The sequence below is a fragment of the Caldicellulosiruptor hydrothermalis 108 genome, from assembly GCF_000166355.1.
In the GTDB taxonomy this organism is placed as follows: domain Bacteria; phylum Bacillota; class Thermoanaerobacteria; order Caldicellulosiruptorales; family Caldicellulosiruptoraceae; genus Caldicellulosiruptor; species Caldicellulosiruptor hydrothermalis.
On the sequence record NC_014652.1, the window covers coordinates 288,358 to 335,000 of the forward strand.

The 46,643-nt window shown below is 36.3% G+C and carries 42 protein-coding genes and 3 pseudogenes (2 of these 45 only partly in view); 29 read left to right on the forward strand and 16 right to left on the reverse strand.

What is annotated here, in order from left to right; all coding sequences use genetic code 11:
• Positions 1–76, reverse strand: the beginning of a protein-coding gene (locus tag CALHY_RS01195; RefSeq protein WP_013402197.1) for a C69 family dipeptidase. The gene continues 1,076 nt to the left of window position 1, outside the view; only the first 76 of its 1,152 coding nucleotides appear in the window; it begins with the start codon at positions 74–76; its stop codon lies off the left edge, out of view.
• Between the two features lie 168 nt (positions 77–244).
• Here CALHY_RS01195 and CALHY_RS01200 point away from each other — a divergent pair, with 168 nt between their 5' ends.
• Positions 245–1,675 carry an ISNCY-like element ISCahy1 family transposase gene (locus tag CALHY_RS01200; RefSeq protein ID WP_013402198.1) on the forward strand — a complete coding sequence of 477 codons (1,431 nt, stop codon included), beginning with the start codon at positions 245–247 and terminating at the stop codon, positions 1,673–1,675.
• A 537-nt stretch (positions 1,676–2,212) separates the two neighbouring features.
• Here the strand turns inward: CALHY_RS01200 and CALHY_RS01205 are convergent.
• The 3 genes from CALHY_RS01205 to CALHY_RS01215 are packed head-to-tail and all read right to left on the reverse strand — an operon-like array spanning position 2,213 to position 4,394.
• Positions 2,213–2,536: a hypothetical protein gene (locus tag CALHY_RS01205; RefSeq protein WP_013402200.1), complete on the reverse strand. Its 324-nt coding sequence runs from the start codon at positions 2,534–2,536 to the stop codon at positions 2,213–2,215.
• Positions 2,537–2,575: 39 nt separating this feature from the next.
• Positions 2,576–3,586 carry an SPL family radical SAM protein gene (locus CALHY_RS01210; RefSeq protein WP_013402201.1) on the reverse strand — a complete coding sequence of 337 codons (1,011 nt, stop codon included), beginning with the start codon at positions 3,584–3,586 and terminating at the stop codon, positions 2,576–2,578.
• Positions 3,555–4,394 (reverse strand): 5'-methylthioadenosine/S-adenosylhomocysteine nucleosidase family protein, encoded by an 840-nt coding sequence (locus CALHY_RS01215; RefSeq protein WP_013402202.1) that lies wholly within the window; start codon positions 4,392–4,394, stop codon positions 3,555–3,557. The genes CALHY_RS01210 and CALHY_RS01215 overlap by 32 nt, the downstream gene beginning before the upstream one ends.
• Positions 4,395–4,770: 376 nt before the next feature.
• On the opposite strand from CALHY_RS01215, the gene CALHY_RS01220 reads away from it, so the two are divergent.
• The 7 genes and pseudogenes from CALHY_RS01220 (at position 4,771) to CALHY_RS01245 (ending at position 12,114) form a co-directional block, all read left to right on the forward strand.
• Positions 4,771–6,084, forward strand: a complete 1,314-nt coding sequence (locus CALHY_RS01220) for a transglutaminase-like domain-containing protein (protein WP_013402203.1) — start codon at positions 4,771–4,773, stop codon at positions 6,082–6,084.
• Between the two features lie 130 nt (positions 6,085–6,214).
• A pseudogene (locus CALHY_RS13360) lies at positions 6,215–6,445 on the forward strand (L-Ala-D/L-Glu epimerase); the annotation flags it as partial.
• 90 nt (positions 6,446–6,535) lie between these two features.
• The gene (locus tag CALHY_RS01225) at positions 6,536–6,949 is read left to right on the forward strand and encodes an RrF2 family transcriptional regulator (RefSeq protein ID WP_013402204.1); all 414 of its coding nucleotides are present in this window, start codon (positions 6,536–6,538) and stop codon (positions 6,947–6,949) included.
• Positions 6,950–7,047: 98 nt separating this feature from the next.
• Positions 7,048–8,931: an anaerobic carbon-monoxide dehydrogenase catalytic subunit gene (cooS, locus tag CALHY_RS01230; RefSeq protein WP_013402205.1), complete on the forward strand. Its 1,884-nt coding sequence runs from the start codon at positions 7,048–7,050 to the stop codon at positions 8,929–8,931.
• A 19-nt stretch (positions 8,932–8,950) separates the two neighbouring features.
• A complete protein-coding gene (locus tag CALHY_RS01235; RefSeq protein WP_013402206.1) occupies positions 8,951–9,391 on the forward strand; it encodes a 4Fe-4S dicluster domain-containing protein in 441 nt (146 codons plus the stop codon).
• Positions 9,392–9,408: 17 nt separating this feature from the next.
• Complete coding sequence (locus tag CALHY_RS01240; RefSeq protein WP_013402207.1) at positions 9,409–10,692, forward strand: NAD(P)/FAD-dependent oxidoreductase; 1,284 nt, start codon at positions 9,409–9,411, stop codon at positions 10,690–10,692.
• A 158-nt stretch (positions 10,693–10,850) separates the two neighbouring features.
• Positions 10,851–12,114: pseudogene (locus CALHY_RS01245) on the forward strand (transposase).
• 57 nt (positions 12,115–12,171) lie between these two features.
• Here CALHY_RS01245 and CALHY_RS01250 read toward each other — a convergent pair.
• Positions 12,172–12,999 carry a helix-turn-helix domain-containing protein gene (locus CALHY_RS01250; protein WP_013402208.1) on the reverse strand — a complete coding sequence of 276 codons (828 nt, stop codon included), beginning with the start codon at positions 12,997–12,999 and terminating at the stop codon, positions 12,172–12,174.
• A gap of 111 nt (positions 13,000–13,110) precedes the next feature.
• Between CALHY_RS01250 and yiaY the strand changes: the two genes are divergently transcribed.
• On the forward strand, positions 13,111–14,262 hold the full coding sequence (yiaY, locus tag CALHY_RS01255) for an L-threonine dehydrogenase (RefSeq protein WP_013402209.1): 1,152 nt from the start codon (positions 13,111–13,113) through the stop codon (positions 14,260–14,262).
• 87 nt (positions 14,263–14,349) lie between these two features.
• Here the strand turns inward: yiaY and CALHY_RS01260 are convergent, their stop codons facing one another.
• The 5 genes from CALHY_RS01260 to CALHY_RS01280 all read right to left on the reverse strand — a co-directional run bounded on the left by CALHY_RS01260 (position 14,350) and on the right by CALHY_RS01280 (position 19,832).
• Positions 14,350–15,894 carry an alpha-amylase family glycosyl hydrolase gene (locus tag CALHY_RS01260; RefSeq protein WP_013402210.1) on the reverse strand — a complete coding sequence of 515 codons (1,545 nt, stop codon included), beginning with the start codon at positions 15,892–15,894 and terminating at the stop codon, positions 14,350–14,352.
• Positions 15,895–16,013: 119 nt separating this feature from the next.
• Positions 16,014–16,235 carry a hypothetical protein gene (locus tag CALHY_RS01265; RefSeq protein WP_013402211.1) on the reverse strand — a complete coding sequence of 74 codons (222 nt, stop codon included), beginning with the start codon at positions 16,233–16,235 and terminating at the stop codon, positions 16,014–16,016.
• A gap of 23 nt (positions 16,236–16,258) precedes the next feature.
• On the reverse strand, positions 16,259–18,514 hold the full coding sequence (locus CALHY_RS01270; protein ID WP_013402212.1) for a spermine/spermidine synthase domain-containing protein: 2,256 nt from the start codon (positions 18,512–18,514) through the stop codon (positions 16,259–16,261).
• Between the two features lie 36 nt (positions 18,515–18,550).
• Positions 18,551–19,282 (reverse strand): cytochrome c biogenesis CcdA family protein, encoded by a 732-nt coding sequence (locus CALHY_RS01275; RefSeq protein WP_013402213.1) that lies wholly within the window; start codon positions 19,280–19,282, stop codon positions 18,551–18,553.
• Between the two features lie 13 nt (positions 19,283–19,295).
• Entirely contained in the window at positions 19,296–19,832 is a 537-nt protein-coding gene (locus tag CALHY_RS01280; RefSeq protein ID WP_013402214.1) for a hypothetical protein, read from the reverse strand.
• A gap of 322 nt (positions 19,833–20,154) precedes the next feature.
• Between CALHY_RS01280 and CALHY_RS01285 the strand changes: the two genes are divergently transcribed.
• The gene (locus CALHY_RS01285) at positions 20,155–20,778 is read left to right on the forward strand and encodes a class I SAM-dependent methyltransferase (protein WP_013402215.1); all 624 of its coding nucleotides are present in this window, start codon (positions 20,155–20,157) and stop codon (positions 20,776–20,778) included.
• Positions 20,779–20,832: 54 nt separating this feature from the next.
• Here the strand turns inward: CALHY_RS01285 and CALHY_RS01290 are convergent, their stop codons facing one another.
• Positions 20,833–22,029, reverse strand: a complete 1,197-nt coding sequence (locus CALHY_RS01290; protein WP_013402216.1) for an RNA-guided endonuclease InsQ/TnpB family protein — start codon at positions 22,027–22,029, stop codon at positions 20,833–20,835.
• Positions 21,977–22,621: an IS607 family transposase gene (locus CALHY_RS01295; protein WP_013402217.1), complete on the reverse strand. Its 645-nt coding sequence runs from the start codon at positions 22,619–22,621 to the stop codon at positions 21,977–21,979. The genes CALHY_RS01290 and CALHY_RS01295 overlap by 53 nt, the downstream gene beginning before the upstream one ends.
• 276 nt (positions 22,622–22,897) lie before the next feature.
• Here CALHY_RS01295 and CALHY_RS01300 point away from each other — a divergent pair, with 276 nt between their 5' ends.
• The 4 genes and pseudogenes from CALHY_RS01300 (at position 22,898) to CALHY_RS13535 (ending at position 25,074) form a co-directional block, all read left to right on the forward strand.
• Positions 22,898–23,650: a DUF6385 domain-containing protein gene (locus tag CALHY_RS01300; RefSeq protein WP_013402218.1), complete on the forward strand. Its 753-nt coding sequence runs from the start codon at positions 22,898–22,900 to the stop codon at positions 23,648–23,650.
• A 125-nt stretch (positions 23,651–23,775) separates the two neighbouring features.
• Positions 23,776–24,627, forward strand: coding sequence for a DNRLRE domain-containing protein (locus tag CALHY_RS01305; RefSeq protein ID WP_013402219.1), 852 nt, complete (start codon positions 23,776–23,778; stop codon positions 24,625–24,627).
• Between the two features lie 114 nt (positions 24,628–24,741).
• Positions 24,742–24,917: pseudogene (locus CALHY_RS14105) on the forward strand (UDP-N-acetylglucosamine 1-carboxyvinyltransferase); the annotation flags it as partial.
• 46 nt (positions 24,918–24,963) lie between these two features.
• The gene (locus tag CALHY_RS13535; RefSeq protein ID WP_408605143.1) at positions 24,964–25,074 is read left to right on the forward strand and encodes a hypothetical protein; all 111 of its coding nucleotides are present in this window, start codon (positions 24,964–24,966) and stop codon (positions 25,072–25,074) included.
• Between the two features lie 71 nt (positions 25,075–25,145).
• On the opposite strand, the gene CALHY_RS01310 is transcribed toward CALHY_RS13535, so the two are convergent.
• Positions 25,146–25,691, reverse strand: a complete 546-nt coding sequence (locus CALHY_RS01310; RefSeq protein WP_013402220.1) for a DUF2680 domain-containing protein — start codon at positions 25,689–25,691, stop codon at positions 25,146–25,148.
• Between the two features lie 175 nt (positions 25,692–25,866).
• Between CALHY_RS01310 and CALHY_RS01315 the strand changes: the two genes are divergently transcribed.
• From CALHY_RS01315 to CALHY_RS01335, 5 genes are all read left to right on the forward strand, one after another.
• On the forward strand, positions 25,867–26,532 hold the full coding sequence (locus tag CALHY_RS01315) for a response regulator transcription factor (RefSeq protein WP_013402221.1): 666 nt from the start codon (positions 25,867–25,869) through the stop codon (positions 26,530–26,532).
• 21 nt (positions 26,533–26,553) lie between these two features.
• The gene (locus CALHY_RS01320; RefSeq protein WP_013402222.1) at positions 26,554–27,807 is read left to right on the forward strand and encodes a HAMP domain-containing sensor histidine kinase; all 1,254 of its coding nucleotides are present in this window, start codon (positions 26,554–26,556) and stop codon (positions 27,805–27,807) included.
• 146 nt (positions 27,808–27,953) lie between these two features.
• Positions 27,954–29,060 carry a Gfo/Idh/MocA family protein gene (locus CALHY_RS01325; protein ID WP_013402223.1) on the forward strand — a complete coding sequence of 369 codons (1,107 nt, stop codon included), beginning with the start codon at positions 27,954–27,956 and terminating at the stop codon, positions 29,058–29,060.
• A 151-nt stretch (positions 29,061–29,211) separates the two neighbouring features.
• Complete coding sequence (locus CALHY_RS01330; protein WP_013402224.1) at positions 29,212–29,781, forward strand: nucleoside recognition domain-containing protein; 570 nt, start codon at positions 29,212–29,214, stop codon at positions 29,779–29,781.
• A complete protein-coding gene (locus CALHY_RS01335; protein ID WP_013402225.1) occupies positions 29,778–30,296 on the forward strand; it encodes a nucleoside recognition domain-containing protein in 519 nt (172 codons plus the stop codon). Before CALHY_RS01330 ends, CALHY_RS01335 begins: the two co-directional genes overlap by 4 nt.
• A 56-nt stretch (positions 30,297–30,352) precedes the next feature.
• Here the strand turns inward: CALHY_RS01335 and CALHY_RS01340 are convergent, their stop codons facing one another.
• From CALHY_RS01340 to CALHY_RS01350, 3 genes are read right to left on the reverse strand one after another with little or no spacing between them, the layout of a single operon-like run.
• Complete coding sequence (locus CALHY_RS01340; RefSeq protein WP_013402226.1) at positions 30,353–30,994, reverse strand: cobalamin B12-binding domain-containing protein; 642 nt, start codon at positions 30,992–30,994, stop codon at positions 30,353–30,355.
• Positions 30,995–31,013: 19 nt separating this feature from the next.
• Entirely contained in the window at positions 31,014–34,004 is a 2,991-nt protein-coding gene (locus tag CALHY_RS01345; protein ID WP_013402227.1) for an alpha-L-rhamnosidase, read from the reverse strand.
• Positions 34,005–34,033: 29 nt separating this feature from the next.
• Complete coding sequence (locus CALHY_RS01350) at positions 34,034–34,675, reverse strand: class II aldolase/adducin family protein (protein WP_013402228.1); 642 nt, start codon at positions 34,673–34,675, stop codon at positions 34,034–34,036.
• Positions 34,676–34,913: 238 nt separating this feature from the next.
• Between CALHY_RS01350 and CALHY_RS01355 the strand changes: the two genes are divergently transcribed.
• The 10 genes from CALHY_RS01355 to CALHY_RS01395 form a co-directional block, all read left to right on the forward strand.
• Complete coding sequence (locus CALHY_RS01355; protein ID WP_013402229.1) at positions 34,914–36,644, forward strand: glycoside hydrolase family 13 protein; 1,731 nt, start codon at positions 34,914–34,916, stop codon at positions 36,642–36,644.
• Between the two features lie 107 nt (positions 36,645–36,751).
• Complete coding sequence (locus CALHY_RS01360; protein WP_013402230.1) at positions 36,752–37,660, forward strand: carbohydrate ABC transporter permease; 909 nt, start codon at positions 36,752–36,754, stop codon at positions 37,658–37,660.
• Entirely contained in the window at positions 37,660–38,529 is an 870-nt protein-coding gene (locus CALHY_RS01365) for a sugar ABC transporter permease (protein WP_013402231.1), read from the forward strand. The genes CALHY_RS01360 and CALHY_RS01365 overlap by 1 nt, the downstream gene beginning before the upstream one ends.
• A 53-nt stretch (positions 38,530–38,582) precedes the next feature.
• On the forward strand, positions 38,583–40,205 hold the full coding sequence (gene glgP / locus CALHY_RS01370) for an alpha-glucan family phosphorylase (protein WP_013402232.1): 1,623 nt from the start codon (positions 38,583–38,585) through the stop codon (positions 40,203–40,205).
• A gap of 6 nt (positions 40,206–40,211) precedes the next feature.
• Positions 40,212–41,234: a LacI family DNA-binding transcriptional regulator gene (locus CALHY_RS01375; RefSeq protein ID WP_013402233.1), complete on the forward strand. Its 1,023-nt coding sequence runs from the start codon at positions 40,212–40,214 to the stop codon at positions 41,232–41,234.
• Between the two features lie 139 nt (positions 41,235–41,373).
• Positions 41,374–42,579: a sugar ABC transporter substrate-binding protein gene (locus tag CALHY_RS01380; protein WP_013402234.1), complete on the forward strand. Its 1,206-nt coding sequence runs from the start codon at positions 41,374–41,376 to the stop codon at positions 42,577–42,579.
• A gap of 217 nt (positions 42,580–42,796) precedes the next feature.
• Complete coding sequence (locus CALHY_RS14005) at positions 42,797–42,928, forward strand: hypothetical protein (protein WP_274376860.1); 132 nt, start codon at positions 42,797–42,799, stop codon at positions 42,926–42,928.
• Positions 42,929–42,961: 33 nt separating this feature from the next.
• On the forward strand, positions 42,962–43,858 hold the full coding sequence (locus tag CALHY_RS01385) for a uroporphyrinogen decarboxylase family protein (protein ID WP_274376869.1): 897 nt from the start codon (positions 42,962–42,964) through the stop codon (positions 43,856–43,858).
• Positions 43,836–44,954, forward strand: coding sequence for a uroporphyrinogen decarboxylase family protein (locus tag CALHY_RS01390; RefSeq protein WP_013402235.1), 1,119 nt, complete (start codon positions 43,836–43,838; stop codon positions 44,952–44,954). Before CALHY_RS01385 ends, CALHY_RS01390 begins: the two co-directional genes overlap by 23 nt.
• A gap of 46 nt (positions 44,955–45,000) precedes the next feature.
• Positions 45,001–46,643: the 5' portion of a beta-galactosidase gene (locus CALHY_RS01395; RefSeq protein WP_148222325.1), read on the forward strand. The gene runs 745 nt beyond the window's last position; 1,643 of the gene's 2,388 nt are visible here — the first part of the coding sequence; the start codon lies at positions 45,001–45,003; its stop codon lies beyond the right edge, outside the window.

Genomic DNA, 46,643 nt, shown 5'->3' on the forward strand with positions numbered 1-46,643 from the left:
CTCTGTCACTGTTTTTGCCAAATAATACACAGTTATTCAGCGTTGAATTTTTCAAGGCAACAATAGTATCGCACATAAAATAAACCTCCTTGTGATTTTAATTATTATTAGCCTTTTGCAAAAACGCTCAAGATGAGCGTTATCAAGCTTTACATAGAATCAAAAAAGACTGGTCACCCTCCTCATAATTGTAGTAAAATATGATTATATAAAACAAATTTTCTACTATGAGGAGGGTTCCAAAATGTTCAACACCAAACCTAAACAACTTTCTTTCATAGACCTATTCTCCCACCTAAAGGCTTCGGCTCTCTACAAGCCTGAAAGCCTCTTGGGCTTGTTCAATAAATTCATTGACTTGTCACATTATATACCTTCTTCTTTCTACAATGCCTACTACAAATATTTCGGTAAGCATAGATACTTCTCTTTAGAATCTATGCTTTGTTGCTTCCTCGTCCAAAAATTGCTCAAACTCAATACTTTAACTCAGCTTCGTGCTGTCTTACTCAACTCATTCGAACTTCGCTCATTTTGTAATCTTCATGGCAATGTCCCTTCTATCTCTACTCTTTCTCGCTTTAGAAAAATATTTGCAAGTGAAATCCATAAACTTTTTCAAAATATCTCTATCCATGCACATAATATTTCCATCCAACAATGCCCTCAAGATTCTTCAATCTTAATCTTCGACACAACAGGTATTGTCCCAAAGGTTCGTGAAAACAATCCTAAATTCATTCATCTACTGCTGAAAAATACCTCAAAAGCTAACCCTGAACTTCCCTCTGAAAAAGTCTACTCTCTCGTTTATTCTTCTTTGCCTAAAACTGCTAACGCTAATTCTAACATCCGTCTTATGTTTGTAAATGGCCATTTCTGCTGGGCTTTAAAATTTGCTGTCATTACAAACGCTATCGGTATCCCTTTAGCTTTAGTACCTCTGTTTAACTATGATTCCCCTTCCTCTGACCCACAAGAAGCAAAAGCTATCTCCGACTCTAAAGGTTTAATTCCTTCGCTCGAAACCTTATTCTCCTACATCCCCAAAAATTTCTCCACTTTCATCGCCGACAGTGCTTTGGATTCCCACAACATATACTCCACTTTAAAAAATACATTTAACTTCTCCAAAATCGTCATTCCACTAAATACAAGAGCTTCTAAAAATACTACACCTACTTTAGACCCCAATATCGTTATTTCTGAAGATGGTATCCCTATCTGCAAAAAGTTCAACAAACCTTTTAAACCCGAAGGCAAATGTCAGGGTAAAAATCGCTCTTTGCGCCTTAAATGGACTTGCCCTATGTCACAATACAAAGATGGCAAACGCATCTGCTCTTGCCCTCAGCCTTGTACTACCTCTAAATCGGGTAGAATGTTCTATACATACCCAGATAACTTTCGCTCTTTCCCAGGTATCAACAGAAATTCACAAGAGTTTTTTGACCTCTACAAAAAACGTGTCGCTGTAGAGCAGACTATTTACCACCTGAAATCCTACATGGGCTCTGATACTATCTCTACTTATGACCATATTTCTATTTTCTCTGATTTCTTGCTATCTGCCATTACTTTCTCGCTCTTGTTTATTCTCGCTCACAATATCAAACTCTATTGCTCTAAATTGACTATCAAAAAACTTAACAAGCTCAAAAAACTTATCGCTTAATACTACTATTTTTTAAATCTATTTCTTACAAAAAATTTCTGGTTTTGTTTTTACTTAACCTTCTAAAACAAGGAGTTAAGAAGGCTTAGGATATTATTGTCTTTTTTGAAGTTGTTAATTTTTGTCATATGTTTGTTGCTGATTATTTTTGTTGGTATTGATAATATTTGATTTTCACTTCTCTTTTCTTTTTGTATCTTGATTGTATTTCATGTTAGTATTGGTGCCTTTTACCTTCAATCACCACCTATTTTGCAAACGCCTAATTTTAATTATTATACCTCAAAGACAATTCTATTCTAACATCCTAATATTATTTGACTGAAGCTTTTAGAGGAATACGAAATTGAATATGTCCAGCTTGTAGAAAGAGTCAAACAAGGATGTACAGGTAGTATGGATAAATTTGAATTAAATGTTGCAAAGTTAGTTGACAAAAAAATACAAAAAAATTGTAAAAGAAAAACAAGAAAAATAAAAACACTAAAGCTAAAATAGCTGAAAATATGATACTGGCAGAGATAGAGAACACTTTGTTTATGGTCCTGTGCCAACAGAGGTTATCTTCCAAAGACCTGATTCGTCTTTCTTTAAATAGAAAAATCGAAGTTCCATACCTGTTACTCGGTCAGTAAAGCCTTCGACAACGTATTGCTGACCATAAAATTTGTCAATATATTTACCGCGGATAATTTTCACATTAGACAGTGCCCATGGACCTTTGTGAAGAACAATATAAAAACGAATAGCACCTTCAGGTGTTTTGTGAAATTCTTTAGAAGTAATGACTATAGCTACTGAAAAAATAACTACCAAAAGAATCAAGATAGCAGCCAAAAGGATTTTCTTCTTCTTCTTCATATTTCCACCTCATACCTTTACATTAAACTCCTGCTATAATTATATCACAAAAATTTTCGAAGAAGGAGCAAAATTGCCAAGTATTAAAAGTATTGTATTTATCATTTCTTCTTTTAACTCTTTCGGGTAAGTGTAGATATTTTGTGATTCTTCATAAGGAAAAGAGGTAATTTCGTTTGCAAATACTTTTTTCATTCTCTTAAGATAGTCTTTTGGAATTCTAAACACTCCAACTGAAATATCTACAATCTTATCAGGGTTCAACTCTCCGAAAACCTGTCTTAAGAACTTTTCATAAATTGATTTCCAGTCTTCAATATATAAAATTGGGTCAAAACAAAGCCTTACTTTCCAGCCATTTTCTGTAGCTTTTTTAATTGCAGAAAGTCGTGAAGATAAAGAAGGTGTGCCATGTTCAAACTTTTCTATAATTTCTTGAGGAGACAGTGTCCATGCTAAAATTACATTATCTTGAGGTTTCAAGTTTTCTAAAGCTTGGAAGTTGGTACTTTTTGTTCTGATTTCAATTGTCAAATTTTGCTTTGAAGCTGCGTATTCAATCCATGCAGAAGAAAATGGGACAATTTTTTCAAGTGCTAAAAGGTCTGTTTCGTATGATACAGAAAGATACAGCGGCTTATTTTTCAAAACAGCATCAATCTCTTTGAAGTAGTCTTCGATGTTCACAAATGCTACTATATTTGCAGAGGAGTACATTCCTTTTAAAAAGCAATATTCACAGCTGCAAATACAGTTCAAAATGTTGCTTGTATAAAAAAAGTTACTATATCCAAAATTGTGGCAAATTGAGGGGCCGGGATAGAGAAACTCTCCCCATTTTTTTGCAAGTATTAGTTTTTTGCTCTTTTCCTGAAGAGAGTAATTTTGCCTTGCTCTGCAGAAAACCTCTTTGTAGTTATCTATTTTAACTATTTGAGATCTTCGCAGGTTCTCTAAAATCTTTATTGTAACAGGATGAGAAAGAACAGCTTTTTCGACATAAACATGAGAAAAATTCTTAGCTAAGAAGGATTTTTCTGAGCTTGTCAAAGTAGTTTTTGCCCTCCTTTTTAGAGTTTATTTGAACTTCAAAAAATTCAAAGATAAAATCAGGTAGTTTTTTATGCCTTATTATATAGTCTTTTAACAAACTTTCAAGCTCATTGGTCATATAAGTTGTAAGATGTAAACTGTTTTTTAGTTTATTTACAAGTAGAGGTATATTATCGATTTCAGGCGTATTGTTGCAAAATTCAAAATTTAATTTTAATAGGGAATTTATCAGACTTTCTATATGAGGAATACTTTGTTTTATCAGATTTTCAATCTCAGCAAGATTTATCTTTTCAAAGTCCAAAAAGTCATAAACAATCTTGATGCAGTGTACATTGTGCAGGGGCAAAAAGATAGAAGCTGCTTCGAAAAATCCTGCCCCTTCCATGTCAACTGTATCCCCTTCAATTTCAAGTGGTAAGCTGTCTTTTTTCACAGGATGCATAAAACTTTCGAGTGATGCTTCTTTCATGCTATGCTGAATCAAAATATCTGGGTAGAATGCCTTTTTTGAGTGGTGATTTATTATTTTGTTGCAAAGAATAACATCACCTTTTGAAAAAGCATTTTCCACAGCTCCGCAAATCCCAATGTTCAGGGCTATATCTTTACTACCTGCTCCAAACTTTGTCAAGGCAAATGTTGTTGCAATACTGCTCTTTACAATTCCTTCCTTGCTTTCTATAAGAAGAATATCATTGCCAGAAAAAATCTGAAATTTTGAAGGTTCATATAATTTTTTCAGGCCAAAATGTTCTATCAGAGCCTTTGCTTCTGCATGGAAAGCAGTGACAATATATATCATTAAAAGCTCGCTCCTTCAGTTGCTGTTTGCAGCTTTCAGATTCCAATTTTGATTATAACACATATCAAAATTCTCTAATATTCTTTGAAGACAGTTAACCAAAAACTTTTGATTTCATTAAATTTAAAAATATAAAGTGGTTTTCACAGACTTAAAAAGTGCTATAATAAAAGTAGCCCTTGGCAGTAGCCTTTTCGTTTTGTGTCCTCTGAAGTAGGGGACGAAGCCTTTTCGTTCGACTGCCGGGGGTGTTTTCTTGCCTGTGGATGTTTTCTACATCTTTTATGCACTCTGTATTTAAATGTATACAATTTTATTAGAAATATGGATAGCTTGCAAGAGATTAAGAAGAGTATATGAAAGAGGAGATGAGATTATGGATTTTCTTGTATGCAAGATACCAGAGGAGATCGAGAGAGAAGAAAAGCTTGGCAATTTTTGCTTGGCTTTGAGATTAATAGACAGGTGGCTGGCTGATGAAAGAATCACTGAGGTACAAAGAAAACGTCTAATGTACGAGAAGAATAGAATAAACAGAATACTCGAAAGTTATCCTTTTTATGAAGAAACTGCTTTAAAGAAAGCAATGGAGCTGATTGATTCTTTTTCTCGAGAGGAATTTTATCACCTTTTGTCAGAAGGGTATCTTGATTACATAGTAATTGAAGGAAAAAGAAGATTCGAAGAACGCTTTGTTCACAATATAGCTTTTGCTCTTCCATCATACAGAGAAAGACTCAAGAAAGATCCTGTTGCACAGAAAGCAAGAGAATTGCTTGACAAGAGATTAGAAGAATTGACACAAGGAGACCCTCCCAAAAGATACCGAGTACGTGCAAAGATGACTGTTGCTATCAAAGACGATGCAGATCATTTTCGTGTTTGGCTTCCATTTCCAAAAGAAGAGCTTCAGGTTTGTGATGTAAAACTTGTTTCAACAAGCCAAAAAGACTATTTTCTTGCAGACAACAAGGTTTCACAGAGAACTATTTATTTTGAGGGCAAAGAAAAAGAATACTTTGTTGAGTTCGAGTACACTATAAATGAGTGGATAAACAAGGTTGATCCAGAAAAGGTTGAAGAAAATGATTTGGACGAATTTCTTGGTGAACAGCCACCTCATGTGGTGTTCACGCCATACCTGAAACTTTTAACCAACCAAGTAGTTGCTGGTGAGAACAATCCTTATTTAAAAGCGAAGAGAATCTTTGATTGGATTACAAACCATGTTAAATATTCTTATGTTCGACCATACGCAACTTACGAGAACATATCACAATATGTTGCAGAAAACTTGAAAGGAGACTGTGGTTTTCAGGCTCTGCTTTTCATTACTATGTGCCGAATTGCTGGAATACCTGCACGATGGCAATCTGGCTGGTACATAAATCCCCTTATGGCTTCTCCACACGACTGGGCACTGTTCTACGTCAAGCCTTATGGTTGGCTTCCGGCAGACCTTTCATTTGGTGGGGCAAGACGGGAGAACGAAAAACTTCGCAGTTTCTATTTTGGCAACTTAGATGGTTTTAGGATGGTTGCAAACTCAGATTTTATGAAAGATTTTGAGCCGAAACCAAATTTCCTGCGATTTGATCCTACAGATAATCAGCTTGGTGAGGCTGAATCCTTATCTGGGAAAGTTAAAATTGAAAGCAAGATTGAGGTAATCTCTTTTGAAGAAATCTGAAAAGAGGAGGGACAAAATTACAAATGAGCAAGATAGCAAATGTCAAGTTCGATGTCAAACACTACAAATATGACAAGCCTTTTCACATCACTGGAAGCATATCTTCTGAGACAACAAACGTGGAAGTTAGAAATCTGGAATAAGCGATGCTCTCTCTATTATCGAGCTTGCAAGGAGTGCTAACCTCAGATTAATGATAGTGTGTATGTCCGAATCAAGCCTCGGGATTAACCAGAGTGTTCACTTTGCCCTGGGAACTGGAGCATTTTACTTCCATGACCTTGACAGTCATCTGATGCTGAAAGAGCCAGAGTTCAGAGGAAAATTTATTCAAAATGGAGCTAAGATGATTGGGTATTAAGTTATAATCTCAGTATTGACACCTCAAAAATTGTAGTATAAAATAAAAGTGTACTAAATCAGTATACTTTAATTTGGCAAGGGTGAGTAAATGAGACTTACGCAAGCATCCGACTATGCGCTCAGAATAGTGCTTCACCTTTCAAAGAAAAAAGGAATGGTAGTTGAGGCAGACACTATCTCAGAAGAAGAAAAGATTCCCAAAAGATTTTTGTTGAAAATATGTAGGGATTTGATAAAGGCAGGGATTATAGAATCCGCACGAGGTAAAAATGGAGGTTATATCCTTGCTAAAAATCCTGAAGACATAACAATGAAAGATGTGATACTGGCAGTAGAAGGTACCTTGGCTTTGAACAGGTGCCAGATAGACCCTTCTGCTTGTAGTAAAAGAGCTACTGGATATTGCGCTGTGCACAAGGCTTTTTCTTCAGTGATGAAGACTGTTGCGAAGGAGTTTGAAAAGTATAACTTTGCTGAGCTTGCAAAAATGGATGGAAACTAATTTCAGTTTCCATCTTTATTTTGTAGACAAAAGTATACTAAAATAGTATACTTTCAAAATACAAAAAATCAATTAATATTGCGGGAGGTAATGGAGCTATGGAGATTTGCACATTCTGTGAGACAGCTGATAAACGATTAGGGGAATTTATAAAAAGTAAAGAAGATTTGGAGACTTCTTTTAATCGCAAACCACGACAAAGTGTAAAATGCGGGTTTGGTCTTCAGGGAATTTGCTGCAGGTTGTGTGCAAATGGACCGTGTAGGATTACGCCAACTCAAAAAAGAGGGGTTTGCGGAGCCGATGCAGATACAATTGTTGCGAGAAATTTTCTAAGGGCAGTTGCAGCAGGAGCTGGCTGTTACTTGCACGTGGTAGAAAATGTTGCTCATAATCTTAAAAAGATGGCTGAAAATCAAATAGATGTACCATTTAAAGGTCAAAAGACGCTCCATGCACTTGCAGATAAACTTGGTATCCATGGACAAGATGATAGAGAAATAGCTTTGCAACTTGCTGAAAAGGTATTATCTGACCTTTACAAACCCAGATGGGATGAGATGGAACTGGTAAAGTACATGGCACCAGCTATGAGGTATAAAAAGTGGAGCGAACTGGGGATTTTGCCTGGCGGTGCAAAATCAGAGGTGTTTGATGCGGTAGTAAAAACAAGTACGAACCTTTCAAGTGATCCTGTCGATATGCTCATGCATGTTTTAAGACTGGGTATAGCCACAGGTCTTTATGGATTGGCACTTACAAACAAACTTAACGATATTATCATGGGAGAGCCTGTGTTAAGGTCAGCGCCTGTAGGTTTCAGGGTAATAGACCCTGATTACATAAACATAATGCCTACAGGACATCAACAGTCACTTTTTTGGGCTTTGCTAAAAAGGTTAAATGATGAAGATGTAAAAAAGATGGCTCAAGACGCTGGTGCAAAGGGATTCAGAATAATAGGGTGTACATGCGTGGGTCAGGATTTTCAGTTAAGAGGTGAGCATGCAAAGGATGTGTATGCAGGCCACGTAGGCAATAATTTCACAAGTGAAGCTGTACTGGCAACAGGTGCTATAGACCTTGTCGTGTCTGAGTTCAATTGTACTATACCTGGTCTTGAAACAGTAGCTGAGAGGTATATGGTAAGACAAATTTGCATTGACGATGTGGCTAAAAAAGCTAACGCAGACCTTGTGCAATATAGTCCTGAAGAAGCCATGGAGATTGCAGACAGGATTTTAAAAGAAGCTGTGGATAGCTACAAATTTAGAAGAGGTAGGGTAAATATAGACATACCTTATGACCACGGTTATGAGAGTGCACTGACGGGAGTAAGCGAAGGGTCTCTTAAAGAATTTTTAGGTGGAAGCTATAAACCTCTTATTGATCTTATAGCTTCGGGCAGAATCAAAGGTATAGCAGCTATTGTTGGTTGTTCCAATCTTACCTCTATAGGCCATGATATTTTTACTGTAGAACTTACCAAAGAATTAATAAAACGAGATATACTAGTACTGTCTGCGGGGTGCACAAGTGGGGGACTTGAAAACTGCGGTCTTATGTCAAAAGGAGCTGAAGAGCTGGCAGGAGACAAATTAAAAGAGGTGTGCAGAGAGCTTAACATACCACCTGTGCTAAACTTTGGTCCATGCCTTGCCATAGGCAGACTTGAGATAGTGGCAGCAGAACTGGCAGAGATTCTCAACGTGGATATTCCACAGCTGCCTTTAGTACTTTCTGCACCTCAATGGTTAGAAGAGCAGGCTTTGGCTGATGGTGCTTTTGGGCTGGCGCTTGGATTGCCTTTACATCTTTCAATTCCTCCTTTTATAACAGGAAGCAAGCTGGTGACAGAGATTCTGACAGAAAAGTTGCCAGACATAACTGGAGGACGGCTGATTATAAATAATGATGTAAAATCTTCTGCTGATGAGCTTGAAAGTATCATTCTTCAGCGCAGAAAAGATATGGGTATCTAAGTGAAGAGGTGTCTTATCAATGAAAAGGATATATATAGAACCAACAGCATGTACAGGATGTATGAATTGCATCCTGGCGTGTATAGCTCACCATAAAGGTGTGCAATCAGTACTTGAGATAGACTTCTCAGACAATGATTTAGAATTTGCAAATAATGTAGTCTTGAACACCGAAGGGAAGATTGTCCCTATTTTCTGTCGACATTGTGACCAACCAGAATGCGTTACAGCTTGTATGTCTGGCGCGCTGACAAAAGACGAGACAACAGGATACGTAATTTGCAACCAGAGCTGGTGTGCAGGATGTTTTATGTGCGTTATGTCATGCCCTTATGGTATGATAAAACCTAACAAAAGTGGTGATGTTGCTATAAAATGTGATATGTGCCTGGACAGAGAAATACCTGCGTGTGTCCAAAGCTGCCCTGTCCAGGCTATTTCCCTTATTGATGTTGATTAAAGCGAGGGGAGAATTTGATGAAATATTTGATTATAGGTGCCAGTGCCGCAGGGCTAAGTTGCGCAAGGACACTCAGACGGCTTGATAGCAATGGAGAAATTGTTGTAATTTCAAAAGACGATATGGTATATTCACGGTGTATGCTTCATTATTTCATAAGTGACGACAGACCTTTGGACAAGATGAGATTCGTGGAAGAGGATTTTTTCGATAAAAACAAAGTAAAATGGATAAGAAATACTGCTGTGATAGAAATTAGACCTTTCAACAAAAGCGTTGTCACTTCTGATGGCGCTGAACATACCTATGATAAACTACTTATAGCTACAGGGGCTACCCCTGTAATTCCTCCTATAGAAGGCTTAGCAGAGGGTATAGAAAAGAGAAAAGATATATTTACCTTACGGGATATAGGTGATGCTATAAAGATTAAAGAAGCGGCTAAAACAAGTAGACAGGCAGTGGTCATTGGCGGTGGGCTAATAGGGCTGGATGTTGCAGTGAGCCTTAACAAGCAGGGAGTCAAGGTAACCGTAATAGAGATGAAAGACCATATCCTACCTCAGCAATTAGACAAGACAGCAGCGCAAAGGTACGAGAGGATTTTTAAAGACAATGGAATAGATATCATTACTGGACAAGCTGTTTCAAATGTAATTTACGGGTTATCAGGGAAGGTTAAAGGCGTGACTTTATCAGATGGAAGTTTTGTTTTTGCCGATATGATTGTAGTGGCAGTCGGGGTAAAACCTTCTTTTCCAAGAATAGATAAATGTGATCTTGAAATTGAAAATGGAATTATTGTAGATCAATACCAGAGGACTTCTATACAAGACATTTATGCTGCTGGTGATGCATGCCAATCGTATGAACTCTTGACACAAAGGCATATATTAACACCTATATGGCCTTCGGCTGTAAAACAGGGGCAAACAGCAGCATATAATATGGCAGGAATTGGTAAGCCTTTAATAGACAATTTTGGTTTTAAAAATTCAATGAAGTTTTTTGGCTTGAGTACAATAAGTTATGGATATGTAGAGCCACCTGATAACAGTTATAATGTAGCAATTTGCAGTGGACCGAACTATTATTACAAGGTGGTCTATAAAGAAAATGTCTTGTACGGTGCTATAATACAAGGAGATATATCAGGGGCAGGTGTGGTTGGTAAGCTTATACAAAATAAGTGTAACCTTTCTAATAAGTTAGTGAGAAATGACTGGAATAATGTCTTTAGGTTAACATATGGAGATTTTTTCAAACAAAATCAAGATGGAACGTTTGAATTTGCTTGTTGAAAAGATAATAAAAGCTATGTGATGCAGGTGGAGCAATTTCAAATTAGAATGGGGCTGTCCAAAAAGATGAATGGACAGCCCCTTTAATTTTGCTCTTTTGACATAATGATATATTTTTGATATAATATATCAAAAATTATAACATGAGATGATAACTCATGGCTCGTAAACATGATAAAGTCGTCTTCAAAAATTACAACCCATACCAATATTTAATGCCTATCGACCCAGAAGCTTTTATCCCTCAAAATCATTTGGTCAGAGTAATAAAGTACAAAGGTGGTGGTACAAGTAGTTACCACCCGCTGATGTTATTAAAGTTTTAATCTATGCTTACATACAAGGTATTTATTCATCAAAAAAAAATAGCTTGGGCTTTACGAGAAAACATTACTTTTATGTAGCTCTCAAAATATCAAGTTCCTGATTTCAGAACTATCAATAGATTTAGAAAAGAAATTTTGGGAGAGGCAATTGAAAATATCTTTGCTGAGGTGGTTAAACTTCTTACACAGTTAGGGTATGTAAACTTCGACTATTATTATCTCGAAGGGGCAAAAGTTGAAGCTAATGCAAACAAGTATTCACTTGTTTGGGCTAAAAGTACAAGAACTTTCGAAAAAAAAGTTAAGAGAGAAAGTGAAAAACATAATCGAAGAGATTGAAAAAATAAATGGAACTGTCTGCCTAAAGGAACACCCTGAGCTTGTGGAGAAGATAACAGGTTTCATGCCAAAGAACATTGTAGCAGACAGTGGCTATGGGCTTGATTGAAACTACCTTCATCTGAAAGAATGTGGCATAAATAGCTCTATTTAAGTATAACACATTTGATATGGAACAGACAAGAATATTTAAGAAGGATATTTTCAATGTAAATAACTGGGAGTGCATAGCTGAAGAAGATGCCTATGTTTGTCCTGCTGGTAAGAAGGTTAAATATTTGTATCCGAAGATAAGTGCAAATGAGAGAGGATTTGTAAGTTATGAGAAGATATATCAATGTGAAGATATTTGTAATGGCTGTGAGTACAGAGAAAAATGTTATAAAGGTAAGAGATGGAAGAAGAGATTTAATATAAGACCGAGGTTAGAGAAATTGAAGGAAGAGGTAAGGCAAAGGCTGTTAAGTAGAGAAGGCAAAGAGATTTACGAAAAGAGAAAGATAGAAGTTGAGACAGTATTTGGGATAATAAAGAACAATAAAGGATTTAGGAGGTTCCTGCTCAGGGGTATTAAGGGTGTAAAGCTAAAGTAGAGTTTGGTTTGTATTGCCTATAACATAGAAAAATTAACGAAGATAATAATAGAGGGCTGGGGCAAAACTGCCACCCAACCCTTTTTTGTTTGCTATATAGTCTAATATTGGTATTTAATAGCATCAAATGCCCGATTCTGGTTATTAAAAATTATTGTTTTTAGACAGCCCTTTTTTCATAATGAGTCTTCCTGACCATAGAAAATTCACACTTTTTACTATTAACTGTTTAGAGTTTTTTTGTATAGATTTGGTGTAACTCCAAACTTGTTTTTGAATTCTTTAATAAAATGAGAAATATTTTCATACCCTATGTCATAACACACATTGGTAACATTTTCGAATTTTAATAACTCTTTTGCTTTATTAAGTTTTAAGTCTTTAATATATTCCTTTGGTGATTTCCCTGTAAACTTTTTAAAGTACTTGGTAAATTCATATTCTCTCATGTTAAATTCTTTGGCAATATCTGAAATTTTTAATTTGCGCAAATAGTTGGTGTTTATATAATCCAAGATATGATATATTTCTGAATTTTTATCGGTTATTATCTTCTCAGCACCTCTGTATTTGAAGATATCATATACAAACTCTTGAGTATATAAATCAAGGAGAAACTCTCTGTTAACTTTTCTACTTAAGAATGTATCAACAATCTTTTTGTATGTCTCTGTCAAATCTGGACTGTACTTTCCTACAAAAAGTACATTATTGACATTGCCAAGTTCATAAGGTTCAAACTCCATTTTTAGCTTGCTCAAAACGTGGTTTATTAAATAGCTGTCTATTTCTATAACTAATGCTTTAGTTTTTTCTTTAATTTCTAATTTAACTTTTGAATAAGGTGGCAAAATCACAAAACTATTACTGTCATACTTAAATTTTTCAGATTCATTTATTTCTACATATTTGTCTCCTTGTAAGATACTACAAAATCTTAGATAGTTTTTTGATGAATAACTTGCTCTTGTATAATCATCAAAATCATAATAAAGTATTCTAACATGTTCTGCCTCTAAAACAGATGTTGGTGTTAGGTCACTTACCATTTCTATACCCCCGGCAAAAATGAAATATTATTTGCAAAAAAGAATTAGAAGAAGAGAAAAAGTGCATGTTAAAATTATAACAACATTTGCAGCAGATGTGGAGGGGTAAATATGAAAACATATAGATTTTACATGCCGCCTATTAGTTTGATGGGAAGAGGATGTTTGAAGGATGTTGGGGAAGAAATCAAGGCTTTAGGCTATAAAAAAGCACTAATTGTAACAGATAAAGCGTTAGTAAAGATTGGTTTAGTTAAAAAAGTCACTGACATATTAGATGATGCAAATATAAGTTATGTAATATTCGATGAAACAAAACCCAATCCAACAGTAAAAAATGTTGAAGACGGCTTAAAAATCTTAAAAGACAATAATTGCGACTTTTTAATATCAATTGGAGGCGGCTCACCACATGATTGTGCCAAAGGTATAGGACTTGTTGCAACTAACGGAGGTTCAATAAAGGACTATGAAGGGGTAAACAAATCACAAAAACCGATACTTCCTCTTGTTGCTATCAATACAACTGCAGGAACAGGCAGTGAAGTGACAAGGTTTGCAATTATCACTGATGAGGATAGACATGTAAAGATGGCAATAGTTGACTGGCATGTAACACCACTTATTGCTGTAAACGACCCAGAACTTATGATTGAAATGCCAAAGTCACTGACTGCTGCAACTGGAATGGATGCGTTAACACATGCAATCGAAGCGTATCTATCTACTGATGCAACACCGGTTACAGATGCTTCAGCCTTGATGGCAATTGAATTGATTTTCAAATATCTGAAGAAAGCTGTTGAAAATGGCAATGATATTGAAGCAAGAGAAAAAATGGCATATGCTGAGTATTTGGCAGGGGTTGCATTTAACAATGCAGGTTTGGGCTATGTTCATGCAATGGCACATCAATTAGGAGGATTTTATGATTTACCACATGGGGTGTGCAATGCAGTGTTATTACCACATGTTTTGTCGTACAATTTAAAGGTGGTTCCTCACAGATTTATTGACATTGCAAAAGCAATGGGGATTGATGTGCAAGGAGTTTCGGCTGAGAAAGCCGGTGAAATGGTAATTGAGAGCATTAGGGCTTTGTCAAAAGAAATAGGAATACCAGCTGGTTTGAAAGAATTGGGTGTAAAAGATGAAGACATAAGGATTTTAGCTGAAAATGCTTTAAAAGATGCTTGTGGTTTGACAAATCCAAAACAAGCTACTGTAGAAGAGATAATGGAAATTTACAAATCGGCATTTTAAAAAATTTTGTAAAAACTAAAGGCGGGGGATTCTTGGATTGCCCGCCTTTAGTTTTTCTATTGAGATGAGATTTGACGTTTCTGGCTGTTAATTTAAGATGATAAAGGAATAAGATTTTATTGAAAAAGAAAGTTTTCCATTTTTTAAAGACAAGATTTTCCCAGATCCTTTAACTATTTTGCCGGCAAGCTTTATATTAGATGGCAGGGTTATAGTCTTTGATAATTCCTTGCCCGTGAAGTTAAAAATTAAAACCATCTTCTGATTATTGTAAACTCTTGCGAAACTAAGTGTATCAGCAGAGGTTTTAATTAACTGGAAGTCTCCTTTTAGTAATGGTAAGTTCTTTTTTCGGAAACCAATCATGTCTCTGTAGAAATTGAGTAAAGAATTTTTGTCTTTTTCTTGTTTTTCAACTGAAGCAACATCAGGGCCGCTATTGTAAAGGCTCATCTCCCAGTTTGTCTGTCCTTTTTTCCATGTCTCATACCATTTGAATGGCTCTCTAATATATTCATCTGGTTTTTGTCCTTTCATGCCAATTTCTTCACCATAGTAGATGAAAGGATTGCCAGGCAGTGTCAATAATAATGCTGCAGCTAATTTCATTTTGCTATTTGACCCGATTTCGGTATAAGCTCTGTTCATATCATGGTTTGTCAAAAATGGTGCATCAACAAATTGGGGATTGACATTTTTGTAGAGATTGTATATTGAAGAGAGGTTATTTTGCAAAGTTTGAGTATTTTCATATGTTACTCCTTCAATGATGTTTTGAGCAATAGTAAAATTAAAGCAAGAATCAAAAATCTTTGCATATTGCGCTATTCTTTGAGGGCTGTCCCACACTTCTGCTACAAGGTATACATCTTTTTTAATACTTCGACAGAATTTTGCATATTCTTCCCACCACGCAAGAGTATCTTTTTCTCTGCTCAAAGGATAAATATGCTTTGCAGCATCAAGCCTAAATCCATCTACTCCTTTTTCTAACCAGAACTTGGCAATTTTCTTCATCTCTTCTCTCACAGCTTTATTGTCAAAATTGAGATCGGGCATCTCAGACCAAAATATAGCGTTGTAGTAACTATCACCCTTTTTATACCATTGTTTTGTGCCAAGGTCTGATGGTTCATCGAAGTTTGTGTTTGGTGTTGCCCAGATATAATAGTTTCTGTACTTGCTATTTTTATTACTTGATGCTTCGATAAACCAAGGGTGTTTGCTGCTTGTGTGATTTATCATCATATCTATAATTACTTTGATACCCATCTTGTGAGCCTTTTTTATGAAGTTGACAAAATCCTCATTTGTACCATAGTCGGGATTGACTTTGTAATAGTCTGTTACATCATATCCGTGATAGCTTGGAGATTCAAATATTGGCATAAGCCAGATGGCATTTACACCCAAGGATTTGATATATGGAAGTTTTTCAGCCAAACCATTTATGTCCCCTATGCCATCACCATTACTATCATAAAATGACCTGACAAAAACTTCATAGAAAATCAAACCGTCTTTTTTAGTTTGAACTGGACTTTGAGAATTAGAAAGACCTGCCAAAAATGAACTGAGTCCAACTGCGAAAACGATAGCAAATATGAGTATGTACCTTAAGATTCTCTTCATTGAAATATTCCCCTTTCTCAAATGATATCGTTTGCATTATTATATACCATATGAACTTTTTTGTCTATATTGTCCAATTTGATGCGATAAATCACAAAAAAAAAGAGGGATAAATCCCTCTACTTGTTCTCTTCACTTTTGGGTTTATCCAATGCAACTAATTCTTCACTGTGGTGATGTTGATGGAACTGGTGATCTTTGAAGTCAGATGCTTTTTGGGTTTCATTGCTGTGGTGGTGGTCATGGCCGTGGCAACCTCTTCCCATCATTGCTTTGTGCATGAAAATGTGTGCTAGCAAACATCCGCTCATTGCGAGAAGTATAAGCAGTGCCTCTTTCATCCCTAAATTCCCCCTCCCATTTTTTATTTAGCAGTTACCAAATTTCTATTTTGTAAGCTTATAAGCCCATATAAAAGAGCTCCTGCAAGCATGGCAATGGTAAATCCAAATTCCATTGAAAGCATAATTGATAAAACTGAGCCTATAACTGACATTACACCATTGAGTCCCCACATCACAGGAATTGTTTTGCTTTTCTTTTTATTTTCGCTTAATATCTTTATACCTCTTGGGAACGGCATTCCCATGAAAAAGCCTTGAATCATAACCAGTATGGCTGCAATTAGTATTTTGCTAACTAAACTAAAATCAGAGGTCACTTTGAATATTGAGTTTAAAGAGAATATTAGACCAATATTTATTACCATGACCAAAAGAGCAGGCAAATATATTCTATTTGACAGATTATTAAACACCTTTGCATTGCTAAAGTATGCACCTATTCCGCTGCCAATCAAAAGCCCAGCAAGTACATAATTGAAGGCAAGTACTGGATGACCCAAGTATAGAATAAACTTTTGAATAAGCGGAATCTCAATTAGCATGTAGCCTATTCCTAAGCTTGAAAAATACAAAGAAGGTTTGAACGCTTTTTCTTGAGAGATAATTGGTGTAAACAATATCATGCTTCCCAGAAGTATGAAAAAGAAGATAAATACCAACACAGGTGAAACCCCTTTGCTAAAGTCATAAAAGTATGGCTTGTCGTCGGTTGCAGGCGTTGCACTAAATGAAAATCCGTTTTCGAACTGTACTAAAGTTAAATGGCCTTGCTTTATATGGTAAAGTGGTCCCTTATCGTTAACATAGGGGATATAAAGCGGAATAATCTTCCCTCTGTCTGCAGTCTCTTTTAATTTCTTGCTCTCAAGTTGAGAAAAAGGTTTGTTTTTTACAATGATCAATGGATAGTGAATATGTTCATTGCCATCCATAAGTTGAACCTCTTTAGCAAAAATAGCCATATATTTTGGAGTATCTTTAATTGCTATACCCTTTTTATTCAGCTGACGCAGAATGGTTGCTATTAATTTGCTCATATCCTCTTCATCATGAGCTAAAAAGGCAAGTTTTCCATTATCTGTTAAGTGATTCATATAGTCCTCAAGAGCTTCAACTGTAAACAGATAGTTTTCTGAAAGAGCATAACCTATGTTTTGGGATGCATTTGTCATGACCAGTGCTAAGAATATCACATCATATTTTTCCTTAGATTTTCTTACAAAATTTCTGCCATCTTCACCATAGATTTTTACTTCTGGTCTGTTATAGATGTCTCCATTAAACTCTTTAAAGTGCCTTACAGCGTCAATACTTGATGTATTTATTTCAACTCCAGTTATTTGTTTACCATTTCCAGCTAAAGCATACAGAATATCCCTACCCCCACCAGGACCAATTATCAATGTTTTATGATTGTTTCCAAAGGAAAAAGGCAAATATTCAATGTCATCTTTGTATTTGTTCAAACTGCTTTTTTTACCATCAAATCTATACATAGGTGCGTTTGCTGTTCCGTCAATTGTGACTATCATTTCATCGTTATCACCTTCTACTTTAATAACATCTGTTCGTGAAAATGCATTCCATTTGGTATATACAATCTTAGCTTTTTGGTTTGATTTTGCAATACTGCCAAGTGTTTTTGTTTTGTTTGTAATAAATCCGATGAAATTCTGTTCAATTGAGTAAACGTACTTGTTTGGTATAAAAAGCCCAAGCAAGAAAACAGCTAATACTCCAATACTAAGTAACATTTTCTTTTTAAACTGGGCACTTAGGATCAGCCAAGCTATGACTGAAATAATGCAAATCAAAATTACAGTTCTATATACTCCAAGATTGTTTAAAGAAAGTAACACAATTATGCTGCCAAATCCTGAACCTATGAGGTCGGCAAAATATAGCTTGTTGCTTATTTTCCCAAACTGCTCAAATACGGTGGAGAAAAAGTAACCACCTATTATAAAAGGTAATGTAGCTAGAATTAGGTAAATCAATACGTTATTTTGAAACGGCAATACATATATGATTCCCAGTGAAAATATGTACGAGATAGAAAGAAGAAATAAGGCCTTAACCAATGAATTAGTTTTTAAATCTTCACTTTTTTGACGCTGATTGTAAGCTATTATTCCACCTATTCCAAGCCCAAATATAGCAAATGATGTAATCAAGAAAGTATAATGATACCAAAATAAGGCAGAGTATATTCGATTTAATATAACCTGGTATATAAACAATGAAATTGATACTAAGCTTATGCTAACCAAAATCACTTTCATTTCCTCCATTATTATAATTTTCTTTATTTGTTACATTCCAAACGGCAATTTATAAGGTAGTAGCCTGCTAAAAATTGCTGTCAAGTCTTGGAGTTTGTTTAAAAACATCACAATGCCAAGGAAAATGAGAGTAGCTCCTGCAACTGCACAGATAGCATTTTGGAATTTCTTTGCCCTTTTTATAGCATTAATCGCGTGGGGTAGATAATAACCAACGAGCAAATACGGTATTGCAAGACCTAAGGAAAACAAGAACATGATTGTCATGCCTACAGAGGCACTTTTTGTGGTTGTGGTATATATCAGCATGGAATATAAAATTGGCCCAATGCAATGGGAACATACTATAGCAAAAAACAGACCTATTAAGAAAGTAGTAAAATATCTTGATGGTGTCTTGATGTTATCTGCACTATATTTATTCAAAAAAGAAAAATTTAGATTTAGCAGACCAATCAGATTCAATCCCATTATTATGGTTATTGCGCCACCTATTTTATTCATTATCGTGGTGTAACCACTTAACCATCTGCCAATACTTCCTCCTAAAGCCCCTGCAATTGTAAAAACAAGTGTAAAAGCAGATACAAATATAAAAGTATTTATGAGAATAAATTTCCTCATTTTTTTGTGAAGCTCTATATCCTTCAAATCTCTAATTGATACACCTGTGATTAGTGAAAAATATACACTTATCATGGGTATTATGCAGGGTGAGAAAAAAGATGTTAATCCTGCTGCAAAAGGTAGTAAATAAACCACTTCGTGGATCCTCCTAATTTAAAAACTTTTTGTCCCACCTATAAATTCTCAATTTGACACCTCCAATATTTTGTAACTCCAATTGGATATATTTGGTTTTAGGGGTAATAAGATTTTTACCGTTTATTTTTTTTGGTATTTTGATAAATGCCATCACATGATGGCCTGAACCTTCAATCCACCATTTTGCGTTATTGACTTTTATACCTTCACTCGTGCTAAACAATACCTTCCCATTAAAATTGAGTGTAGACAAATCAATCTGATGATTGTCCAAAAACACCTCAAACACCAGGTTATCTTTGTCATCTTTTATAGGATTTAGATACCTCACTCCAATGGTGATGAAGCCTTCACTATTTATTATCAGAGGGTCCGGAGAATTGTTTTTGGAACTTGTACTTTGTTTTGAATCCTGCCGATAAGTAGTTTTAGTCTGAGTATTACTTTGTTTCTTCTGTTGTGAGATTATAACTTGAGCATACAGCGAAGATACTACAAATGCAAAAAGTACAGCAATCACAATTATTCTTTTTGTCTTCTTGGTCATCAAAACATTCCCCCTTTGCATTCTGACTTAGGATAAAAGAACATTTTTAAAGAGACAGTTTTTCTCATTAAATTTAAAGTAAACCTATTTATTTACTCGGAATTATTATATAAATTATTTTATCAGAGGTGATTTAAAAGTCAATTGACTTAACAAATTCTTTACAAATTCTTTGCAATTTATTTACACCTTTAGCTGAAGGAATATTGAACTTAAGTGTTTGTAAAGTGGTAGAATAATTTTAAAGAATAATTTCGATAGAGAGAGCTGAAACAAGTCTAAAAATGAATGATAAACATATTGAAATGAAAGGAGAAAATATATGAAAAACAAAACAGAGATAATCAGGAGAAGATATGATAGAGCTGCTAAATACTATGATGCAGTTGAAAGTATGATGGAGAAGAAATGGTTTTCACAGTGGAGGAAGTTATTATTTAGCTTTGTCAAGGGACCTAAGGTTTTAGAAGTAGGTGTTGGGACAGGTAAAAATATGCCTTACTATAGTCAAGATTGGGAGATAGTTGCAATAGATTTTAGCCCCAAGATGCTGGAAAAAGCAAAAGAAAGGGCTGTGAAATTAAATTTGCAAGTAGACTTAAAACTTATGGATGTTCAGAATTTAGAATTTGCTGATAACTCTTTTGATACAGTTGTGACAGCCTGTGTATTTTGTTCAGTGCCAGATCCAATTTTAGGTTTGAAAGAAATCCGCAGAGTCTTAAAAGACGATGGACTTTTAGTAATGCTTGAGCATGTTCGAAGCAAAAAAGAGCCAATAGGCAAAATAATGGATATATTAAACCCATTAGTTGTTGGCATTTATGGAGCTAATATAAATCGCAATACAGTGGAGAATGTTAAAAAAGCCGGGTTTGAGATAGTTGAGGAAAAGAACTTGCTATCTGATATTGTAAAACTAATTATTGCAAAGCCTAGGTTATGAATAGTGTTTAAAATACTAAAAACTATTTAAAATTTTACTAAACACTATTCTTTGTTAGGCTATATTCAGCCTAACTGGGTGTAACCCCACACCCTCTATCCCCTTAGCAAATGCTTCGGGGAATACTTTTCTTATAATATTATACGCACTGTTCACATCCGCATTTATTAATATCCCTTTGTTGCTCCTAAATAAGCCTCTCTTTATTCTTCGACGTGGATTATAGTTTATTTCATTGATTTCTTCTCCATCTAAAAAACTGCAGCCACTTGTGTAGCTCTCTTCTGTAATTATTATGTTAATTCCTTCTTCTTCACACTTATACTTGAGCATATTTACGAACTGATAAAATGGTATCGAAGCAAAATTTTGATTATTTACTTTGCCAAGCTCTATCTCCTGCTTCCAATTCGGATTATACCCAACAACAAGGGTGTCTATATTATATTGTTTACACCATTTGACTATAAAACGGCTTGCTTTGTGCATGTAATCCAAAAGCTTGTTGTTCCTCTTTAAAGTCAACTTCTCTATTCTTCTGCTGCTGCCTCTATTGCCTACATAACTCATAAGCTGTGCTCTTTTCTTGTTGTAATACTGATTTATTGACTTAATAACTTTGCCATTAATAACAATAGGCTTTATGCCTATGTTATTTACTAAAGTTACAAAGTTATTAAGCCCTAAATCTATTCCTGCTATCTTCTTTGGTGGTCTTTGTATCTTGCCTATTTCCTTTTCATAAACTATTTCAACTACATAAATGCTTCCTTTTGGAATTATCCTGACTTCTTTTAATTTATCTGTTATTCTTGTCTTTAGCTTTAATTCTGTCTTCGGAAAAGTCAAATAACCATTTTTAATCCTGCACTGCTGATTTGTGAAAATAGCTATGCTCCTGCCGTCTTTCTTCTTATACTTTGGCAATTTAGGTCTGCCTAAAAATTTGCTTTTATCTTTACTCCATTCTTCTATAGCTTTAAAAAATGACTTCCAGTTCCTATCAAGAAGTCTTAGCACTTGCTGTGAAGTCTGAGCTGGCAGGCTCTTATAAGTCTCATGTTCTTTTAACATTTTGTCAAGTTCTCTGTATCTTATCCATCTGCCATTGTGTATAAATTCCTGTCTTACAGTGTAGTTTGCAAAGTTGTATAAATTCTTTGCTGCAAAACACACTTTATCACAATAAGACCATAATTCATGGTTCTTGTTTATCTGTATTTGCTCTGTCCTCTTGACTATTATCTTCAAACACCTCACTTTCTAAAAGCTTTCTTATTTTTTGAATTTTTCTTTTGCTGTAGAATTTCATGCTATAACAGTGTAGCAAACTTATAATTTCTTCAATTATTTCCTGAGAATCAAGCTTCTCACTTCCAACTTCCGATACAACAACTATTTCAGTGTTAAATTTTCTAAATAAGCGTTTAAACAATTCAAATCCCACTCTGCTCAACCTATCTTTATAGGCTATAACAACCCTCTCTACCTTACCTGCAAGAATATCGTCAAGCATTTTAAAAAATTCATTTCTTTTTTCAAAGCTAATTCCACTTGCTATGTCAGAAAATACTCCATGTATTTTATAGCCATTACTAAAGCAAAACTGTTTTAACAGTTCAATTTGATTTTCTAAATCCCTCTTTTGTTTTGGAGTTGAAACCCTTGCATAAATATATGTTTTTCTTTCAACACCTTTCATAAAAATTTTGTATACGTCTTCTTCGTTATAATCATAAAATCCATTTGGCATAACTGTTACTCTTATTCTGCCTTCTTTTACGTATTTAGTTAGAGTTGGTCTTGAGATTTTTAATAATTCCAAAACTTCTTTTGCTTTCATATTTATATCACCCATAAATATTATAGCACAATTTAGAAGCCAGGCAAATATATTTTATTAAAAATTTTAATATGTTTAAAACCGTTTATTAATTTTTGCCACTATATTTAGAGTTGTTAAATATCTTACCATAATATACCATGAAAAGCAAAATGTTTTTGTTTTTAAATAAATTACTTTTTGGTATACATAATAATAAAAAATAATCACATTAAACTACCAATCAGAATATATTAATAATGCAAAAAATATTTATTTTTAAAGGAGGTTTTTGGGATGCCTAATTATTCGGTATTTACCAATAAGCCTGAAGAACTAAAGGTACAGATGTTTGGCTCAGATTTAAGTACACCAATTGCTGTGAATAATGACGGAAAGATATTCATAAAGTCAGTTGAAGATACTGTTAATATAACAGGAACAATTACAGCTACAGATTTAGATATTAGAAATTTGATCAATACTCAGGATAGTGTACAGATATACGGAACAGATGGCACAACAAATAAACCCATTCTCACTGATACAGATGGTAAAATAGTGATAAGCTCAACGGGGGTATTATCAGTTCAAGCAACAGACCTTGATATCCGCAATCTGAATAATACCCAAGATAACATTCTAATATATGGTCTGAGCGATTCAGGAAATACTGCGATTTCAACAACAGCAACTGGGGATATTAATATCAATCATAACGGGAGAAAATTTTTTGAATTATCATTGTTGAATGTTACGACTGGGGATGATTACCAGTACACTGACTTTATTGATGTATCAAATTATAGCACGTATTCGTTCTATGTAAAGAATACTGGAACAACAAATGCAGCCGATATAGTGCTTCAAATAAGTCCAACAACTAATGCAGGTGATACTATAGACCTTTTATTGTTAGCTTCATTACCTGCAGGAGATAAAGATGTTTTAGTTCCAAATAAATTTTTACGTTATATTCGTTTGGGCTATAAAAGCACAGTATCTTTATTGCCAACTACTCTTGATATATACTTCCAAGCTCATGTATAAAAATGAATTTACTGAGTAGCTCATGGCTACTCTTTTTTTTGGGAAAATATCAGGTTATGTTTAATTAACATAATACGTGAATTTCTAATATAATAAATATAATACAAAAAAAGGAGGAAAAAACAATGCCAGAGATTATACTTAGAGCAAAGTTAGCATTATCGGTTACAAACTATGAAAATCAGAACAACCAAGTGGATAAGAGGATAATATTCATAGGAAGGGACGGTAAACATAATTTTAGAAGTCTTATGTTTTTTGACACATCATGTATACCAGAAAGTTGTACAATTACAAAAGCTGAACTGGTTTTATTTAAAATAAAAGATTTTTATTCAACCCAAGATAAAATAATAAAAATACATGCTTTATTAGATTATTTTAGCTTCAAAACAACATATAACAATATACCGGCTTATGAGAGTTTTTTTATTGAAGCACCAATTGATAATAGCAAAATTACAGCTGAAGTTAATGTTAAGGATATTGTTGTAAGATGGGTAGATGGGAGTTTAAAAAACAAAGGTATTATACTTTTTTTGAATGAAGATAAAAAATCGTTAATGGCTTTTACATCGTTTAGATTTCCAATTAGATATTTAAGACCCCTACTGAGGGTTGAATATGCTATGCCACAAATTCCTGATATTATAGTATCTAATCAGACTGTTCAAATTAAAGAACAGGAGGCTATTTTAATAGGGACAACACAAGTTATAAGTAATAGCTACGATACAAGCTATATTTTGGATGGAACAGTAGTTGCTAAAAATGAAGGAACAAATCCGACTCAACTAACTTTAGAATGTAGTAATGATAATTTAAATTGGATTGATGACGTATCAGTGATTTTAGAAGCAGGACAAATCAAAATAATGGTACCAAAATACTATAGCAAATTTATCAGATTCAAGGCAAATGCCATTGGCAATATCAATATTAAGATAAGATATGTGTACAAAGAATTCATGCATTAAATGATAAATTCACAAGTTGGTAATGAGAATAATTCCCATTTGATTTTTAGTTTCAATATTTTTATTATAAAACAATTTCAAATTTGACAATAAACAAAAATTAACAGCAAAAGTCCTTATGACATTCATACCAAAGGGCTGACAAAGCTTGGAGCAGAGATTAAACTAAATCAGGGTTACATTGAGGCAAAGGCAAAAAATAACTAAAAAGTGAAAAGGTATATCTTGACTTTCCATCAGTTGGTGCAACAGAGAATATCATGATTGCAACTGTGTTGGCAGAAGGTGAAATCAAAAGATTTAAGAGGTGGAGCTTCCTTGGTAATTGCAGGACTTATGTCAGAAGGCACAACTGAAATAAGGGATATTGAGCATATTGACAGAGGGTATTTTGAGATTGAAAAGAATATCTTAAATCTTGGTGGAGATATTAAAAGGGTGAATTGAACTTTTAGAGTTTGCGCTAAAAAAAACAGCCTGTCTGCTTTGCTTTTGCAGACAGGTAAAAATATTTTCATTTAGTATCCCATCATACCGCTAAAACCAGCACCCATCATGTTGCCATGTCCAAAACCCATCATGCCGCCGCCATGTCCAAAACCCATCATTCCACCAAAACCGTTGTTTGACCAATCTAAAATGTTATCAATGCAGTATTGAATGTTTGCCTGAAAATGCTTCTTCAAAAACTCAGCCTGATCTTTTGTTATTTTTCCATCTTTCAAAAGTTTGTCAATTTCAGCAGCTCTTAAATCATACAGCTTCTTTTTAAACTCATCAACTGTTAATTTCTTTTCTTTTAAAATGTCGTTTATAGTTTGACCATTTTGTATTTTTTGGACAAGCTCATCAACCGAAAGACCCAGCGCTTTTGCAACAAGTTCTTGCATGTTTGTGTGCGGCATAAAGCCATATCCATAACCTGTATTTTGTTGCCATCCTGCTGCAGCACTTTTTGTCTTCTGAGCAGAACCTGGTTGAAGTCCTTTCGCAAATACAAATGTAAACGTCAGGACAAGTGCTAAGACTAAACCAATGCCTAAAATTGATTTTAGGATTTTCATTTCTATCGACCTCCATAAACTCTTATTTGTTTTACATTTTATATGTTAAACTCTATTTGTAAGATGGGTATAAGCAAAGTGTAAAGAAATTGTAAAGAAATTGTAAAGAATAATTTTAAGCTTGGCAAAAAGTCCATTTAAAAAAGATATAATATTAAAATAGGGTGAGTGAAAAATGGCAAATATCTTGGTTGTTGAAGACCAGCAGGATTTGAATCAAATAATAACAAGATTTCTTAAAAACGAAGGATTCAATGTTATAAACTCATACACTGCAAAAGATGCATTGGAAAAGTTGAACGATACTGACTTGGTAATTCTTGATATTATGCTGCCTGACATGGAAGGGTATGAGGTATTGAAAGAAGCCAGCAAGAAAGGCATTCCAACAATAATTTTGACCTCAAAGTCAGAAGAGTTTGATAAACTAAAAGGCTTTGAACTTGGGGCAGAGGACTATATCACAAAACCATTTTCTATGCTTGAGCTGATTGCACGCGTAAAGGTTGTTCTGAGGAGAAACAGGAATTTTGAAGAAAGTATAAAACTTTTAGGTGGCAAGGTAGAGATTTTCCCCCAGAGGTTTAAGGTGATAGTAGATGGTGAGGATGTGAACCTCACTCATAAAGAGTTTGAGCTTTTGCTTTTCTTGGCTAAAAACAAAGATTTGGTAAAGTCAAGAGATGAGATACTTGAAAAGGTTTGGGGTTTTGATTTCATTGGTGAGACCCGAACTGTGGACGTTCATATAAAACAATTGAGAGAAAAACTAAAAGACTACAAGTTTTTAATCAAGACAGTTTGGGGTGTGGGGTATAAACTTTCAGAAGAGAAAGAATAATTGAGAGGATGTAAGAGTAAGATGAAACTTTTTACTAAAATAGCTTTAAACTTTATAGGAATAATAGTTTTTCTGGTTTTGAGCATATACATCTCAAATATGCTTTACCTTAAGTATTTTTTAGAGGATATGATTATTGATGATTTAAAAAAACTTTCCCAAGATGCGCTTGAAAACAAATTGGAAGGCGATTTGTCAGCGATGAAAATACTTATTTTACAAGGAAACACAATTGTGCTTGAAGAAGGCGGATTGGATCTTCCGTATCACATGATTATGCCTGTATTCAATTCGACAGGAGTTTATGAATTTTCTCATCCACATCTTAAAGTTGAATATATTGCATACGTGTTGAAAAGAGGGGATTTTACTTCTATTGCAATAACTACAAAACCATATTATGGATATGCATTGAATATAATATCAAAAAATCTAATTAAAATTAGCATTATTTTTATTTTAATTGGGCTTTTAGTGTCACTTTTGATTTCACGGCATATATCAAAGCGTATAATAAAGATTTCAATAGCTACGCAAAAGATTGCTAAAGGCGAGGACTTTGAACTTAAAGACAGCTCAACAGATGAGGTTGGAGACCTTGCAAGGTCTATCAATAGCCTAAAAAATTCGTTGAGGCTTCTTGAGAGGGTAAGGAGAGAATTTGTTGCTAATTTTGTTCATGATTTAAAAACACCAATTGCTGTTATAAAAGGCTATTGTGAGAGCACAAAATATTTGGATATTGATGATAAAGAAAAGATTAAACAGAATATGGATGGAATTGAAAAACAATGTGATTATATGCAAAACCTAATTTCTAATATGGTTGAGCTTTCAAAGATTTCAGCGGGGATAATTGAGAAAAAGATTGAGGAAGTTGATGTGAACTTGATAATCAAGGAAGCATGCGAACAGCTCAAAAAACTTGCTGAGCTTGAAGACGTTGAGATTATTATCAAAAGCTTAAATTCACCAAAGATAAAGACTGACTTAAATTCATTTAGAAGAATAATAAACAACCTTCTGCAAAATGCCATTGAAAATACAAAAGATAAAAAGGTATATATTGAGGCTGAGAGGGAGTATGTGGATATCTACAATAAGACAGACCTCAAAGAAGAGGAACTCATTTTTCTATTTGAAAGATACAAATCAAGCAAGAAAGGTTTTGGGCTGGGGCTGTCTATCGTGAAAGAACTCTGCAAGATTTTGGATATAAAACTTGAGACGTTTATAGTGGGTGGATATATTCATTTTAAAATATGGTTGAAATAAATCAAGAATATAGCAATTTTAGCATGATATACAGATATAAAGATTTTCTTGTTTCTGGGGCCTAATAATCTTTGGGATTAAGGGAGAAATCGATTTATGTTATAATAATGCAGATAAATTTTTTAAAATATAAGGAGATGAAAAAGGTGAACAAAATAAAAGTTGCGGTGCTTGGCTGTGGCAACATTGCGCCAGTTTACCTTAAAAATCTCAAAAGGTTTGGGATATTTGACGTTGTTGCGTGCGCAGATGTGGACGCAGAAAAGGCAAAGAGCATAGCCTCAGAGTTTTCTGTGCCGCAGGCGGTAGAACCAGACAAAGTGTATGACCTTGATGTGGACATCATTGTAAACCTCACCCCGCCTCAGCACCACTATGAGATAAACAAAAGGGTTTTGGAGAGTGGAAAGCATCTTTACAGCGAAAAGCCTCTTTGCTCAACGCTTAAGGAGGCAAAAGAAATTCTGGAGTTAGCAGAAAAGAAAAACCTTAAAGTTGGATGTGCGCCTGATACATTCCTTGGTGCGAACATTCAGACAGCAAAAAAGCTCATTGAAGATGGATGGATAGGAAGACCTTTTGCTGCAAACTGTTTTATTCTCTACGGTGGACCTGAAAAATGGCATCCAAATCCACATTTTATTTTCAAAAAATACTTAGGACCGCTTTTTGACGTCGGGCCTTATTGTTTAACAGCTCTTGTGTTTTTACTTGGATCTGTCAAAAAAGTATCTGGTATGGGCATGATAACATACAAAGAAAGGCTTATAACTTCTGAGCCTCACAGGGGAGAAAAGATTGAGGTTGAGATGCCAACATATGTGACTGCAAACCTTCTTTTTGACACAGGTGTTATAGGAAGTGTCACTGTGTCTTACGATGTGCCGGCCACAAACCTGCGCGGGATAGAGATTTATGGGACAGAAGGTACATTGATTGTTCCGGATCCTAACTTTTTTGACCTTGGCAGTGTATACTTAAAAAGACACGAAGATAAGGAATTTACAAAGATGCCGACCATCAATCTGTTCAATTACGACAACCTGCGCGGGCTTGGGATACTTGACATGGCACTTTCAATAAAGCTCTCAACACCTCTTAGGGCATCGGGCAGGCTTTCTTATCATGTGCTGGAAATTCTGTGGGCGATCTACACTTCAATCCAAGAGGGGAGATTTGTTGATGTTGAGAGCACAGCGCCTCAGACGTCTCTTCTTGATATGGAGCTATTAAGGGAGGTTTTGTGTTTGTAAATTGTAAATTTTAATGAGGATTTGCTTTTTAAAAGTTTGCACTCTGCTAAAAGCGCCTTTTGTATTCTTTGGCAGAGTGCTTTTTTGTTATATTACAGAGCAAGCTCAAGTATAAATTATATAGTGACAAAACTTTAGAGAGGCTCAAAAAATGAATATATTCTGGCTTGTTGCAATTGTATCTGCTATTTTGTACCAGCTTCTTTTTGGGAATGTAGAAAAAATTACAGAAATTCTGTTTTCGGCACCTCAAAAAGCAGCTGATATCTTCTTGACCATACTGCTTTCAATAATGCTCTGGTCAGGATTTTTGAGAGTTGTGCAGGATAGCAACCTTGTTGATATTTTCAAAAAACTTTTGAAACCCATTTTTGGAGCTTTATTTGAAACAAAAAACGAAAGGGCGCTAAATTTTATGCTTTTAAATGTTGTTGCTAACATGCTTGGGCTTGGTAATGCTGCAACACCGGCAGGTATACTTGCCATGCAAGAGCTTTCAAAAGAAGCCAAAAATTCTACAGCCTCTGACGACATGATTTTGTTTGTGCTGATAAACACCTGTTCAATTCAGCTAATTCCAACAACTGTGATACTTCTGAGAACCAAATTTTCATCATCAGCTCCAGCAGCCATCACCTTTCCCACACTTTTTGTTTCAATGGCAAGTCTTTTTGTGGGAATAATCCTGTGCAAGGTTTTGTCAAAGGTGTGGAAGCAATGAAAAATATCTCAGGTTATCTGATAGTCTCTTTTTTACTCGTGATAATCCTGTTTGCAGCCGCAAAAAAGATAGATGTCTTCAAAAGCTTTGTAGAAGGTGTGAAAGATGGACTTAGGATTTCAATAAAGATATTCCCAAACGTTTTTGCACTGATTGTGGCTGTTGAGCTTTTCACAAAGACAGGGGTTCTGGATATCCTGCAAAAGTTCTTGTCTCCTGTATTGAGCTTTTTTGGGATATACAAAGAAGCGCTTGGTCTTATTATCATAAAACCGTTTTCTGGCAGTAGCAGCTTTGCAGTGCTGCGAGACATCTTCGAAAAGTACGGTGTTGACTCTGACATAGGCATATATTCTTCTATAATATGCGCATCAACAGAGACACTCTTTTACGTCATCACCACATACCTTGCAGCAACCAATGTAAAAAAGACAAGGTATCTGATACCGGTAGCGATAGCTGTAGATTTTCTGGTTTTAATCATCGCAGCCATGATAGTAAGGATGAGTATATAAAAAATGAAAAGCCACAGGCAAGACTGCCCGCGGCCATTTGAAAGTATTTCAAATTTTCAGGCAACACCCTGGACAAACTTTTTTGCAAGCTCTGCAGCAGATGCCGCATCAGGTGCATACCCGTCAGCTCCGATGCTCTTTGCAAAGCTCTCTGTCACAGGTGCACCACCAACTATCACCTTTACCTTATCGCGCAAACCTTGCTCTTGTAGCTTTTCAATTGTTGTTTTCATGTTTGGCATAGTTGTTGTAAGCAGTGCTGACATTGCAACAACCTGTGGGTTGTGGGTTTTTACAGCCTCACAGAACTTCTCGGGCGCAACATCCACCCCAAGGTCGATTACTTCCAGCCCTGCACCTGTCATCATCATAGCGACCAGGTTTTTGCCAATGTCGTGCAAATCGCCTTTTACAGTGCCAATCACAACCTTACCGATTGGCTTTACACCTGTCTCTGTCAGGATTGGTTTTAGTACTTCCAGCGCAGCTTTCATTGCACGTGCTGCAATCAACACCTCTGGCACGTAAATCTCATTGTTTTTGAACTTCTCACCCACAACCGACATTGCCTGGATAAGTGCATCGTTTAAGATTGTCTCAGCAGAGATTCCGGAAGATAAAGCTTCTTTTACCTTTTCAGGTGCAAGTTTTGCGTTTCCTTTTTGAATGAGCTGTGATATTTCGTTCAAAATTTCCATTTTTAAACCGGCCCCCTTTTTAAACATCAGATGTTAATATACTATAACTTCCAAGGCCAAATGGCAAGAGCATATAGCGTGATGTGAAGTTTTCAAAATCAATAAAGCTCTGCGGACGTCTGTACAGCTCCTCAAACACGTCTGCTTTGTGGTTTGCTTCTATGAGGTTAAAAAGTGTGTTTGTCAGGACTATCTCAAGCTCATTTTTGCCCTCATTTACATGCTCTGTTATGTCAGCCAAAAACGGCTGGGAAAAGAGAGTGCATGCTTTCTTGCCGTTTACAAACACTTTGGCAATTGATGCGTTTACGTTATTGAGCTTTATATAAACTCTTTTTGAACTTTCTTTTGTAATCTCAAAAGAGCTTTTTAAGCTCATAGAGCCAACATAAAAAGGATACCCGTCTTTTGTTATATCAAAATGACATGGCTTTTTGGGCTCGGTTAAGATAAACTTTGTCTCATCAACGCAAATCAGAGAAAAGCTTCCTACAAGATAAATGGCTTCTACCTCAGTTGGTCTGTGGTTTTTTGGGTCTTTTACCCTCTCATGGCAGCCTGGGGCTGTAATATTGTTTGACTTTCTGCCACTGAGTACTATTTCATTTTTGCCTTCTTTGACAAAAGAGGTGATATCAATCTTGCTAATGTTCACATCCAAAAAGTTTTGGTCGGGTGAAAAACTTTCGGTTTTTCTTTCAAATTTGACAGGCTGACCGTTCACAAGGATTCTGTCAAGATTCTCTGCACACTCTATTGCCACAAAAAGTTTTGACGGCACTTTTTCAACCTCAAAATAGTATGTGGCTTTGAAAGGTGTTCCTTCCGGGAGATTATAAAAATGCTTGTGCCAAACCTGAGAAACATAACAATCTTCAAAAATTACCTTTCCATCAACTTCATATTTTATTCTGTCAAGTATTAGTGTATTGTAGTTTTTAAGCGCTATGTCAAACTCACAGCTGCCTGTTTTGTATTCAAAACTATTGTCAAATACAACGCCTGAGATTAGATTTTTTGTATTCTGCGAAAGCTCCTTGTCAGACACCAAAAGACACAGGCTTGATGCAGGATACATTGTTGCATCAATCACAGCACAGCCTTTTTCCCTTCTTATTGTTGGAATCTTGAACACACCAAAATCTACAAGGTCTGCTGCGAAAACGTTGTTGTCGGTAGGGATTTTTATTGTGATTTCTGCTTCTCTTTGAAGGTCTGTGTTTGCCAAAAATATTATTCTGTTTCCATCATTTAGCTTTCTGCTCTGAAGTATGATTTTTTTAGCGTTTTGACCTGTCTTTTTATCAATCACTTCAATGTAGTTTGAAACTTCTTCTTTTAAGATGTTCACAAGTTCATTCAAATCGGCAGCACTTATAAATTTCTCTTTTAAAGGAATTTCACACTTTCTGCCGTCTATCATGCAAAGTTCAAATCTTGAGAACAAAAAATCTTTCAATGCAACTACCTTGCCACCGGTATTTACAAAGTCTTCCAAAAGCTTAAGAGTTGTCTTCCTTAAATTTGTAAGAGGCGGCAAGACAACTACTTTGTAGCTATAACTACCAACTTTAATTTTGCCATTTTCAACTTGTGCATACTTTGATAGGATTATCTCATCGCCAAAGTGAAAGTCAATCTTGTTTGCTATGAGATCTTTTACCGTCTTATCAAGCAGAATATCCAGCTTGTCCACGCTGTCATCAAACTTAGAATACTCTGCCCAGGCAGATGATATCGGGTGGAGAACAAGCACATCAACATCTCTTTTGCCAAGCCCTGCTATGTACGAAATTCTTGCAAGATAGTCTGCAAAGAACTTTTCATCTTCCCACCATGGCTGCTGGTAAAAAAGGTTTGGTGGATAGTCTCTTTTTCTCTCACCTCTCATGGAATACAGGCTAAGATGTGGGTTTATATATGTTACGCCAAGCACTGCCTGCCAGTCTGATATCCATTTTCTGTGAAGAAAACTCACATGCTGACCTGTTGTTCCAAAGGTTTCGCACAGTACTCCTTTTTTGTCAAGCTGCTCTGCAACCGATGATACCTGTTTCATTGTAACTACCTGCTCTAAATGTCTTGCAAGCTTATCAACTCCAGGAAGCTGCATATACTCGTAATGGGGCATTGCAGCGCCTATCCATTCAATCTGGCCACGCATTGTATCTTCTGCCATGTAGTGTCCTGTCATCATGATACCATTTTCTTCGCACCACTTTGCATAAGGAATGGTAAAGTTTTCTATGAACATTTCAAGCGCAATATCAAAAAAGTCAAACCTCACCTTGTGGTAATTGCCCACATTGAAGAAGAGCTCCTCAAAATGCTCTTTTATGTCATACCCTTTTTTCTGCAAAAACCTTTCTGGCAGCTTTTCTGTCCATGGCAAAGTAGGGATATCTTTGTAGTGGACTCTTAAATATGTTGGCTCATCGGTGAATATTCCCGGCATTGCATCGCCAAAATACTCTTGGCAATAGCTTTTGTATCTCTCATGTGTGAGGTTTATGAACTCCTGAGTTACCTCTTTTGAAAGAAGGTCAACATAACAGCTTCCGTTGAACCACTTGTCGCCAAGCTTCATTGTGCGCTTTGCAACAATGTACTTTACACCTCCATGCACAAAGCTTGATAAAACCTCATCATCTTGTTCTACATGGTCCTCTTTCAAAAGTACTAAAAACTTGTGCCTGTATGAAGGATTTTTAAAAGCCACAGCACCGCCTGCAAAACCAGACGGCCACTTGTCTTCATCATAAAGCCACGCAAGCATGTTTAGCTTTTTTGCATGCTCTATACATTTTTTGATGAGATTTAGCCACTCTTCAGAAAGATACTCTGTCACAAGCCCAACCCTTGAGTGCATGAAAAAACCACCATAACCTTTTTGGTGCATTTCAGTTATCTGGCGCAAAAGCTCTTCCTCTTTTAAATTGTCATTCCAGCTCCAGAAAGGTGCGCACCTGTAAAAATTATCTGGGTTTTTGAGTTTTTCTAAATCAAGCATTTTTGGTCTCCTTTCTATTTATTTTGAATTCACTTACCTTTTCTCAAATCCAAAACCTTTTGAATTTCCTCAGGGCTCAAAACTTGCGGTGTGCCTATCTGGCTTGATAGAAATAAAATCTTTGCCCAAAACTCAACAATCTCAAGCTTGTAAAATGCCATCTCCAAGTCCTTGTCGTATGTCAAAACGCCATGGTTTGAAAGAAGCACAGCATCGTAGTCTTTTACATAAGGTGCGATTGACTGGGGCACCTCAACTGTTGAAGGTGTCGCAAACGGCGCAACAGGGATATACCCGCCAAAGATGAAGACTGACTCTGCTAAAATTGGCTTGTCAAGAGGCTTTCTTAAAACTGCAAATGTGGTTGCATAAGGTGAGTGTGCATGAACACAGGCACCTATGTCCTCTCTTTCTTGATAAACTTTAAGGTGCATCTTTATCTCAGACGATGGCTTGTAATTTGACTTTTCAAGAATTTTACCTTCCATGTCAATTAAAACCAGCATGTCTTCATTCAAAAAACCTTTCGACACACCCGACGGTGTTGTGATGATCTTATCCTGGTCGACTCTTACAGAGATATTTCCGTCAGGTCCGCTTATATAACCTCTTTCGTACATGATTCTTCCAATCCTGCATATCTGTGATTTGATGCTTCTTATATCCTGCATTTTTTTTCCACCTTTCTTTAAAATGTATTGTCATGATATTGTGTTGTTTTGATTTTTTGTTCTATTTCATTTTACAATTATTTGATTGATTTGAAAATACCCAAATTTGACCTCTTGAAAAGCTTGAAAGTGTCCTCAAAAAAAATCTTGTGCAAACATTTGCATTATAGATAGAAAAGTGATAAAATAAATTTCAATGTTGTATTTCAAAAAATATTTCAGAAGGAGAGTGCACAGTTTGCAGGTTATTCACAATCAAGTTCATGACATTTTTGCTCTGAGCAGAAACAAGTTCTATGTAAGACTGTGGGTGCAAAAAGGGTTGGTTAGAAGCGTCACTTTGATATTCTCAGACAGGTATGATTTGGATGTCCAGAAAGTGAAGATGGACTTTTACATGAACGTTGGAAGTTTTGAGGTATATACAGCGCATGTGCAAAACAAAACGCCAAGGTTTGCGTACAAGTTTTTGATTGAGCTTTTAGATGGAAGTTTTAAGATATTTAATCAGTTCGGACTTGCTGAGCAGGAAGAAAACCTGTATTTTGATGCTTTCCAGTTTCCTTATGCGAATGAGGCAGATATCTTTGAAAAGCCGTCTTTCGCAGAAGGTTTGGTTGTCTATGAGATATTTCCTGACAGGTTCAAAAGAGGCAAAAAAGAAGTGCACAGCAAGAAGCTATTTGATTGGGATTACTGCAGCTGGGATGTACCAGGTTCTGAAGTTTTTCTTGGTGGTGATTTTGCAGGCATAAAAGAAAAAATAGAGTATTTTAAAGCTCTTGGAATAAATGCCATTTATCTTACACCAATTTTTAAATCACTTTCTAGCCACCGCTACAATGTGGACGACTACTTTGACGTTGACCCGCTTTTGGGTACAAAAGAGGAGTTCAAAGAACTTGTTGACAGCCTTCACGAAAATGGCATCCGAATAATACTTGACATGGTTTTTAACCACACAGGCGTTGGATTTTTTGCTTTTCAGGATGTTATAAAAAATGGAGAAAATTCAAAATATTACAGTTGGTATAATATAAAGTCTTTACCTGTAGATATCCAAAAAGGAAACTATGAGACTTTTGCAATAAATGTAAAAAGCATGCCAAGAATAAATACTTCAAACAAAGAGGTTCAGGACTTCTTTTTGGAGGTTTTAAAGTACTGGCTTTTGGAGTTTGACGTTGACGGCTTTAGGTTTGACGTTGCTAACGAGCTTGACAAAAACTTTATAAGAAGGATAAGAAGAGAGCTAAAAGCCATAAAAAAAGACATTCTTTTAATTGGTGAGGTTATGCACAGAAGCGAAAACTTTTTGATGGGAGACATGTTTGACGGGGTGATGAACTACTTTTCGTGGGAGGTTTTTGCAAGGTATTTGATGGGTAAATATAATGCAGAGGATGCATCAAGAATTTTGGCAGATTACAGACTGAAATTTAATCCTGTACTTTTTTCGTGCCAGCTGAACCTCATTGGCAGCCACGACACAGAAAGGGTTTTAACAAGACTTGGAAACAAAAAACTTGCAATGCTTGCTGCAGTGTATAACCTTACTTATCAGGGAATTCCTATGATTTACTATGGTGATGAGATTGGAATGGAAGGTGGACATGACCCCGACTGCAGAAGGGGGATGATATGGGAAGAAGAAAAGCATGACAGAGAGATTTTTAACCTGTACAGAAGATTAATTGACCTCAAAAAAACATCTTCAGCTCTAAATAGCGACAATGTAAGAGAGTTTTCAATTGATGATGTACTTTGCTTTGAAAGAAAAAGTGAAAGTGAAGTTGTGTATATTCTTTTTAATCCACGCAAATCTTTGCAAAAAGTACGACTTTGGTCAGAGTTTATTGTTGACAGAGAGATTGAATTTTTCAGCACGCAGCAGAAAATTAAAAATCATTCATGCTATATTGAGGTTGAGCTAAGTCCCGAGAGCTGTGAAATTGTGATTGTTAAATAAATTCTTATAGAAAAGGCTAAAAAAATGTTGACACGCAAGAAAGATAATTATATAATATTTTCAAGAGCAAACGATTGCACATTCTATTTCAAAGGAGGAAAAAGATTATGAAAAAGCGCGAGCCAATAGGTTATGTATATCTTGCGCCGGCTTTGATATCCATGGCAGTGCTGTCTTTCTTCCCCATTGCCATGACGGTGTATTATGCATTTACAAATTTTAATCTCAACCACATGGAAGACTACAAATTTGTAGGATTTAAGAACTTTGTTGATATCATAACAGGACCTTTCAAAGAGGTATTTGCGCCAACATTTGCATGGACATTTACATTTGCACTTGTTACAGTTCTTATCAATTTTGCAGTGGGGCTTTTGCTTGCTGTGCTTCTTAACAACAAATTTATGAAAGAAACAAATATTTACAGGTCAATTTTAATAATCCCATGGGCTATTCCCGGAACTATTGCTTCTTTAGCGTGGCAGGGGCTTTTGAATGAAGAGTATGGGGCTATAAATATGCTTTTAAAAACTTTCCACCTTGATCCAATACCTTGGATGACAGACCCGTTTTGGGCAAAGATAAGCATATTTATTGTTAACCTCTGGCTTTCGTACCCGTTTATGATGAATGCGTCGCTTGGTGCTCTTCAGTCAATTCCGCCAGAGCTTTATGAGGTTGCCGAGATAGACGGGGCCGGCTGGTTTACAAAGCTTTTTAAAATTACAATACCAATGATTGTACCAACAGCGCTTCCAATTTTGATTTCATCGTTTGCATATGCTTTCAACAACTTCAATGTTGTATACCTTGTGACAGGCGGTGGACCTGCAAGGCTTGACACTCAGTTTGCAGGGCACACAGACCTTCTTGTCTCAACAACATACAAGCTTACAATGCAGTTTTACAGGTACGACCTTGCCTCTGCGATGTCAATCATAATCTTCTTCATTGTGGGAACAATTTCGCTTATCAACATGAAGCTGACAAGAGCATTTGAGGGTGGTGAAAGATAATGGTTGGAAGAGAGTATATGACAAAGCAGGATGCTATTGCCTTGTGGATATCAAGAGTGATTATTTGGATTGCGATAATACTTTCACTGCTTCCTACATGGTTTATCATAGTTGCGTCGCTATCAAAAGGTGGGGCGTTCTTCCAGTCGTCGTTTTTCCCAAAAGAGATTACGTTTGAGAACTATATAGAACTTTTTAGGAAAAAGAGCAGTCCTTCTCAGACACTGCCTGACTTTGTGATGTGGGTCAAAAATAGCTTGATTGTGTGTTTTGGAGTTGCATTCTTGCAGATTTTCATGACAGCTCCCGCAGCATATGCATTTTCAAGGATAAACTTTGTTGGAAGGAAAAACGGACTCAAAACACTTTTAATTCTGCAGATGTTTCCAACATTTATGGCAATGCCTGCGATTTATGGTCTTCTGGCAAAGTTCAATCTTCTTGACAATCTTTTTGCACTCATTCTGGTACTGGCAGGCGGTTCTGCGTTTAACATCTGGCTTTTGAAAGGAAACATGGACCAGATACCATACGAGATTGATGAGGCGGCAATAATTGACGGTGCAGGACATTTTCTGATTTTCAGAAAGATTATCCTGCCACTTACCGCTCCAATGCTTGCTGTGATGTTTATCTGGAGTTTTAACGGTGTGTTCAACGAGTTTTTGCTCTCAAGTTTGGTTCTGCAGTCGCCTGAAAATGCTACTGTGCCAATTGGACTTAGAAACTTTATAAACAACCAGTTTTCAGCTAACTGGCCTATGTTCTCAGCAGCATCAATATTGGCGTCACTGCCAATTGTGATTATATACATGGCGCTTCAAAAACAGATTCAGAGCGGTCTTGCAGCAGGTGCTGTCAAGGGTTAATTTGGAATTTGGTCTGACTACAAAAAATCTTTTACAAAGGAGGATTTGATGCGATGAAGAAACTTCCTACAGTTGCGTATTTTAGCATGGAGTTCGGTCTTGATTCTAACTTCAAAATCTATGCAGGTGGGCTTGGTATTCTGGCAGGCGACTATTTAAAAGCTGCAAAAGACCTTGGATACCCTGTTGTAGGTGTTGGAATACTGTGGAAGCAAGGGTACAACAAGCAGATTGTTACAGAGGAATATGGTGTGATTGACGCTTTTCCTATCTACAGGTACAACTTTTTAAAGGACACAGGCGTGAAGGTAAAGGTAAGAATAAGAAACAGAGATGTATACTGCAAGGTATGGAAGGTTGATAATTTCGAAAACGCAGACCTTTACCTTCTTGACACTGACCTTCCTGAAAATGCAGACAGATGGATTACAGGACAGCTGTATGGCTGGTTTGGTGAAGAAAGAGTTGCTCAAGAGATGGTTTTAGGAATAGGCGGTGTGAGAGCTTTAAAAGAGCTTGGTATCAAGGTTGATGTGTATCATTTCAACGAAGGTCATGCTGTATTTGCTGGACTTGAGCTTGTAAGGTATTACATGGAGGAAGAAGGTCTTTCATTTGAACAGGCACTATCTAAAGCAAGAGAAAAGATTGTGTTTACAACACATACACCTGTTGAAGCAGGAAATGAAACACATCCTTTAAGACTTCTTATGTACATGGGAGCAAACTTGAATCTTACAGAAGAGCAGCTTGTTTATATTGGCGGTGCTCCTTTTAACATGACAGTTGCAGCGCTAAGACTTGCTCGCATTTCAAATGCTGTGTCTGACCTGCACAGAATAACAGCAAATGCTATGTGGGCTCAGGTTGATAGAAGAAGCAGAATAATTGGTATCACAAACGGTGTTCATGTTGGAACATGGGCAGACAGAAGAATATTAGAGAGTAGGCATGATCCAGAAAAGCTCTGGCAAACACATACTCAAATAAAACGTGAGCTTTTGGATTTTGTTGAAAAAAGAACGGGTATTAAATTAAGAGAGGATGTTTTAACAATAGGCTTCGCAAGAAGGGCAGCACCGTATAAGCGAAGCGACCTCATTTTCAGAGACAAAGAAGCGGCTGACAAGATGTTCAAAAACGATCTTCAGATAATCTTTGCAGGTAAAAGCCACCCACTTGATGACACCGGAAAAGAGATTGTCAACAATATCATTGCAATGTCCAAAAAGTATCCCGGCAAGGTTGTGTTCTTGGAAGACTATGACATGGAAATTGGCAAGATGCTAACCCGCGGATGCGATATCTGGCTGAACAACCCGCGAAGACCTTTAGAGGCGTGCGGAACCTCGGGAATGAAAGCTGCAATGAACGGTGTTTTGAACGTCTCCACCTTAGATGGATGGTGGCCTGAGGCGTGCCAGCACGGGATAAACGGATGGCAGATTGGCGATGGGTTTGAGTCAAAAGACGAAAAAGAACAAGATAGCCACGACCTTAAGAGTTTAGTTAATGTCATGCAAAACGAGGTAATACCAACATACTACAAAAACAGAGACAGATGGGTAAAGATGATGCAAAATAGCATTGAATCTACACTTGAAAAGTTCTCGGCAGAGAGGATGGTAAAAGAGTACTACGAGAAGATGTACATTCAAAAATCCCACGAGGATTGATAGGTGATGGCAACAATAAAAGAAATAGCTAAAGAAGCCAATGTTTCACCATCAACTGTTTCGCGGGTTCTTGCTGGCAGTAGCAAAATCAGCCCTGAGACAACCAAGCGGGTTCTTGAGGCTATAAAAAAACTTGGTTATGTTCCAAACGCAAATGCAAAGGGGCTGGTTGTAAAAAAATCTTTCACGGTTGGTGTATTTGTGCCGCGAGAACCCGAGAATGCCTTTTTAAATTCTTTTTTTGACCAGGTGATAACAAGCATATGTGCAGTTGTTAATAACTTTGAGTATGATATTCTGCTTGCACTCTCAAACCCTGAAAAGGAAAGAGAACTTTTGAAAAGACTTGTTGAGAGCAAAAAGGTTGACGGGTTTGTGCTCCTTTCATCAAGGGAAAAGGACCCTGCTATTGAGTATCTAAAGAGCATTGACTTTAAATTTGTAGTGATTGGAAGACCGAATGGTTTTGAAAACAGTGTAAACTGGGTGGACAACGACAATGTCAAAGCAGGATTTGACGCCACCGAGTACCTCATAAGGCTGGGACACAAGAAAATTGCATTCATGGGTGGACCCGGTGATTTGGTGGTAACAAGCGACAGGTTTTCAGGCTATAAGAAAGCTCTTGAGAAATATGGTATACAACTAAGAAGCTCCTATATAAAATTTGCAAACTATTACAAGAAAAGCTACAGAGAAAATGCATATGAGATTTTGAATCAGGATGACAGGCCCACCGCCATCGTGTGTATGGACGACCTGATTGCCATTGAGGTTTTCAAAGTTGCTGAAAGTCTCAATCTTAAGGTGGGAAAAGACCTTTCAGTGATTGCTTTCAACAACTCAAACGTAAGTGAAATATGTCAGCCGCCTCTTACAACAGTTGACATTAACATTCTTCACCTTGGCAGGCTTGCTGCTGAAGTGCTGATGATGGATCTTAGCGAGTCAACCAAGACGTACAGAAGAATAATAGTGCCACATCAGATTGTTGAAAGAGACTCGTGCGGCAAAGCTCAAATGTTATAATGATTGCATGAAAAAGAGGCTAAATTTATTGACAAAGTCAAAAATTTTTTCTCTCTCTTGACTTTTTTTAGAGAGAAATGTATAATGTTATTATCAAACGTTTGCATGTAAAATAAACTTAAGGGAGGTTGTTTTGATTATGAAAAATCTAAAAAGAATCTTGACAGTAGCGCTAATAATTGCTTTTGCGGTTGTGGCGCTGATACCACTGAGCGGAGTATTTGCGACATCCAAAAAACAGCTTGTTGTCTGGTCACATCTTACTCAGGATGAGGTAAAAGCTTTGCAACCAATTGCAGATAAGTGGGGAAAAGCAAATGGATACACTGTAAAAGTCATCACAGACCAAGGTTCATTCCAGAGCTTCCAGACAGCTGCAATGAGCGGAAAAGGCCCAGACATCATGTTTGGTATTCCACATGACAATCTCGGTGCTTTCTGGAAAGCAAAGCTTTTAGAAGCAGTCCCAGCAAATCTCATTGACAAGAAAAACTTTGTATCAACTGCGCTTGATGCATGTTCATTTGAAGGAAAGCTCTATGCTCTTCCAATTGCTATGGAGACATATGCGCTTTTCTATAATACATCAAAAGTAAAAGAGGTTCCAAAGACAATGAGCCAGCTCATCACATTGGCTAAGAAATACGGGTTTATGTATGATGTTAATAACTTCTATTTCAGCTTTGCGTTCATCGCTCAAAATGGTGGGTATGTGTTTAAGAACAAGGGAGGTTCACTTGATCCAAACGATATCGGACTTGCAACAAATGGTGCAATAAAAGGACTTTCATTGATAAGAGATTTTGTTTTGACATACAAGTTCATGCCAAAGGACATCAAGGGTGATATTGCAAAGGGTAACTTCCAGAACCAGAAGATTGCATTTTACATCAGCGGTCCATGGGATGTTCAGGACTTTATAAAGGCAAAAGTACCATTTGCAGTAGCACCACTACCAAAGACAGATGATGGAAAACCAACACCATCGTTTGTTGGTGTTCAGGCAGCATTCGTTTCAGCAAAGTCCAAAAACAAAGATGCAGCTTTCAAACTTATGAAATATCTTGTTGAAAACTCTGCTCTGACACTGTTCAAAGTTGGTCACAGAATACCTGTTTTGAACAAGGTGCTTGCAAGCAGCGAGGTCAAGTCAGACAAAATCATGAGCGCATTTGCAGAACAGGCAAAAGTAGGAATACCTATGCCAAACATCCCAGAGATGTCTGCTGTTTGGACACCAGCTGGCAATGCACTCTCACTTATCACAACAGGTAAGGCAACACCAAAACAAGCAGCAGATGCTATGGTAAAACAGATAAAGCAGGGTATTGCTCAAATGCAGTAAAGTATGTGCAGGGCGTTGAAAATTAAGTAACTTAAAGGTTGCGAAAGGGCAGCAGAAAAAATTCTGCTGCCCTTTTTGTTTATCGTAAAAAAGTCCATCTCTACAAAATAAAATTCTATCAAATCTAATATAATGTGTGGTATAATAAAAGCAAAAATAAAAAATCATTAATAAACATAATAAATATAATGTTTTGTCTGAAAGAGAGTGTTTAAACATGAAACTTAATATGCAAAAGTGGCAAGAAAGATTAATTGATGAAGGAAAAAATACCAAAAGTGCTTTTCCAATTTTGAGTTATCCAATATTAAAGTCAATAAATGGTTTTGATGTCAAAGATTTGGCTTAGAATGCACACGTCCATTTTAATGTCTTAAAAGAAATTTACCAAAACTATGATATGGTTGCAATCGCAACTGCAATGGACCTATCAGTTGAGGCAGAAGAGTTTGGATGCGCTGTCCGGTTTTCTTCAGAGGAGGTTCCATCTGTTATAGAACCTCTTGTTAAAAAGTTGGATGAAGCAGAAAAGCTACAAATTCCTGAAATTGGAACAAGGCGGTCAAGAAATGTGATTGAAGTTATAAAAAGATTACAAACCTTAAATATTCAAAAACCCATTCTTGGAACAATGATTGGTCCTTTTTCTCTTGCTGTGAGACTGTTTGACATGACAGAGCTTATGATAAGTCTTATGCTTGAACCTGAAAAAGTTCATCTGCTACTTGAAAAGTGCACAGAATATTTAAGAAGATATGCTAATGCTTTAAAAGTGGCAGGAGCGAATGGGCTTTTAATTGCAGAACCAGCAGCAGGTCTTCTATCACCTCAGCAGTGTTTAGAATTTTCATCTCATTACATAAAAGAAATTGTAAAAAGTGTGCAGGATAAAAATTTTTCTGTGTTTCTTCATAACTGTGGCAATACCCAGAACTTGGTTGAGTCAATGCTTGAGACTGAATGTATGGGATTTCATTTTGGCAACTGTGTTGACCTTTGTAAGATCATAGAAAGGGTTCCACAGAGCAAACTTGTATTTGGTAACCTTGACCCTGTGGGTGTATTTAGAAATGACTCTGTAGAATGCATTTATCACAAGACTCAGGAGCTTCTTTTCAAGCTAAAAGAGTATCCCAATTTTGTTATTTCTTCTGGCTGTGACATTCCTTATCATGTTCCAATTGAGAATATAAAAGCATTTTTTGAAGCTGTGGAGGATTTTAACAAGGATTTGGTGAGACAAGGGGGAAAAACTGATGGAGAGAATAATAAAGAATAAATTCCTATCAGGCAAATTGACAAATAGAGAAAGGTTTAGAAGAGTTATGCATTATCAAAACGTAGATAGAATACCAAATTTTGAGTTTGGCTATTGGAACGAAACACTTCCAACTTGGCATTCTCAAGGTCTTCCGCCGGAGATAGATAATGAAGAAAAGGCTTATAAATTTTTCGGCATAGACTCTTATAAATATGTTCCAATAAAAAATGGGCTTCTTCCGCAATTTGAACAAAAGGTGTTAGAAGAGACGCAAGAGTACATGATAATAATTGATTCGGAAGGTATAAAGTGTCAGATCTTTAAAAACAGAGCATCAACAATCCCTCATTATCTTGAATATCCTATCAAAAATAAAGATGATTGGGAAAGGTTTAAAGAAAGGCTGAATCCCGATGACCCTGCAAGATACCCTGAAAACTGGGATGAGATAGTTTTAGAGCTTCAAAAGAGGGACTATCCAATATGCATTCACTGTGGCAGCCTTTTGGGAAAGCTTCGTGACTGGATGGGTTTCGAGAATATTGCACTTGCATTTTATGACATGCCCGATTTGGTGGATGAGATGATTGAGTATATGACAGATTTTTCAATAAAGCTCATGGAAAAGGCCTTGAAAGACGTTGAGGTAGATTTTGCTCTTGGGTGGGAAGATATTGCCTTTAACAATGGACCAATTATATCTCCGCAGATGTTCAAAGAGTTTTTAATGCCCAGATACAAGAGGATAGCAGATTTTTTGCACAAGCATGGGGTGGATATAATAGGAACTGACTGTGATGGTAACATCATGCCAATTGTTGAGCTTTGGCTGGAAACAGGGTTTAACCTAATGTTTCCTGTAGAGGTTCATGCTGGCACAGACCCAGTGGTGCTGAAAAAACTTTACGGAGATAGTATAAGGCTTATGGGTGGTGTTGACAAAACAAAACTTCAAGGTTCAAAAGAGGATATACTAAAAGAGCTAAAAAGGCTTGAAAAGGTGGTGGAACAAGGCGGTTTTATACCCCATATTGATCACCGATGTCTACCAGATGTGCCGTACGAGAATTATCTTTATTATTTGGAAAACAAAAAGGCTATGCTGGGATATTGAAAACTTTAAATTTTAAACATAATGAAATTCAAGGGGATGAATGATAATGCACATTGTGGTGAATGTTGATATGACATGCCCTCAGAAAAAGATTAGTTTACTTAGTTTTGGTGGGAAAAATTCCTCGATAGAAATATTAGTCACAAACAAATACCTTCTCAAAAACAAAATTCCCTGGCTTCCTACCATGGGAGAGTTTCATTTTTCAAGATATCCAGAGGATTTATGGGAAAAAGAAATTCTCAAAATAAAATTTGGGGGCATTCAAATAATTGCTACTTATCTTTTTTGGATATATCATGAGGAGATTGAAGGAGAATTTGAATGGTCAGGGAATAAAAATGTTCGCAAGTTTGTTGAGCTTTGTAAAAAACATGATATGTTTGTATTTTTACGAGTCGGACCATGGGCTCATGGTGAGTGCAGAAATGGAGGCTTTCCTGATTGGCTTTTACAAAAAGGTTGCAATTTGAGAACAGATGATCCTATGTATTTAGAGTATGTAGAAAGATGGTATAGAGAGATTGCTAAACAAGTTGACGGACTTTATTTTGACCAGGACGGTCCAATAATTGGCATCCAGCTTGAAAATGAACTTTATAACAATAAAGAACACATAGTAACTCTCAAAAAGATTGCAAATAAAGTTGGCTTAAGAGCTCCCATTTATACAGTCACGGGGTGGGGACCAAAAGGTGGAGCAGAGTTTCCAGAAGGTGAAGTTGTTCCTGTGTTTGGAGGCTATCCAGAAGCACCGTGGGAGCAACACACAAAAGAACTTCCTCCAAATCCCAACTTTTTCTTCACACGCTTGAGAAATGATGCGGGTATTGGGAATGATTTGATCCCATCTTCGAACGATGCTTTATCAGATGACCAAGAAGTTTACAACTATCCGTTTTGGACGTGCGAGCTTGGAGGTGGGATTCAAAAGACATATCACAGAAGACCATACATAAATCCAGATGATGTTGGAGCAATTGCTCTTGTAAAGCTTGGCAGTGGTTGCACACTTTTAGGGTATTATATGTATCACGGGGGAAGACATGCAATAGGCAAACTCTCAACATTGCAAGAGAGTAAAGATACAGGATACCCTAACGACTATCCAGTGATTTCGTATGACTTTCAAGCTCCACTTGGAGAGTTTGGCGAGGTAAGGCGGCATTATCACATCTTGAGAAATCTTCACATGTTTGTAGAAGACTTTGGAGATATTTTAGCACCAATGGAGATATATCTTCCTGAGTTAGTCCCAGCTAATAGATTTGACACAACAACTCCAAGAGTGGCAGTAAGAAGTAACGGTAAAAGTGGGTTTGTATTTTTCAACAACTATCAAAGAAATCCTAAACTCTCTGATATAGAAAAATTGCAGGTAAAAATTCAGCTTCCTGAGAAAGCTCTGACAGTACCTTTTCAGCCATTTACTCTTGAAAGAGATGCATACTTCTTTTTACCATTTAACTTTGATGTTGGTAGTTTTAAAATTGTATATGCAACAGCCCAGCCTCTTTGCAAGCTGTACAATGAAAAAGATGAGGAATTAATATATGTCTTCAAAAAATGCAAAGGGCTTGAGGTTGAATATGTATTTGAGGGCGATATCACGGAAAACATTGTTTCTCATAAAGAATTTTCTGAAGTTTGCAATATCGAAGGCAGCAGCTACACGAGAATTTCAAATGT

What these genes read in the sequence shown, in the direction of transcription:
- CALHY_RS01265 (WP_013402211.1), bottom strand. Translation starts at nt 16,235, where the DNA reads ATGAAAGAGGCACTGCTTATACTTCTCGCAATGAGCGGATGTTTGCTA.
- CALHY_RS01375 (WP_013402233.1), top strand. Translation starts at nt 40,212, where the DNA reads ATGGCAACAATAAAAGAAATAGCTAAAGAAGCCAATGTTTCACCATCA.
- CALHY_RS01295 (WP_013402217.1), bottom strand. Translation starts at nt 22,621, where the DNA reads ATGAAAGCAAAAGAAGTTTTGGAATTATTAAAAATCTCAAGACCAACT.
- CALHY_RS01315 (WP_013402221.1), top strand. Translation starts at nt 25,867, where the DNA reads ATGGCAAATATCTTGGTTGTTGAAGACCAGCAGGATTTGAATCAAATA.
- CALHY_RS01205 (WP_013402200.1), bottom strand. Translation starts at nt 2,536, where the DNA reads ATGAAGAAGAAGAAGAAAATCCTTTTGGCTGCTATCTTGATTCTTTTG.
- CALHY_RS01350 (WP_013402228.1), bottom strand. Translation starts at nt 34,675, where the DNA reads ATGCAGGATATAAGAAGCATCAAATCACAGATATGCAGGATTGGAAGA.
- CALHY_RS01360 (WP_013402230.1), top strand. Translation starts at nt 36,752, where the DNA reads ATGAAAAAGCGCGAGCCAATAGGTTATGTATATCTTGCGCCGGCTTTG.
- CALHY_RS01235 (WP_013402206.1), top strand. Translation starts at nt 8,951, where the DNA reads ATGAAAAGGATATATATAGAACCAACAGCATGTACAGGATGTATGAAT.
- CALHY_RS13535 (WP_408605143.1), top strand. Translation starts at nt 24,964, where the DNA reads ATGTCAGAAGGCACAACTGAAATAAGGGATATTGAGCATATTGACAGA.
- CALHY_RS01250 (WP_013402208.1), bottom strand. Translation starts at nt 12,999, where the DNA reads ATGGTAAGTGACCTAACACCAACATCTGTTTTAGAGGCAGAACATGTT.
- CALHY_RS01365 (WP_013402231.1), top strand. Translation starts at nt 37,660, where the DNA reads ATGGTTGGAAGAGAGTATATGACAAAGCAGGATGCTATTGCCTTGTGG.
- CALHY_RS01200 (WP_013402198.1), top strand. Translation starts at nt 245, where the DNA reads ATGTTCAACACCAAACCTAAACAACTTTCTTTCATAGACCTATTCTCC.
- CALHY_RS01300 (WP_013402218.1), top strand. Translation starts at nt 22,898, where the DNA reads ATGCCTAATTATTCGGTATTTACCAATAAGCCTGAAGAACTAAAGGTA.
- CALHY_RS01310 (WP_013402220.1), bottom strand. Translation starts at nt 25,691, where the DNA reads ATGAAAATCCTAAAATCAATTTTAGGCATTGGTTTAGTCTTAGCACTT.
- CALHY_RS01390 (WP_013402235.1), top strand. Translation starts at nt 43,836, where the DNA reads ATGGAGAGAATAATAAAGAATAAATTCCTATCAGGCAAATTGACAAAT.
- CALHY_RS01345 (WP_013402227.1), bottom strand. Translation starts at nt 34,004, where the DNA reads ATGCTTGATTTAGAAAAACTCAAAAACCCAGATAATTTTTACAGGTGC.
- CALHY_RS01305 (WP_013402219.1), top strand. Translation starts at nt 23,776, where the DNA reads ATGCCAGAGATTATACTTAGAGCAAAGTTAGCATTATCGGTTACAAAC.
- CALHY_RS01285 (WP_013402215.1), top strand. Translation starts at nt 20,155, where the DNA reads ATGAAAAACAAAACAGAGATAATCAGGAGAAGATATGATAGAGCTGCT.
- CALHY_RS01320 (WP_013402222.1), top strand. Translation starts at nt 26,554, where the DNA reads ATGAAACTTTTTACTAAAATAGCTTTAAACTTTATAGGAATAATAGTT.
- glgP (WP_013402232.1), top strand. Translation starts at nt 38,583, where the DNA reads ATGAAGAAACTTCCTACAGTTGCGTATTTTAGCATGGAGTTCGGTCTT.
- CALHY_RS01225 (WP_013402204.1), top strand. Translation starts at nt 6,536, where the DNA reads ATGAGACTTACGCAAGCATCCGACTATGCGCTCAGAATAGTGCTTCAC.
- CALHY_RS01330 (WP_013402224.1), top strand. Translation starts at nt 29,212, where the DNA reads ATGAATATATTCTGGCTTGTTGCAATTGTATCTGCTATTTTGTACCAG.
- CALHY_RS01380 (WP_013402234.1), top strand. Translation starts at nt 41,374, where the DNA reads ATGAAAAATCTAAAAAGAATCTTGACAGTAGCGCTAATAATTGCTTTT.
- CALHY_RS01220 (WP_013402203.1), top strand. Translation starts at nt 4,771, where the DNA reads ATGGATTTTCTTGTATGCAAGATACCAGAGGAGATCGAGAGAGAAGAA.
- CALHY_RS01280 (WP_013402214.1), bottom strand. Translation starts at nt 19,832, where the DNA reads ATGACCAAGAAGACAAAAAGAATAATTGTGATTGCTGTACTTTTTGCA.
- cooS (WP_013402205.1), top strand. Translation starts at nt 7,048, where the DNA reads ATGGAGATTTGCACATTCTGTGAGACAGCTGATAAACGATTAGGGGAA.
- CALHY_RS01240 (WP_013402207.1), top strand. Translation starts at nt 9,409, where the DNA reads ATGAAATATTTGATTATAGGTGCCAGTGCCGCAGGGCTAAGTTGCGCA.
- CALHY_RS01340 (WP_013402226.1), bottom strand. Translation starts at nt 30,994, where the DNA reads ATGGAAATTTTGAACGAAATATCACAGCTCATTCAAAAAGGAAACGCA.
- CALHY_RS01260 (WP_013402210.1), bottom strand. Translation starts at nt 15,894, where the DNA reads ATGAAGAGAATCTTAAGGTACATACTCATATTTGCTATCGTTTTCGCA.
- yiaY (WP_013402209.1), top strand. Translation starts at nt 13,111, where the DNA reads ATGAAAACATATAGATTTTACATGCCGCCTATTAGTTTGATGGGAAGA.
- CALHY_RS14005 (WP_274376860.1), top strand. Translation starts at nt 42,797, where the DNA reads ATGAAACTTAATATGCAAAAGTGGCAAGAAAGATTAATTGATGAAGGA.
- CALHY_RS01335 (WP_013402225.1), top strand. Translation starts at nt 29,778, where the DNA reads ATGAAAAATATCTCAGGTTATCTGATAGTCTCTTTTTTACTCGTGATA.
- CALHY_RS01215 (WP_013402202.1), bottom strand. Translation starts at nt 4,394, where the DNA reads ATGATATATATTGTCACTGCTTTCCATGCAGAAGCAAAGGCTCTGATA.